Raw genomic sequence first — 55,047 nt, 5'->3', positions numbered from 1 at the left:
CTGTCGACCGTGACGAAGCCGTGCAGGCCGGTGGGGTCCTCGGCGACGATGACGACCGCGGCCGGCGGCGGCTCGGCCAGGCGCCGCCGCCACTCGCGGGCGCGTTCGGCGACGTCCAGGGCATCGAGGTACCGCTGCGGGATGAGACCCCGGTAGGCCGCCTGCCAGGTGGACACGTGGAGGGTCGCCAGCGCCCGGGCGTCCTCGACCGTGGCGAGTCTGAGGTTCACGCCACCCGATGATACGGAGCCGATAGCCTGAATCCATGAGCATGATCGGCAACTACCTGCGCATCACGCCCCTGGAGCTGGATCGGGCCCGCAAGGATCCCGACTGGGCGATGGAGTATGCCGAGGATCTCGAGGACGCGGAGATCGACGAGCCCGAGAGCCCCGACGGGCAGCTGGCCGCGGACCGGCTGCACCGCACCGACCGGACCTGGGACGCGCTGCGCTACCTGCTGGAGCGGGCCGGCTGCCCGGTCAACGTCGTGCACGGCGAGGAGGAGTTCACCGAGGAGGACTGGGGCTACGGGCCGGCCTTCCTGCTGACCCCGGAACAGGTCGCGAGCGGTTCGGCGTTCCTGTCCGGCCTGCCCTTCGAGGGGCTGATCCGGGACGTGACCGCCGCCGACCTGGCCGCGGCCGACCTGTACCCGCAGGGCGGCTGGGACGATCCCGGCTCGCTGGACCACCTGCGCCGCTACTACGAGGACCTGGTCGGCTACTTCGCCGAGGCGAACCGGACCGGCGACGCGATGGTCCTGTGGCTGAGCTAGACGCGGGTCACGAAGGTCCAGTGCTTGCCGATGGGGCAGTACTGGTAGCGGACGTTGCCGAGCCGGACCGCCCGGAACGAGACGCCGGGAATCCAGTCGGTGGTGAACACGTGCCCCTCGCGGCAGCGCACCGCCACCTCGGCCCCGCCGGACTGCGCCCGCCAGGTGGCCATCGCGCGCACGGCCAGCACGACGACGACCGCGAGCAGGCCGACGAGCAGGATCAGGGTCAGGTACTGCGTCCCCACGACCCCATTATCCGCCGAGCCGCTTGATCCAGCGCCGCCACTCCGGCTGCATTTCGTAGCCGGCGGCCACCCAGGCTCCATGCGCGCCGGTGTTGTCCTCGAGCACCATAGCGTCGGCCCGCCGCGCGCCCAGGGCCCGGAACCGCTCCTCGGCCGCGTCGAGCAGCAGCCGCCCGATGCCCTGCCGCCGCCGCCCGGGGTGCACCGCGAACCGGTACAGATGGCAGCGCCACCCGTCGAACCCCGCGATCAGGCACCCGACGATCTCGCCGCCGTCCGTCGCGAGCTGCAACGCCTCCGGGTCCCGGGCGATGAGCGCCGCGACCGCGCCCGCATCGTCCCCGACCCGGTTGGTGTCCTCGGCCGCGACCTTCCAGAACGCCAGCACGGCGGGAATGTCGGCGGCAACGGCGGCCCGCAGTTCCATGCCGTCAACCTAGTGGCTCAGTCCTCGGCCGCGACAACCAGCACCAGCGCCCCCGCGGCGCGGTCGAGCAGCACCAGCTCGTGAAATTCCGTCAGGAGCCACCCCGCATCGTGTACCGCCTGATCGCCCAGCTCCCGCAGCCGGAACACGCGGCCGGCGGCGCGCAGCGGGGCGTACACCTCGCGCTCCAGTCCCTCCGAGATCGCCGCGGCGAGCGGGGCCCACTGCACCGACCAGCCCCGCAGCCACCGCTCGGCCGCGTCCGCCGCGACCGGCTCGAAGCTCTCCACCGTGATGCATTCGCGTTTGTACCGCCCGTGCCGCCCCGGATCGCCGCCCGGCTCACCGCCCGCGTAGCCGGTCCCGTACAACCTGTGCCCGATCAGGAACGCCAGCACCGCGCGGTCGTCCGGCGCCGGATCGGGAAGGGGGAACCGCAGCACGTCCACCCACCGGAACGTGTCGTTGGCGAAGTTGAAGAAGACCCGCACGCGACGATGATGCCCTGCCGCGTCTGTGGCACCATCGCGCCCATGCGGCTGACGGACCGGTCCAGGCGTGCGCCCGAGGCGACCGCACGCCGGGCGAGCGACGCCGCCGCCGCCCCGGCCGAGACCGAGGGCGGCGCCCGGCACGAGCTGGCCGGCCCGGCCGAGATTGAGGGCGGCGCCGGGCACGAGCTTGCCGGGCGGTCGGCGCCGCCGGTGGGGGGCGGCGGCTTCGACCCGGCTGAGTCCGAGGGCGGCGCCCGGCACGGGCTTGCCGGGCGGCCGGCGCCGCCGGTGGCGGTCGGTGGCTTCGCCGGGCCGGTCCTCGCCGAGGTCACCGCGCGGGCCGGGGCCGTGCCGCGCCGCGGGTGGATCGGGGCGCTGGGCGTGCTCGTGCCGTGCTGGCTGCTGCTGTACGCGCTGCTGCTCGCCGTTACCTGGGACACCTCCGGCCCCGAGATCGTCCTTGCCGGCGCGGCCGGAACGATGTTCATCGCGCTCGTGCTGGCGCCGGTGCAGATCCTGCGCCGCCGCCGCGAGGTCACCGTGCGCTCGCCGGCGCTCGTGCCGCTGCCCGCCGACGCCGGGGTGCTGCTCGGGCGGTTGGGGTTGCGGGAACTGGAAGTACACCTGCAGCCTGGAATCGGCTCCGATCGCTGCCTATGGCTGGGGCGCACGGCGGTGATCCTGCTGACCGAGCACACGGCCGCCGACCCGCAGCGCGCGCGGTTCGTGCTGTGGCACGAGATCGCCCACCTGGCCCGCCGCGACAGCCTGGCCTGGACCGTGACCGGCCTGCTGGGCGTGGGCGCGCTGATCGGGGCGATGCTGAGCTTCGACCCCCGGGCCCTGGCCCTCACGCTGGTGGCGGTCCCGACGCTCACGGTCGCCGGCCGCTGGTGGGCCGAGGCCGCCTGCGACCGCCTCGCCGTGCGCCAGGCCGGCGCGGACGCCCTGCACGCGTGGGCGGTGCACCTGCGCACGATCGTGGCCACCGCCCGCCGCACGAACCCGGCGGCCCGCCGCTCCCGGCTGCGCGCGCTGATCACCCACCCACCACTGGCGCTGCGGATGGCGCTGCACCAACGCTGAGCGTGTTCATCGACGTACGTTCGGTGTAGCACCCCGGGCGCCGCGACGGGTGCTTTCCTCCCGCGATACCGCGCAATGGCCGCCTCCCTCGCCCGGCGCAGCGGCGACGGGCGCATCTTGCTCTGCGTTCCGGAACGCGGCGCCAACTGGAACGCGCCGGCCGGGGTCACGTTCGCCGACTGGATCGGCGGGGCGCCCAGGATCTGTCGGCACCGGCTGCGGGGCGCTGGGTCGAGGCGGCCCGCTACGGGCTGACCGATCCCGTGCTCGCCGGGGCCGCGCCGGCGTTGGTGGAGCTCGCGCTGCGGGTGCTGGAGCGCGACGGCCTGCCCGGGCCGCTGCTCGAGGAGGTCGCCGGCGCGGTCGGGAGCCGCTTCCGGCGGGCCTATATGCTATAAAGTCGATAGGAGACGCCGACTGAAGGCGGGGTCGTGATGGCGGTCGCGGCCCTGCTCTTCGCCGGGGCACTGCTGGCTCTGGTACTGCGTGCCGACGCGGTCTTCTGGGTGCTCGCCGGGCTGGCCATCGTGTGGCAGTTGGCCCTGCTGGAGCACGACGTCAGGAAGTCGCGGGACCGCGATAGATGAAGTCGGCCTCGGCCTGGTGCGTGATGCGGTGCAGAGCGCGATCGGGCGAGAGCTCGGCCCACACCTGCGCCTCCGGTGGCGTGTCGACCCCGAACCCGGCCAGCCGCTGGACCAGCAGCACGAACCGGTCCACCGCCCGCGTCATCCGACTCATCTCAAAAGGCTACCAGTCCGGTAGGTAATAGACTAGGACTGGAGGAGGTCTGACATGCGAGGAAAAGCAGGAGCGGCGGCCGTACTGTGTGCGGTGCTGGTGGCCGGCTGCGGTGACGACGGCGACAACTCGGACGCGACCTCTCCGATGCAGAGCGCGGCGGCCCCGGCGGCGCCCCCGGGGTCGAGCAGTGCCAGCGCTGGAGCCGCGGCCAAGGCGCCGGACTTCGGGGCGTCCAGGGAGATCGCGACCGGGCTCAACGTGCCGTGGGGGATCGGGTTCCTGCCCGGTGGTGACGCGCTGGTCGCCGAGCGCAACACGGGGCGGATCGTGCAGGTCCCGGCCCAGGGCGGGGCGGCGCGGCAGGTGTACCAGGTGCCGGGGGTGCAGGCATCCGGCGAGGGCGGGCTGCTCGGGCTCGCGGTGTCGCCGAACTATGCGCAGGACGGGTACGTCTACGCGTACTTCACCGCGGCGAACGACAACCGGATCGTGCGGTTCAAGCTCGGCGACGGTACCCCCGAAGTGATTTTCAGCGGTTTGGCCAAGGCCGGCATCCACAACGGCGGGCGGATCGCGTTCGGCCCGGACGGGATGCTCTACGTCGGTGCGGGAGACGCCGGGCAGCGGCCGAAGGCCCAGGACCCGGGCAGCCCCAACGGCAAGATCCTGCGGCTGGCCGCCGACGGCAAGCCGGCGCCCGGGAACCCCACCGCGGGCTCGCCGGTGTACAGCCTCGGGCACCGCAACGTGCAGGGGTTCGGCTGGGACTCGGCCGGGCGGATGTGGGCCGTGGAGTTCGGGCAGGACACGTTCGACGAGGTCAACCTGATCAAGCCGGGCGCCAACTACGGCTGGCCGACGGTCGAGGGCAAGGGCGACACGCAGGGCGGGAAGTTCACCAACCCGCTGGTGACCTGGGCGACCGACGACGCCTCACCGTCGGGCGCGGCGATCATCGGGGACACGTTGTACGTCGCGGCCCTGCGCGGTGAGCGCCTGTGGACGGTGCCGCTCAACGGGGAGCAGACGGGCCCGCCGAAGGCGGAGCTGACCGGGAAGTACGGCCGGCTGCGCACCGCGGTCGCCGCCCCCGACGGCTCGCTGTGGGTGAGCACCTCGAACCGGGACGGGCGCGGCGACCCCAACGACGGCGACGACCGGATCCTGCGCTTCTGATCGGCGTCAGCCGCCCTTCTGCTCGGTCTGGCCGGGCCGGATGTGGGCCGAGGCGACCGCCTTGCCCTTGGTGCTGTACACCGTGATCCGGGGGTACTGCGCGGCCGGTAGCGGCGAGGTCTTGCCGGGCGCGTTGACGACGTTGGACGGGTTCGGGTTGCCGTGCCGCTGCAGCCAGAAGATGGTGACCGGCTGCTCGGACCCCGTCCACCGGGTGAAGGTGGCGTCCGTGGTCTTGCCGTCCATCTCGTCGATGACGCGGGACACCTCGCCCTTGTAGGCGCCGAACTCGATGAGCGAGCCGTCGTTGGCGACGCACTGGGTCAGGCCGAAGAACGGGTTCTGGTCCTCGGACAGGGTCGTGCCGGTGCAGATGCCGCCGTCGCTCTTCGGGTCGACGGTGCCGGAGGCCGAGTCGCGGCTGGCGGTGGCGAGGACGGGCGCGCCGGTCGCCACCCACAGGTACAAGATGAGCTCCTTGCCCTGCACGACGATCCCGGTCGGCATGGTGTTGCCGGTGACCTTGGCACTGGGCCCGACGTCGAGCGGGACCGGGGTGGGGGTCACCGGCCCGCCGGGGGTGGTCCCGGCGTTCTGCTCGGCGCAGGCGGACGGGGCGAGCAGCAGTGGGATGAGCAGCAGCAGACGGCAGCGCATGTCGATGGAACGCCGCGAGCCCCTCAGATGGTTGGCGGCGCGGTGCTGCCGCGCACGACGAGTTCGGTGGCCAGCTCCACCCGGTCCGGTTCGACCGGCTCGCCGAGCGCGAGCTGGAGGACCATGCGGGCGGCGGTCGCGCCCATCTCGGCGAACGGCTGGCGCACGGTGGTCATCGGCGGGCCGCACCAGCGGGTCACCTCGATGTCGTCGAAGCCGACCACGCTGACGTCCTGCGGGATGCGCAGGCCGAGGCGGCGGGCGGCCTCGTAGACGCCGAGGGCCTGCAGGTCGTCGCCGCACACGACGGCGCTCGGGCGGTCCGCCCGCCGCAGGAGGTCGTGGCCGAGCTCGATGCCGTCCTCGAACATGAACCGGCCGTGGCGGACCAGCGCCGGGTCGAGCGGGAAGCCGGCGGCCTCCAGCGCGCCGCGGGTGGCCTCGAGGCGGGCCCGGGCGCAGAGGTACTCCATCGGCCCGGTGACCACCGCGATCCGCCGGTGCCCGAGGTCGAGCAGGTGCCGGGCGGCGGCCACCCCGCCGCTCCAGTTGGTGGCGCCGACCGACGGGATGGTGTGGCCGGGCTCGCCGGTCGGGTCGAGCACCACCATCGGCACGCCGCCGGCCATGAGCTGCTCGTACTGGCGGACCCGGAACGCCGAGTTGACCGCGATGACGCCGGTGGGGCGGCGGGCGAGGAGATGGTCGGCCGGCCGGCGCCCGCCCGGGACGGGGCCCTGCAGGTCGGTGAAGCCGACGGCGAGCCCGCGCTCGCGGACGGTCTGCTCGACGCCGCGCAGGATCTCCATCGCGAGGTGGCTCTCCAGGCCGAAGAACGCCACCTCGATGTTGGGCGTGGTGATTACCGCGTCGGTGCGGCGGTACCCGTGCTCGCGCAGCAGCGCCTCCACCCGGTCGCGGGTCTCGGCGGCGATCCCGGCCCGGCCGTTGAGCACCTTGGAGACCGTGGGCACGGAGACCCCGGCGAGCTCGGCGATCGCGGCCACGGTGACCTCGCCCCGGCGGCGCGTACTCATGCGAGCTTCGCCGTACTGCTGCGGATGACCAGCGGCGTCGCCAGCTCCAGCCGCGACGCGTCGAGCTTGTCGCCGGCCGCGAGGGTGAGCAGCATCCGGGTGGCGAGCGCGGCCATCTCGGTCAGCGGCTGGCGCACGGTGGTCAGCGGCGGGATCGACCAGCGGGCCTGCTCCAGGTCGTCGAAGCCGACGATCGACATGTCGTCGGGCACCCGCAGGCCGCGCTCGTAGAGGGCCTCGTACGCGCCGCGGGCCATCTCGTCGGAGCAGGCGAACAGGGCGGTCGGCGGGTTGGGCAGGTCGAGCAGGGCCATCGTCTCGCGGTGGCCGGTCGGGCTGGTGAAGTCGCCGGTGCGGATGAAGCCGGGCGGGATCTGCAGGCCGGCGGCGTGCATGGCGGCGCGGTACCCGTCGATGCGCGCCTGCGAGCACAGCACGTCCTCGGGGCCGCCGACGACCGCGATCCGGCGGTGGCCGAGGCCGATGAGGTGCTCCGTGGCGGTCAGGGCGCCGGTCCAGTTGGTGGCGCCGACGGACGGTACCGCCGGATCGGGCTGCCCGACGGGGTCGATGACGACGACCGGGATGCCGAGCGCGGCGAGCTGCTCCAGCTGGGCCGCGGACAGCTCGGACAGCACCAGCAGCACCCCGTCGGAGCGGCGCGCGGCGAGACCCTCCAGCCAGCGGCGGTCCGGCTCGGTGCGGTGCTGGCGGCCGTGCACGGCGGAGACGACGACGCCGGTGCCGGCCCGGTGCGCGGTCTCCTCGACGCCGGCCAGGATCTGCATCGCCCACGAGTTGCCGAGGTCGACGAAGACCACGTCGATGAGCCCGGCGGCGGCCGGCTGGGCCCGGCGCGGCTTGTAGCTGTGCCGGCGCAGCAGGTCCTCGATCCGGTCCCGGGTCGCCGGGGCGACGTCGCGGCGGCCGTTGAGGACCTTGGAGACCGTGGGCACGGAGACACCGGCCTCGGCGGCGATTTCCGCCATGGTGGCCCGTTGGTGCGGCGGCATCGATCTCCCTTCGCGGTGCTGGCCGTGGCAGTCTACTTCGAAAGTTTCGGCAGCCACTCCAGCTGTCGCCGAGTGTGCAGTGCCTCGCCGCCCTCGTGGCCGTTGTACGGGTACACGTGCAGCGTCTTGTCGCTCCCGGCATAGGCGTCGTAGGCGGCCAGCGCGGTGCTCGCGGGGCAGACGGTGTCGAGGCCGCCGACGCCGAAGTGGGCGGGTGCGGCGGCCCGGCGGGCGAAGTGCAGGCCGTCCACATAGGACAGGGTGTGCCGCACCTGCTCGTGGCGCTCGCGGTGGACGGCCAGGAACTGCCGGATCTCGCCGTACGGCGCGAGCTCGGTCAGGCCCAGCGCCCGCTCGATGTCGCACAGGAACGGCGCCGAGGTCAGCAGCGCGAACAGGTCCGGGACGAGGCCGGCGACGGCGAGGGCCAGCCCGCCGCCCTGGCTGTTGCCGGCCGCCGCGACCCGGGTGGCGTCGACGCCGGGCAGAGCGCGCACCGCGTCGACGGCGCGCACGGCGTCGGTGACGAGCCGGCGGAAGTAGTAGTCGCGCGGGTCGAGGATGCCGTCGGTGGTGGGCCGGGAGCCGCCGGGCGCGCCGCGGTGCGGGTCGGGGGTGTCGCCGCCGTTGCCGTACTGGTCGCCCTGGCCGCGCGCGTCCATGAGCAGGTGCGCGTACCCGGCGGCGGGCCAGGTCAGCCGCTCGATCGGCAGCCCGCGGCCGCGGCCGTAGCCGACGAACTCGACGACCGCGGGCAGGTCCTCGCGCACCCCGGCGGGGCGGGTGTACCAGGCCCGGATCGGCGCGCCGCCGAAGCCCGCGAACGTGACGTCCCACGTGTCCAGCAGCCGCAGCGGGGTCGGGTGCGGCCGCCGGTCGAGGAGCGCCGGGCCGGTCCGGGCCGCGCGCAGGGTCTCGTCCCAGAACGCGTCGAAGTCGTCGGGTTCGGCCACGGCCGCGCGCTCCCTTCGAAAGTTTCCGATCGCCGGAAGGCCGGCGCCGGGCGTCATGGTAGCGCCACCAGGGCGCGTACGACAGATCGGTGTTTGCAAGTGTTTGCAGCTCATAGCGCTTCACTTGCAGCCCTTGACACGATCCATCGAGAAATCTACATTCGCGTTGCCTTACGGCGAGGTTTCCGAAAGTTTCGGGAAGGAGGGCGACGCATGGTGGTCCGAGCACGGCGCCGAACCTGGCGCGCGGCCCTTCGCCGGGACTGGCAGCTGTACTCGCTCGCCGTCGTCCCGCTGGCCTTCTTCGTGATCTTCCGGTACCTGCCGATGGCCGGGAACGTGATCGCGTTCCGCCGGTACAAGCCCGGCGGGGACCTGTTCGGCGAGCGCTGGGTCGGCCTGCACTACTTCGAGATGTTCTGGGACGACCCCACGTTCTGGCACGTCTTCACCAACACGCTGATCATCGGCGGGCTCACCCTGGCCTTCACGTTCCCGCTGCCGATCGTGCTGGCCCTGCTGCTCAACGAGGTCCGCACCCGCTGGCTCAAGCGGCTGGTGCAGACCGTGTCCTACCTGCCGCACTTCATGTCCATCGTGGTCGTGGCCGGCCTGGTGTTCCAGCTGCTGGCCCTGGACGGCGCGGTCAACGCGGGCATGAAGGCGCTGGGCGGGGACGCGGTCTCGTTCCTGCAGCAGCCCGGCTGGTTCCGCACGATCTACGTCTCCTCGGAGGTCTGGCAGACCGTGGGGTGGGGCACCATCCTGTACCTCGCGGCGCTCACCACGATCGACCAGCAGCTCTACGAGGCGGCGAAGATCGACGGCGCGGGCCGGTGGCGGCAGACCTGGCACGTCACGCTGCCCGGCATCCGGCCCACGATGATGACGCTGCTCATCCTCAACGTCGGCACGTTCATGGCGGTCGGGTTCGAGAAGATCCTGCTGCTGTACAACCCGTTGACCTACCCCACCGCCGACGTCATCTCCACGTACCTGTACCGGGTCGGCGTCGTCTCCGGCAGCTTCAGCTACGCGGCCGCGATCGGGCTGTTCGAGTCGGTCATCGGCCTCACGCTGGTGCTGACCACCAACTTCATCTCCCGCCGCACGGTCGGGGCGAGCCTGTGGTGAGCCGCGCGTTCAAGGTCGTCAACGCGGTCGTCCTGACCGCGGTCGTGGTGCTCACGTTGTACCCGTTCGTCAACGTCGTCGCCCGCTCGTTCAGCGACGAGCAGCACATCCAGAACGGCGACGTGAACCTGTGGCCGCGCGGGTTCAACCTCACCACGTACAAGCGCGTCATGGGCGACCCGGTGTTCTGGACCAACTACGGCAACACGGTCCTGTACACCGTGGTGGCGACCGCGATCTCGATGGTGCTGACCACCTGCTACGCGTACGTGCTGTCCAAGAAGCACCTCAAGGGCCGCACGGCCCTGGTCGGCATCGCGGTCTTCACGATGTTCTTCAACGGCGGCCTGATCCCCAACTACGTGCTGGTCAGCTCGCTCGGCCTGCGCAACACCCTGTGGGCGATCGTGCTGCCCAACGCGATCAGCGTGTTCAACCTGCTCGTGATGAAGGCGTTCTTCGAGGCCATGCCGGTCGAGCTGGAGGAGGCCGGCGCCGTGGACGGCCTCGGCACCTACGGCACCCTGCTGCGCATCGTGCTGCCGCTGTCCAAGGCGGTGGTCGCCACGATGACGCTGTTCTACGCCGTGTCGTTCTGGAACTCGTGGTTCGCGGCGTTCCTGTACCTCGACGACGCCGACCTGTTCCCCGTCACGATCTACCTGCGCAACCTCATCGCGGGGGCGACCGGCGGCACCGACATCTCCGCGCCGAGCGAGATGACGCTGCAGATCGCCGCGAACATCCAGGCCGTGACCATCGTGCTGACCGCCCTGCCGATCGTCCTGGTCTACCCCTTCATCCAGCGCTACTTCGTCTCCGGCGTGACCCTCGGCGCCGTCAAAGGCTGAACTGTAGGAGGATCGATGCAACTCTCTCGACGCGCCGTGCTCGGCGCCGCCGGTGCCGCCGCCCTCGTCACCATGGCCGGCTGCTCCGGCGACGACGAGCCCGACGACGGCGGCAAGGCCCCTGACTACAGCGCGAACCGCGAGGGGGCGATGGACGACTACGCGGTCGGCAAGCAGTTCACCGCGAAGGCGCCGCTGACGTTCCCCATCATGATGTACAGCAACGCCGCCTACCCGTACAAGGAGAGCTGGCTCTTCTTCGAGGAGCTCAAGAAGCGCACCGGCGTGACCCTGCAGTCGACGGTCGTGCCGGGCAGCGACTACAACCAGAAGCGCAGCGTGGTGGTCGCGTCCGGGGACGCGCCGCTGATCATCCCGAAGACGTACCACCCCGACGAGGAGGCCTACATCGCCTCCGGGGCGATCCTGCCGGTCAGCGACCACCTCGACCTGATGCCGAACTTCAAGGAACAGGTCGCGAAGTGGAAACTGGAGCCGGACCTCGACGGCTTCCGGCAGGAGGACGGCAAGTTCTACCTGCTGCCCGGCCTGCACGAGGACGCCTGGCAGGACTACTCCCTCGCGATCCGCACCGACATCCTGCAGCAGCTCGGGCTCACCATCCCCAAGACGTGGGACGACCTGCACAACGTGCTCAAGGCCATGAAACAGGCCCACCCCGACGTGTACCCCCTGTCGGACCGTTGGAGCACGCCGCCCCAGCCGGGCGGCAACAACCTGCTGAACCTCGTCGGCGCGTCCTACGGGGCCCTGGCCGGCTGGGGCTTCCAGCACACGGCGTGGGACGACGGCGCCAAGAAGTTCGTGTACGCGGGCGCCACCGACCAGTACAAGCAGGTCCTGCAGTTCCTCAACACGCTCGTGGCGGAGAAGCTCGTCGACCCGGAGAGCTTCACGCAGCCCGACGACCAGGCCAAGCAGAAGTTCGCCAACGGCAAGTCGTTCGTGATGAGCTGCAACGCCCAGACGCTGGTCAACGAGATCCGGCCGAGCATCAAGAACATCCCCGGCGCGACGGTGCTGAAGATCCCGGTGCCGACCGGCCCGATGGGCGAGACCATCTACGTGTCCCGGCTCGAGTCCGGGGTGATGCTCTCGGCGAAGGCCCGGCAGAGCAAGAACTTCGTCGCGCTCATGCAGTTCATGGACTGGCTGTTCTACTCGCCCGAGGGCAAGCTGTTCGCCAAGTGGGGCATCGAGGGCACCACCTACACGGGCAGCGTCGAGGACGGCTCGCTGAAGCTCGCGAGCGACGTGAACTTCGGCGGGCTCAACCCGTCCGGGACCAAGAACCTCCAGGTCGAGTACGGCTTCTTCAACGGCGTCTTCGTCTACGGCGGCTCCACGAAGCTGCTCAACTCCCAGTTCCCCAAGGAGGAGCTGGCCTTCCAGGAGGTCATGAACAAGCGCACCAACCGGCCCCAGCCGCCGCCGCGGCCGCTGAGCGCCGAGGAGCGCGAGCAGGCCACGCTCTGGGAGACCGGGCTGAAGGACACCGTCTACCAGCAGACCCTCAAGTTCATTCTGGGCCAGCGGCCGCTGTCGGAGTGGAACGCCTACGTCAGCGAGCTCAAGGGCAAGAACATGGACAAGTACGTCGAGATGGTCAACGGCGCGTACCAGCGGTACAAGAAGGCGCACGGCTGAGTGACCGCCCCGATGCTCGTCCCGGACCGGCCCTCGGGCCGCCTCACCGACGCCTGGCGCCGCTGTGTCGGCGCCGGGCGGTTCGAGCTGGCCCTGCGCCGCGACTACCAGGACTCCCTCGCCCTCGTGCAGCGGGAGATCGGGTTCCGGCACATCCGCCAGCACGGCGTGCTCAGCGACGGCGTCGGCGTCTACCGGCCGTACCAGTTCGGCGGCGAGCGGCGGGTGGCGCACGCGTTCACGTACGTCGACCAGGTCGTCGACGCCTATCTCGCGCTGGGGGTGAAGCCGTTCGTCGAACTCGGCTTCACCCCGGCGGCGCTCGGCTCCGGCTCGCAGACGGTCTTCTGGTGGCAGGGGAACGTGACGCCGCCCGCGTCGCCGGCCGAGTGGACCGCGCTCGTGCGGGCGCTGATCGCGCACCTCGTCGACCGGTACGGGCTCGACGAGGTGCGCACCTGGCCGGTCGAGGTCTGGAACGAGCCGGACCTCACCGTGTTCTGGAAGGACGCGGACCAGGACGCGTACCACCGCCTGTACGAGCTCACCGTGGACGCGGTGAAGTCGGTCGACGCCGCGCTGCAGGTGGGCGGGCCGGCGCTGTCGCCCGGCGCCTCCGACGAGTGGCTGCTGCGCTTCGCCGACTTCGTGGCCGACCGGTCGGTCCCGATCGACTTCGTCAGCCGGCACGCCTACACCTCCGGGCCCGCGCAGCCGGTGCCGTTCCTGTCGTACCAGACGCTGCGGCCGGCCGCGGCGCTGCTGGAGCAGTTCGGGGCGCCGCGGAAGGCCCTCGCCGGGACGGCGCTGGACGGGCTGCCGGTGCACATCACGGAGTTCAGCTCGTCGTACCGGCCGGACAACCCGATCCACGACACGGCCTTTCACGCGGCCTACCTGGCGCCGGTGGTCGCGGCGGCGGGGGAGCTCGTGGACTCGTTCTCGTACTGGACGTTCTGCGACACGTTCGAGGAGGCGGGGGTGCCGGCGGCGCTGTTCCACGGCGGGTTCGGTCTGCTGACCCACCGGCAGATCAAGAAACCGACCTTCCACTTGTACGCCTTCCTCGCGCGCATGGGACCCGACGTGCTCGCGCGCGGGGACGACTTCCTGGTCACCCGGGACGCGTCCGGTCACGTGGCGGTGCTGGCCTGGGCGCCGGTCGACCACACCGGACAGTCCCCTGTGCACGGTCATCGGGTCCGGCTCTCCGTCCCCGTCGGTGGCTCGGGCTCCGCCTTCGTCGCCCGGTCCTCGGTGTCCGAGGAGGCCGGGAACGCGCGGGCGGCCTGGGCCGCGATGGGGCGGCCCGCCTCGCCGCTGCCGCGGCAGCTCGACGCGTTGCGGGAGGCGGCGGAGCCGGTGCGCACGCACCGCAGCGCGCCGGTGGTCGGCGGGCGGGTCGAGCTGGACCTGGTGCTCGGGCTGCACGAGGTGACGCTGGTCGAGGTGAGCGCGGTGTGCGACGAGACGCCGCCGTGGCACGACGATGCCCGCTTGTTCGGCGGTGGTGGCTCGTGACGACGCTGGCCCGGTTCTCCGCACTGGTCTACACGCTGCTGGTCGTCGAGGTGCTGTTCGTGCTGGCGGCGGCGCCCGGTCTGGTGGTGTTGCTGCTGCTGGACCGCGACGCCAGCAACGTGCCGCTGTTCGTGGTGTGCGCGGTGCCGCTCGGTCCGGCCGTGTCCGCCGCCGTCTATGCCGTGCACCGGCGGCGCTCGGACCTCGCCGACCTGCACCCGGCCCGCGCGTTTCTTCGTGGGTACCGGCTGAACGTGCTCGGCGTGCTGCGCGTCTGGCTGCCGGCGCTGGCCGTGCTGGCGGTGGTGTTCGTGTCGCTCGTGAACCGGGCGGCGGCGCGCATCCCGGGCTGGTGGGTCGGGGCGCTGTGGGTGCTCGCGGCGGTCGTCGTGCTGTGGAGCGCGAACGCGTTGGTGATCTCCTCGCTGTACGTGTTCCGCGCCGCCGACGTCGCGCGGCTCGCCGCGTACTTTCTCGCGCATTGTCCCGGGGTCGCGCTGGGCACGGCGGGGCTGCTGCTGACGGCGGGCGCGATCACCTTCCTCGCCTCGGAGGCGTTCGTGCTGCTGCCGGCGTCGTTGTTCATCGCCGCGCTGGTGCTCGTCTGCCGGCCGATGTGCGCGGAGATCGAACGGCGGTTCGTGGCGTGAACGCGCGGATGGACGGTTTGCGGCGGCGGCTCGGCGGGTTCGCGTTCGGCGGGGACTACAACCCGGAGCAGTGGGACCGCGCCGTGTGGAAGGAGGACGTCGAGCTCATGCGGCGGGCCGGCGTCAACCTCGTCACCGTCGGGGTGTTCGCCTGGGCGTCGCTGGAACCGTCACCGGGCCGGTTCGAGTTCGGCTGGCTCGACGAGGTGCTGGACCTGCTGCACGCGGGCGGGATCAGCGTCGACCTCGCCACGCCGACGATGGCGCCACCGATCTGGCTGTCGGACGCTTCGGAGCTGCCCGTCATGGATGACGGGTCGCGGTTCGGGTTCGGCAACCGGCTGCATTTCGACCCGGCGTCGCCGCGGTACCGCACGCACGCCGTGCGGATCGCCGACCGGCTCGCCGAGCGCTACTCGGGGCACCCGGCGCTGGCGATGTGGCACATCAGCAACGAGTACGGGCCGACGTCCTACGGGCCGTCCTCGGCCGTGGCGTTCCGTTCGTGGCTCCAGTCGCGGTACGGGTCGCTCGACGCGCTCAACGACGCCTGGTACACCCGGTTCTGGGGGCAGTGCTACACCGACTGGGAACAGGTCGAGCCGCCGGCGGTGCCGCGCTCGTGGTCGAATCCCTCGCGGCGCCTCGACTTCAAGCGGTTCGTCTCCGACGTGTTGCTGGAGTGCTTCGTCGCGGAACGGGATGCGGTCCGGCGGTACCGGGACGACATCCCGATCGTCACGAACTTCATGCGGTTCTATCGGCACGCGGACTACTGGCGGTGGGCGGGCTGCGAGGACGCGGTCGCGCTGGACATCTACCCCGACCCGGGCGTGGCCGACTCGCACGTCGCGGCGGCGCTGAACTTCGACCTGATGCGGTCGCTGCGGGGGGAGCCGTGGCTGCTCATGGAACAGGCGGCGTCGGCGGTCTCGCAGTGGAAGGTCAACAACGTGAAGCGGCCCGGCCGGATGCGGCTGGGGTCGTTCCAGGCCGTCGCGCACGGCTCCGACAGCGTGCTGTTCTTTCAGTGGCGGGCCTCACGCGGCGGGCACGAACGCTTCCACTCGGCGATGCTGCCGCACTCGGGGACGTCGTCACGCACCTGGGGCGAGGTGGTGGCGCTGGGCGACGAGCTGCGGCGCCTCGCGCCGGTGCTGGGGTCCTGCTCCGCTGCCGCCCAGGTTGGGCTGCTGTTCGACTGGGACGCGTGGTGGGGTCTGGAGGTCACGCACGGCCTGCCGCGCAACGACTTCGACTACGCGGAGATCGCGGAGTCGTTCTACCGGCCGCTGCTGGAGGCGCACTACGCGGTGGACCTGGTGTCGTTCGGCTCGGACCTGTCGCGGTACCGGATTCTTGTCATACCCAGCGCGTACCTTGTCCCTGACGGGTTCGCCGCGGCGCTCGAGGAGTTCACGGAGGCCGGCGGGACCGTCGTGATCTCCTTCTTCTCCGGTGTCGTCGATCGGGACAACCAGGTACGGCAGCCCGCCTACCCGGGAGCGTTCCGCCGGCTCATCGGGGCATACATAGACGAGTACTGGCCGGCGCGAGAGGGGGAGACGTTCGAGGTCGAGTTCGCCGACGGCACGACCGCGACCGCCGACTGGTGGAAGGACAGCCTGCACCCTGAGACGGCCACGGTCCTGGGCGAGTACACGACCGGCGACCTGTCGGGCCGCCCGGCGCTGATCCGCAACGACTTCGGCGCGGGCCGCGTGGTCTACCTGGGCACCCGCCTGGAACCGGCCGCCCTGCGCGACACGCTGCTGAGCGCCGTGCGGGCGGCGGGGGCGGCGCCGGTGCTGGAGGGCGCCCCGCCGTACGTCGAGGCCACCCGCCGCGACCGCTACCTGTTCCTGCTCAACCACTCCGAGGTGCGGACGGCCGCGGTCACGGTGCCCGGCCCCGGCGTCGACCTGCTGACGGGTTCCGCCGTCCGCGACGCGGTGATCCTGGCTCCGCTCGGGGTCGCCGTCGTGGAGCTGTCGTGAGCTGGGTGCATCCGGCATGGCTGGCGCGACTTGGGCGGCTTGAGCGGCCGGGGCGGCCGGGGCGGCTGGGCGGCGATGCGGGGGCGGTGCTGCGGCTCGATCCGGGGTGCGGGCTCGGGGCGGAGGCGTACACCATCTCGCGAGCCGGCGGGGTGACCACGGTGGTTGCCGCGGACGAGGCCGGGCTCATGTACGGGTCGTTCCACGCGCTGCGGCTGGGCGACGGGGACCTCGCGGCTGAGACGCACGCGCCGGCCAAGGCGCGGCGGGTCGTGCAGCACTGGGACAACGTGTTCGTGCACCCGGTGATGGGGCAGGTGGAGCGGGGGTACTCGGGCGGGTCGGTGTTCTGGGAGGACGGGGCGCTCACCGGGAATCTCGACCGGGTCGGCGACTATGCGCGGCTGCTGGCCTCGACCGGGATCAACCTGGTGTCGGTCAACAACGTCAACGTGCACGCGGGGGAGGCGCGGCTGCTGACCGAGCGGATCGGGGAGGTGGCGGTGCTGGCTGAGCGCTTCCGGCCGTACCATATCCGGGTTTTGCTTTCGGTGTCCTTCGCATCGCCCATGGTGCTCGGGGGGCTTGACACGGCCGACCCGGGTGACAAGCGGGTGCGGGCGTGGTGGGCGGCGGCGGCCCGGCGGGTGTATGCCCGGATTCCGGACTTCGGCGGGTTCGTGGTCAAGGCGGACTCCGAGGGGCAGCCGGGGCCGTATGCCTACGGGCGCACGCATGCCGACGGGGCGAACATGCTCGCCGCCGCGCTGGCGCCGTTCGGGGGCGAGGTGTACTGGCGGGCGTTCGTGTACAACCACCGGCAGGACTGGCGGGACCGGTCCACCGATCGGGCGCGGGCCGCCTATGAGCACTTCGCGCCGCTCGACGGGCAGTTCGCCGACAACGTGGTGGTGCAGGTCAAGCACGGGCCGATCGACTTTCAGGTGCGGGAGCCCGTTTCGCCGGTGCTGCTCGGGATGCCGGCGACGCGGCTGGCGGTGGAGTTGCAGGCCACGCAGGAGTACACGGGGCAGCAGCGGCACCTCTGCTACCTGCCTCCTTTGTGGACTTCGGTGCTGTCCACTGTGGCCGATCATGTCGATGCCGTGGTGACGGTGTCCAATGTGGGGGAGGACGCCTATTGGACGGGGCATCCGCTGGCGCAGGCGAACCTGTACGCGGCCGGGCGGCTGGCCTGGGATCCTGCGCTCGATCCGGGTGCGGTGCTCGATGAGTGGATTTCGCTCACCTTTCCGGAGGCGGCGCGCGAGACGTTGCATGCGCTGATGGACCGGTCGTGGTGCGTGTATGAGCAGTACACGGCGCCGCTCGGGGTCGGGTTCATGGTGCACCCGGGCGACCACTACGGGCCGGATGTGGACGGGTACGAGTACAGCAGGTGGGGCACCTACCACTTCGCCGACCGGGACGGGGTCGGGGTCGACCGCACGCGGGCCACGGGGACCGGGTTCACGGGGCAGTATCCGGCGCCGTGGCGGGACGAGTACGAGTCGCTCGCCACGTGCCCGGACGAGTTGCTGCTGTTCTTCCACCACGTGCCGTACCGACACGTGCTCCGGTCCGGCCTCACCGTCATCCAGCACATCTACGACACCCACTTCGCCGGCGCGGCGGCCGTCACCGCGATGCGGCGGCGGTGGGCGGAGCTGGCGCCCGAGCTGGTCGGGGCCGAACTGCACGAGCGGGTGCGGGAGCGGCTGGCCGAACAGGAGCGTTCGGCCGTCGAGTGGCGCGATCAGATCAACACGTACTTCCTGCGTAAGTCCGGCGTGCCCGACGCGCACGGGCGGCGCATCTTCTGAGTCAGCGCTCGACGATGTTGCGCAGGTGCCCACCGGTGCGCAACGCGGTCAGGTTCTCCGCGATCAGCGCGGCGGCGCCGATCGGGCGGCCGCCGGCGGCGTGCGGCGTGATGATGACGTTCGGCTCGTCCCACAGGCCGGACTCCGGCGGGAGCGGCTCGGTCTCGAACACGTCCAGGGCGGCGCCGGCGATGCGGCCGGCGCGGACCGCGGCCAGGAGCGCCGGCTCGTTGACCGTGGCGCCGCGGCCGACGTTGATCACCCAGGCGTGGGACGGCAGGAGGTAGAGCTGGTCGGCGCTCAGGGCGTGCCGGGTCTCGTCGGTGGCCGGGAGGATCATGACGAGCACGTCCGTGGTGGGCAGCACCGTGGGCAGCGCGTCGACGCCCAGGACCGGGAAGCCGGCGCGGTCGCCGGGGTGGCGGGCGACGCCGGTGACGGTCGCGCCGAGCGCGGCCAGGTGCGGGGCCAGGGTCGTCGCGATGCCGCCGAAGCCCCAGATCGTGACGCTGGCGCCACGCAGGGTGCGGAAGGTGCCGACCGGGGCGACGGGCTGCAGGCCGCCGAGCTCGCCGGCCCAGCGGTGCCCGACCTGGGCGCGGATGAGCAGGTTGAGGCGGCGCGCGGCGGCGAGGATGAGCGACAGCGCGTGTTCGGCCACCGTCAGGTCGTGCAGGGAGCGGCCGGAGGTGATCACGATGTCCGGGGCGAAACCCGCCGCCAGGACCGCATCCGGGCCTGCGGCCAGGGTCTGGATCCACCGCAGCCGGGGCAGGCGGGCGGCCGCGTCGCGCAGTTGCGCCTCCGGGTTGCCCCAGACGACCAGGGCCTCGGCGTCGGTGTGCTCGTCGGGGACGGGCGCGTCGACGGCGTAGCGGACGGCGGTGACGTCCGGCGGTACGGTCAGGTCCAGGTCGATGCTGTCCGGCAGCAGCAGCTTCATGCCGTCCATTATTCGCGCTTGCGTCCGGTCGATAGAGTCCGCCCACATGGAGCTGGCTGAGCACACGCTGGTCGCCGCGGTCCGGGAGCCGGAGTTCTGGCGCTGCTACGCGTTCGACGACCACGACGGGTTCGACTTCGAGGAGGCCGGCGAGCGGCTCGCGTGGCGGCTCAACGACCTCGAACCCACCGACGACGAGGACGACCTCGAATCCGTGCGGGTCGTTCTGCCCACCCGCGACGGGTGGTGGCTCGGGCTGGAGATGAACTTCGAGATCACCCTCCACGAGCTGTCCCTGGAGTGCGGCGAGGACGACGACGACGAGGACGAGCCGTACCTCTCGCTGGAGCTGGGACACTGGGACCAGGCCCGCTGGCACCCGTTCTGCCTGCGGTGGAGCGAGGTCGAGGCCGTCGTTGCGCGAATGCGCACGGCGAAGCATCCGCTTCCGGCCGATGTCGGCCTGCTGTTGCTCGCGCGGTGGGTCGGGCACGGATCGGACGAGACCGCGCAGCTCGAGGAGCACCGCGCGGTCGTGGCCGGCGCGTTCGAGCGGCTCGGGCTGTTCCGCGGCGAGGAGGCGGCGCGGATGGCGGCCGAGCTGATGCCGGCCGTGCCGGAGGACGACTACGCGTGGCGGTGGGACGGCGAGCGGGGGTGGGTGCTGGAGGGGGAGTATCCGGGGTACTCGAACCGCAACCCCGGCCACGGGCGCTTCCCGTTCGAGGAGTTCACCGAGTTCCGCGCGCAGCTCGGCGTGGACGACGGGCCTTCGTGAACCAGCGGCGCAGCACCGACGGGGGAAGGACGGCCGCCGTGAACCGGGCCCGGCGGCCCCGGCCGGCGGCCAGGCCGGTGCGCACCGCGCGGATCGCGGTGCGCAGGTCGGGCGGGGGGAGCGGGCGGGCGGCGTACCGTTCGTGCTCCTCGGCCGTGCGCAGCGCCTGAACGCCGGCGAGCGCTGACGGGTCCAGGCCGGCCAGCCGCCTCGCGACCGCGCGCGGGGTCTCGCCGGCGCCAGGCGTGAGGCGGTAGTCGGCCATCGTGTCGAGCAGCTCGGCCCAGGCGTCGTGGGCGGTGGCCCGCTGGAGCCGGCGGCGGCGGGTGCGGGACCGGGTCAGGGCCGGCACGGCGAGCAGCGCGAGGAGTAGGAGGAGGCCGCTGAGTTCCCAGGGAGGTTCTTGGGTCGGGCCGGGAGCGGCCGGGGTGACCGGAGCGGGACTGGCCGCGGTCGTGGCCGTGGGCGCGATCGATGACGGTGCGGGGGTGGGCGCGCCGGTTGTGGCGGGCGGCGTGGCGTCGAAGGGGATCCAGCCGTACCCCGGGAAGAAGGCCTCGGTCCAGGCGTGCAGGTCGTGGCTGGTCAGGGTCGTCGTCCGCCCGTGCCCGCCCGGCCGGTCGACGAACCCGATCGCCACCCGCGCGGGGATGCCGGCCGCGCGCAGGAGCCAGGCGAAGGCGGCCGCGTACTGCGTGCAGAAGCCCCGCCGGTCGCGCAGGAAGTCGGTGATGGCGGAGCCGCTCGTGTCGGGCCCGGTTCTGGTGTCGTAGACGAAGTGGTTCGCCGGCGAGAAGAACGCCTTGATCGCCTGCACCTTGTCGTACTCTGTGGCCTGCCCGGCGATCAGCCCTGGCAGGAGCGACTGCACGACCAGGTTCGGCGGCACGCTTCGCAGTTCGCGCAGCGCCGGGTCGGCATCGTCCACGGCGGGCGCGCGCCGCAGCGCATCGGGTCCGGCTTCCGGCCGCACATACTCCATCGTGTACCGCTGGTTGGCTGTGGTGCGCTGCTCGGAGTACACCATCTGGGTTCTGGGCTCGAAAAGCCAGCTGTCATCGACACCGCGGATGCTCGTCGGCCACCCGTAGACCGGCAGCGTCCCGGCGCTGAACCGCGCGTTGATGCGCACCTCGGCGCGGTGCGTGCTGGTGCGCGTTTCGGGACCCCACGCGGGACGGGGCAGGCCGCTCGTGACGGGCTTGGTGGTGCCGTGCGGGAGCCGCCCGAAGCCGTCGTTGGTGAGCTGTTCGAGCGTGGCGAGGCGGAGGTTGCCGGGCTGCGGGTCGTCGCCTGTCACGTCCAGCAGCGGCACCGCCTCGGGCCGGTTGAGCTCCCCGGACAGCAGGGCGAGCAGGTCGACGTCCCCGGCCGGCTGCCCTTTTCCCGCCCCGGGCGACCATGGTTGGGCCGGGACGAGCGCGGCGGGGAGCAGAAACGGCAGCGCGACGGCGAGGGCGACCCCGGCGAGCCCGAGCACCCTTCCGGCCGCGGCGAGCGAGAGCGCCCCTTGCCCACCGATGCGCCGTCCGAACGTGCGGACGTGGGCGATCCGGTCCGCGGCGAGCAGCCACACGAACCCGAGCGCCCCGAGCGCGAACGGCCACCAGTCCGTCGTTTCGCGCAGTGCCGCGACCGGCACGGTGTACACGGCGAGCATCGGCAATCCCGCCAGGGCGGGACGGCGCAGCTCGACCACAAGCACGTCGACGACCAGCCCGAGCAGGGCGATGCCGGCGATGGTGAGGAAGCGCAGCCCGTCGTGGTCGCCGACGGGGGCGGCGAAGCGGTGCAGTTGTTGGGACGCCTCGCCGATGAGGTCGGCGGGGTGGCGGCCGGGGAAGAGCACGGCGAGCGTGAGCAGGCCCGCGGCGGCCATTGCGAGGCTGGGCGCCCAGGCGGGGGTGCGCCGGCGGCGGAGCAGGGCGCCCGTGAGGGCCATGGCCGCGAGGACCAGCGCCGACTGCCAGGCCCAGGTGTACCTGGTGAACACGTTGACCAACGGCGCGGCCGCCAGGCCGGCCGAGCCCAGAGCGACGGGCGTGAGCCGCACGCGTTGGTTCATGTCGATGGGACGCCCGAGCCCTCGGATCGCGTTGCCCTCGCTCACGCGGATTTGCTCGTCCAGACCTGTTGGTTGGCCGCGGTGTACAGGACGAAGCTGCCGTCGTCCTGGACCAGCAGCTGGGTGGGGGCCTTGCCGGTGGTTTTCGTGCTCCAGATCGCGGTGCCGGCGGCGTCGTAGATGACCAGGTTGCCGTCCAGCTGGAAGCGGAGGGACGCGCCTAGATGGCCGTTGGTACCGCTCTTCCACACCACGGTTTTCGCCGTGTTCTGCAGGACCAGGTTGCCGTCGGGCTGCATGAGCAGGGTGAAGCCGCCCTTGGGGGCGGTGCGGGACTGGCCGGCGACCATGCGCTGGCCGGCGGTCAGCTTGCTGAAGCCGTCCGTGGCGGTTGCCCAGACGGTCTTGCCGGCCGCACTGACGGTCAGGTTGCCGTCGGCGTTGAGGATGGCTGACGCGCCGGTGCTGCCGTACGTGCCCGACGACCACTGCGGCTTCTTGTCCGGGCTGTACACGACCAGGTTGCCGTCCGGCTGCATGATCGTGTACGCGCCCTGGTGGCCGCTTGTCTGGGCGGTCCAGACGACCTTCTTGTCGGGGCCGGTGATGACCAGGTTGCCGTCCGCGTTCTGGGCGAGGGTGAACTTGCCGTCGGCTGAGCGGCGTTGCTGGCCGGAGGCGAGGGTCTGGCCGGAGTACAAGCGGGATCGTTCGGTTTTGCTTGACCAGATCTCCGTCTTGTCCGCGCGGGTGAGGACCGCGTTGCCGTCGTCGCGCAGGTCGAGCAGGGCGCCCTGGCCGTTGGTGGTGTTGCGCCACAGGGCCGCGCCGCTCTTGCCGTAGACGACGAGGTCACCCGTGCGGTCGAAACTGGCGGTGGCGCCCGGGTTGCCGGAGGTCTGCGACGACCATTGCACCCGCTTGGCGTCATCGGCGAGCGTGAGGTTCCCGTCCGGCTGCATCGTCAGGGTGTACTTCCCGTTCCCCGACCGCAGCGCCTGCCCCGCACTCAACGCGAACCCGGGCTTGAGCTGGGCGGGTGCCACGGAAGTGCTCGGCAGCGGGGAGGCGTCGTCGCGCCCGCCGGCCGGGCCCGCCGAGGAGGCCGCGGTCTCGTCGCCGGCCTGGGACGGGCCTGCCTCCTGGGCGGCCGCGGCCGCGGGCCTCGTGTCCTCGTCCGAACCGCCGGTCAGCGTGACGGCGGCGACGACCCCGCCGACGAGGACGGCGAGCGTCACCCCGGCGGCGGCGAGCACCAGCCCGGTGCGCTTGCGCCGCCCAGACTCGTCGGTCGCCGAATGAATCGGAAATATCGGGTTTGTCGGGTTTGTCGGGAAAGGCGCGGGAGGGGGAGCCGCGAAGGGTTGAGGATCAGCCGGGGGAGGCGGGGACGAGCCGAACAGCACGATCGGATGCTCAGCCGTGGGAGCGTCGCCCGGATCAACCGGTGCAGCCGCGGGCGCAGGAGTGTCGGCGGCAAGTGCCGGCGGCGCCGCCCAGGGCGACCGCTCCTCGTCAGGCCACGAGTTCCCCGCCATAGCGACCAAGCCTCACAATCCCCCGTGGCGAGGCCGCACCGGGTGAGCCGCCCCGCAACGTGTCACCGATCGAGAACCGTAACGCTTTACCCGAGCGGAGTACAAAAGCGACTGGACTTGGTGGCGCCGGGCCTAGTAGTTTGCTCGCGGACCGCGACACCGAACGAGGAGGTGAGACCCATGCTGGAAGCAACGCTGTGGGTGCTCCCCCTCCCTTCACGGTCGGGCGACTGACGTAGCCGTCGCCGGGAGCGCCGCCAACCAAGGCACTCCCGAAGGGCAACACCTCATGCAAGATGTGATCATCGCCGGCTGCGGGCCGACCGGTGCCATGCTCGCCGCCGAGTTGCGGCTGCACGACGTCAAGGTGCTCGTGCTGGAGCGGGACACCGAGCCCGCGTCGGAGGTACGGATCGTCGGGCTGCACATCCGCAGCCTCGAACTCATGGCCATGCGCGGGCTGCTGGACCGGCTGCTCGAACACGGGCGGCGGCGGCCGGCCGGCGCCTACTTCGCGGCCATCGACAAGCCGGCGCCGAAGGGCCTCGACTCGCCGTACGCCTACCTGCTCGGCATCCCGCAACCCGTCATCGTCCAGCAGCTCGAGGAACACGCGACCGCGCTCGGCGCGCAGATCCGGCGCGGGAGCGCGGTGGCCGCGTTCGAGCAGGACGACGATGGCGTGACGGTCGAGCTGGACAGCGGCGAACGACTGCGGGCGCGATTTCTCGTCGGCTGCGACGGCGCGCGCAGCACCGTGCGCAAACACCTCGGCGTCGCCTTCCCCGGCGAACCGTCCAAGGCCGACACGCTCATGGGCGCGCTGGAAGCGAGCATGCCGCCGGAGGAGATCGCGGCCCGGGTGGCCGCGATCCGCGAGACCGATCAGCGGTTCGTGTTCGCGCCGTTCGGCCCGGGCGTCTACCGCGTCATCCTGCCCACGGTGCCGGCCGGCGACCGGGCCCAGCAGCCCACGCTGGAGGACTTCAGCCGCGAGTTGCAGGCCGTCGCCGGCACCGACTTCGGCATCCACTCCCCGCGCTGGCTCTCCCGGTTCGGCAACGCGACCCGGCTGGCCGAGCGGTACCGCGTCGGACGGGTCCTGCTCGCCGGCGACGCCGCGCACATCCATCCGCCGACCGGCGGGCAGGGCCTCAACCTGGGCGTGCAGGACGCGGTCAACCTCGGCTGGAAGCTCGCCGCGCAGGTGCGTGGCTGGGCGCCGGACGGGCTGCTGGACACGTACCACGCCGAGCGGCACCCGGTCGCCGCCGACGTGCTGGACAACACCCGGGCCCAGCTGGAGCTCTCGTCCACCGACCCGGGCGCGCAGGCGGCCCGCCGGCTGCTCACCGAGCTGATGGACTTCGAGGTCGTCAACCGCCACCTGACCGAGAAGATCTCGGCGATCGGCATCCGCTACGACCTCGGCCCCGGCCCCGACCTGCTCGGCCGCCGGATGCCCGACCTCGATCTCCAGGGCCGTCGCTTGTACGGCCGGATGCACCAGGCCCGCGGCCTGCTCCTCGACCGCACCGGGCAGCTGACGGCCGGCGCGTGGGCGGACCGCGTCGACGCCATCGTGGAGCCCGGCGCGGACCTCTACGCGCCCGCCGTGCTGCTGCGCCCGGACGGCCACGTGGCCTGGATCGGCGCCGACCAGCGGGACCTGGACGAGCACCTCGCCCGCTGGTTCGGCACCGCGGCCGCCTAACGCAGGAGGTCGGCGACCGCGGCGATGCCGGCCGCGATCGCGCGCTGGGCGGTGTTGCCGAAGCCGAGCACCAGCCGCGGCCGGGCGGTCGCCGGGTCGCGGTGGTGCTCGGCCATGCCGTACAGGCCGACCCCGCGCTCCCGGGCGAGCGCGACCAGCCGGGCCTCGTCGAAGCCTTCCGGCAGGTCGAGCACCGCGTGGAACCCGGCGGCCAGCCCGGTCACCGGCAGGTGCGGGGCGTGCTCGGCGAGGGCGGCGATGAGGACCTCGCGGCGGGCGGCGTACTCGGCCCGGACGCGCCGCAGGTGCCGGTCGTAGCGCCCCGACTCCAGCAGGGCCGCGAGGGCGAGCTGGTCGACGCCCGGGCTCCCGCGGTCGGCCAGCCGCTTGGCGTGCACGAGCGGCGGCAGGAGGCGGTCCGGGGCGACGATCCAGCCGAGGCGCAGGGCGGGGGCGAGGGACTTGCTGACGGTACCCAGGGAGATGACGCGATCGGGGGCGAGACCCTGCAGCGAGCCGATCGGGTCGCGGTCGTAGCGGAACTCGGCGTCGTAGTCGTCCTCGATGATGAGCCCGTCGGCGCCGCGGGCCCAGGCGATCAGCTCCTGGCGGCGGGGACCGGACAGCACCACGCCGGTGGGCCACTGGTGGGCGGGGGTGACCAGCACCGCGCGGGCCCCGGAGGCGGTCAGGGCGGCCACGTCGAGGCCCTCGTGGTCGACCGGCACCGGCACGACCCGCATCCCGGCCGCCTCCGCCTGCTCCACTGTGGACGAGCCCGGGCCCGGGTCCTCGACGGCGAGCAGCCCGCCGTCGAGGGCCGGCAGGATGAGGGCCAGGGCCTGGGCCATGCCGGCGCAGACGACGATGTGGTCGGCGGTGGCGGCGGTCGCGCGGACCCGGGCCAGATAGGCCGCGAGGACCTCGCGCAGGTGGCGCTGGCCGGACGGGTCGCCGTAGTCGAAGGCGGCGTTGGGCATGGTGCGGCAGGCCTCGCGTACCGCCCACGCCCAGTCGTCGCGCGGGATGAGCCCCAGGTCGGGCACGCCGGTGCGGAAGTCGGCGACGGCGGGCGCCGCGACCGGGCTAGGCAGCGGCGCGACGGAAGCACCGACGGCACCCGCACCCGCGGCGACGCGGGTGGCCGAGCCGGGGCGGCTGGTGAGGTACCCCTCGGCCTGCAGCTGCGCGTAGCAGTCCTGGACGAGGCCGCGCGACAACCCGAGCGCCTGGGCCAGCTCCCGCGACGACGGCAGCTTGTCCTGCGCGGCCAGCCGGCCGGTGCGGATCGCGGTGCGCAGCGCCTCCTCGAGCTGCGTGCGCAGGCCGGCACCGGTGGTCCGGTCGATCGTCACCAGCAGCTCCGGCCCCAAACCGGCCCACTCGACAGGCATGGAACTGGACCTTACCAGTGGACCGGTTCGCTCCTAGGTTCGATGGCATGACCGTGGAACTCGCCCGACCCCGCCTCGTCACCCGCCCGCTGCTGCTGCGCCTGGTCTCCATCGCCGGCTCCGCGGTCGGCTTCTACCTGCCCCTGTCCGTGGTGCCGATGCTCGCCGGCTCGTCCGGGGGCGCCGGCCTGGCCACCGTCGCGCTGCTGGTGGCGACGGTCGTGGTGGAACTGCTGACCCCGCGGCTGGTGGCCCGGGCCGGCTACCGCTGGTCGCTCGCGGCGGGACTGTTCCTGCTCGGCGCGCCGACGGTGATCCTGGCCTTCGCCACCGCCCCGGCCGTGATCATCGCCGTCAGCCTCGTCCGGGGCGCCGGATTCGCCATTTGTACCGTCGCCGGCGGCGCCCTCACCGCCAGTCTCGTGCCGGCCGAGCGGCGCGGCGAGGGCCTGGCCCTGCTCGGCGTGGTGAGCGGCGTGACCAGCCTGATCGCGCTGCCGCTGGGGGTGTGGGCGGCGACCCGGTGGGGCTTCGGCCCGGTGTTCGTCACCACCGCCGTGTGCACCCTGGCGGCGCTGCTGTCGGTGCCGGGCCTGCCGGGCCGGGCCGCCGCGACCCCGGAGGGCCACGGCCTGCGGGCGGGGCTGCGCAGCCCGGCCCTGACCCGCCCGGCCCTGATCTTCGCCGCGTCGACCACCGCGGTCGGCGTGATCGTGACCTACCTGCCGCTGGCCGCGGCCGGCCTGCCCGCCTGGGTGGCCCCGGCGGCGCTGCTGGCCCAACCGGCCGCGGCGACGGCGGCGCGCTGGCTCGCGGGCCGGCTCGGCGACCGCCGCGGCCCGGCCCGGCTGTTCACCCCCGGCCTGCTGATGGCCGCCGCCGGCACCGCCGCCCTGGCCCTGGTGGACAGCCCGGCCGCACTGGTGCTCGGCTCGCTGGTGCTCGGCGCGGGCTTCGGGGTGCTGCAGAACGCCACGCTGACCGTCATGTTCAACCGGGTCCCGGCCGGCGGGGAGAACACCGTGAGCGCCATCTGGAACACCGCGTACGACCTGGGCATGGCCGCCGGCGCGATGGCCGCCGGGCTGATCGTGGCCTCGGTCGGCTACCCGGCCACATTCCTGCTCACCGCCGCCCTCATGCTCCCGGCGCTGCCCCTGATTAGGCGGGACCGCCGCGCGGCCCAATGACGGAGTCGAAGGCGAGGCCGCTGGAGGCCTCGCCTTCGGCCGACGGATCGCGGGCCGTGGTCTCCCAAGGCAGGAGTCCTTGATCCGACGTCTACGTGATGAACAGCACCACGGCCACCGCGGTGGCGAAGACCACGATGGTCCAGCGCAGGACCTCGCCGGGCAGCTTCCGGGCGACGCGGGCGCCGAGGTAGCCGCCGGCGATGGTGGCCGGGGCGAGCACGCCGACCGCCGCCCAGTTGACCGGCCCGAACGCGCTGTAGAGCAGGACGGTGGTGGCGCCGACGACGGCCGAGAAGACGTTCTTGAGCGCGCTGAGCCGGCGCATCGGCTCGTCGAGCACCAGGGCGAGGAAGGAGACGAGCAGGATGCCCATGGCGGCGTTGAAGTACCCGCCGTAGAGGCCGCAGCCGAAGACCGCCAGGTGCAGCATGGCCGGCTTCCCGCTGCGCTGCGTGGCCGCGCGGAGCTTGCGCTGCAGCGCCATCATCGCGGCCGCGCCCAGCAGCAGGAACGGCACCACGACGTCGAAGACCTCGTGCGGCGTGAACAGCAGCAGCGCGCTCCCGCACAGGGTGCCGACCACGATCGTGGGCAGGATGGTGCGGATGCGGCGGCCCTGGCCCTCGAGGTCGGGGCGGCTGCCGGCGACGCTCGCGGCGTACCCGGGCGCGACCGACAGCGCGTTGCTGACGTTCGCCGCCACGCCGGGCAGGCCGAGGCCGACGAGCAGCGGGAACGTGATGAGCGACCCGCCGCCGGCGATGGCGTTGACGGTGCCGGCGACCAGCCCGCCGCCGAGCAGGAGCAGGGCCTCGGCGGGGGTCATGGCCCCATCATGCCGGTTCCGCGGACTGCTCCCGCGGCGCGGTAGGGTCGCGGGCGGCGGTTACGGAGCGTGGGAGGTACCGGATGGGCTGGTTGACGCGGCGGCGGGTGACGCAGGACACGTCCCATGAGTCACACGCGTTCGCCGGGCTGCGCGCCATCGAGCTCAAGGTGCGCCCGGACTTCCGCAAGACCATCGTCTTCGGCCTGCTGGCGCTGATTTTCCTGATCACCGGCCACGACATCGGCGGCGTGCACGCGGAGTCGTGGCGGGCCCGGCTGATCGCCTACGGCTGCGCGCTGTTCACGGCCATCTTCGGCCTGGCCGCGAGCCGCACCGCGGCGCGCGAGGTGCAGCGGATCGCCGTCGCCCGGGCCGGCGCCGCGGCGGGCACTCCGCTGCGGCTGTTCGTGCTGCTGGGCGGGTATCTAATCGCCGTGCTGGCGACGTGCGACCTGCTGGGAGTACAACTGCGGCAGGTTCTCGTGGGTGGGGCGATCACCGGCATCGTCGTCGGCCTCGCGGCCCAGCCGGTGCTCGGGAACCTCTTCGCGGGGCTGGTACTGCTCTTCGCCCGGCCGTATGTGCCCGGGCAGGAGGTGCGGGTCATGTCGGGTGCGCTCAACGGGCCGCACCGGGGCGTGATCGTGTCGGCCGGGTTGCTGTACACCGTGCTGGAGACCAAGGACGGCCCGCTCAACATCCCGAACTCGGCGCTGCTGGCCTCGGCCGTCGGCCCGGCCCCGGCGGAAGAGGACGAATCGGCGGCCGAGGGAACGCCTCCGGCCGACGACGGCGCCGCCCTGGCCACGGTGATCGCGGGCGCTTCGGACGAGCGGAAGCATCCGGCCTAGCGCGCCTCGGCGACCGCCTCGCGCGGGCGCAGGCGGGGGATCGTGATGTGGGTCAGCGGGCCGATGGAGATGGCGTAGAGCACGGTGCCGATGCCGACCGAGCCGCCGAGCAGCCACCCGACGGCCAGGACGGTCACCTCGATGACGGTGCGGACCAGGCGGATCGAGTGGCCGCGGGCGGCGATCGCGGTGGTCAGGCCGTCGCGGGGGCCGGGGCCGAAGCCGGCGCCGATGTACAGGCCGGTGGCGAACGCGTTGAGCAGGATCGCCACGACGAGCATGAGGGCCTTGAGGGCCAGGTTGTGCGGGGCGGGCACGAGCCACATGGTGGCGTTGATGCCGAGGCCGATCAGGACGGCGTTGGCGAGGGTGCCGACGCCGTAGCGGGCGCGCAGCGGCAGCCACAGCAGCAGGACCGCGACGCTGGCCAGGATGGCCCAGGTGCCGACCTGGCCGCCGAGGGTGCGGGCGAGGCCCTGGTGCAACACGTCCCACGGGTCGACGCCGAGGCCGGCCTGGATGATCAGGCCGCTGCTGAGCCCGTAGAGGGCCAGGCCGCCCAGGAGCATGCTCCAGCGCCGGGCCGGGCGGTCTTTGGGCAGGGGCAGCAGCAGGCGCATGGTTCGAGCCTCGCCGACCGGGCCGGTGTTGTCGCAGGCCAATTCGGGTTCGGTGGCGGCCCGTTCCGCGTAATCAGGTAACAGTCTTTACAAATGAAGAAGTTTTGTTTACATATTGGTATGGACAGTCGTCCATGCATCGATCGCCCGTTCTCCCGGGAAGGTCAACTCTCCATGCCCAGAAAACGACTCCTCGCGTTCGTGGCGACGGCGGGCCTCGCGATCGCCGCCGCCGCGGCCGCGATCCTCCCCGCGACCGAGGCCAGCGCGGCCGCCTGCGCGCCGGCCTTCGTCAGCAGCACGGTGTACACCGGCGGCATGCAGGCCTCGTACAACGGCCACAACTGGACCGCGAAGTGGTGGACGCAGTACGAGACCCCGAGCACCGGCGGGTCCGGCGTGTGGGCCGACAACGGCTCCTGCGGCGGCAGCACGGGCGGGGGCGGCGGCGGCACCTGCAGCGCCCCGAACTGGGTGGCCGGGCAGTGGTACGGGGTGGGCGCGGTCGTGCGGTACACCAACGGGCTCTACTACGTGGCGACGCACGAGAACCCCGGCTACGACCCGACCATCAGCACCTGGTTCTGGTCGCCGACCACGTGCGGCGGCGGTGGCGACACCGGCGGCGGCGGCGGTACGACCGGCTTCGTGGTGAGCGAGGCCCAGTTCAACCAGATGTTCCCGGGCCGCAACGGCTTCTACACCTACGCCGGGCTGACCGACGCGATGAAGAAGTACCCGGCCTTCGCGACCAGCGGCAGCGACACGGTCAAGAAGCAGGAGGCCGCCGCGTTCCTGGCCAACGTCTCCCACGAGACCGGCGGCCTGGTCTACATCGACGAGATCAACACCGCCAACTGGCCGCACTACTGCGACTACAGCCAGCCCTACGGCTGCCCGGCCGGCCAATCCGCCTACCACGGCCGCGGCCCGATCCAGCTGTCGTGGAACTTCAACTACAAGGCGGCCGGTGACGCGCTCGGCGTCGACCTGCTCAACAACCCGGGTTTGGTCGGCACGAACTCGTCGATCTCGTGGCAGACCGGCCTCTGGTACTGGATGACCGGCACCGGCAACGCCGGCACCACGTCCCACAACGCGATGATCAACGGCCAGGGCTTCGGCACCACCATCCGCGCGATCAACAGCATCGAGTGCAACGGCGGCAACCCCGCGCAGGTGCAGAGCCGCATCAACCTCTACAACCAGTTCGTCGGCATCCTCGGCGTCCCCGCCGGCGGCAACCTGAGCTGCTGAACGCCTGCTGTTCCGGCGGGCCGGACACCGCTCCGGCCCGCCGTCCTGATCGAAAACCCATGGCGCCACGGTGGTCAGCGGCGTTAGCCTGCGCTCCGTTCGCGTCGAAGGGCCTGCGCTTGTACTTCACTGCCTCAACCTCGTCCGATGGTGTTCAGGAACGTGACTTCGTCCTCGGGGACGTGCCCGGGGTGCTGTGGTCCTCGACGCCCGGCGCGCCGCTGGTGCTGATGGGCCACGGCGGCGGGCTGCACAAGCGGGCGCCCGCACAGGTGGCGCGGGCCCGCGCGCTGGTGACCGGGTTCGGCTTCTCCGTGGTCGCCATCGACGCGCCCGGGCACGGCGACCGGCCCCGTTCGGCGCGCGACGAGCAGGTCCGGGCCGAGTTGGGTGCGGCCATGGCCGCGGGCTCCACCGAGCGGGTGGCCGCGGTGAGCGCCGCCTACGGGGCCGACCTGGCCGAGCGGGCCGTGCCCGAGTGGCGGGCCGTGCTCGACGCGCTGCAGCGACTGCCGGAGATCGGCGAGTCCGCCCCGATCGGCTACGGCGGGGGCATCACCCTCGGCACGGCGATCGGGATTCCGCTGGTCGCCGCGGAACCACGGATCAAGGCCGCGATCTTCGGCGCCGGGTTCGTGGTGTCCGCGCCGCTGCTGGCGGCGGCGCGGCTGGTCACGGTGCCGGTGCAGTTCCTGCTGCCGTGGGACGACGAGCACGTGGACCGCGCGTCCGCGCTGGCGTTGTTCGACGCGTTCGGCTCGCCCGAGAAGACGTTGCACGCCAACCCGGGCGACCACCGCACCATCCGGTGGCACGGCATCGACGACCAGTTCCTGGCCCGGCACCTGGGCCGGTTGCCCCGGTAGCGGGGTGGTGCCAAGATAGCTGGATGACGATCTACCGAAAGGGCCGTGCCGCGTAACCGGCGTGGGGTCCGCGCGTGGGCGTTGGCCGGCATGCCGGTCGACCGGTTGTCTCCCGCCACGGCCGCCCTGATCCACATGGTCGAGGTCAGCGGTCGCACCGGCCGCGAAGGGCCCGATGCGGCAGCCTATGACCCCGACCCCTACAACGAGCACGTCCGGCCCGGGCATACCGCCTATTTGCTTCGGCGGTACCGCCGGTTCCTGCGCCGGCCCGGCCGGGTCCTGTGGCTCGAGGCGGCGGAGTGCTCGTGCGGGGACTGCCAGTACGACGACATGGCGGTGGTGCGCGACGGGCTCGAGGAGATGGCCCGGCGCCTACCACCGGCGGCATCCACGGAGCTGCGCCGGCTGCTGGACCGCCTCGACGACGAGTTCGAGCGGCGCACGGTGCCCGACCCCGTCCCGCGAACCGGCCGGCGGGGCGAGGAGCTGCCGTGGTGGCACCTGCGGGTCTACCAGAGCTGAACTCCGGGGCAGAATGGGCCTTCATGGTCTCGTTGCGGGTGCCGCCGTTGTTCGACGCGCTCAGTGCGGCGCGCAGCATCCTCATCGCGGGGGCGGGTGGCGGCTTCGACGTGTACGCGGGGCTGCCGCTCGCGCTCGCGCTGTGGGAGCGGGGTGCGACCGTGCACCTCGCGAGCCTGTCGTTCTCCGAGCTCGAACTGATCGACCGGGACGCGTGGGTGGCCGAGCACGTCGTCGAGGTGCGGCCCGAAACGGTGTCCACCGACTGGTACTTCCCGGAAGGCGTCCTCGCCCGCTGGCTGGACGAGCACGGGCTGCCGTCGACGGTGTTCGCGTTGCCGCCGCTCGGGGTGCAGACGTTGCGTGCGGCGTACCGGTATCTGGTCGCGCGGTTGGGCGTCGACGCGATCGTGCTCGTCGACGGCGGGACCGACATCCTGCTGCGCGGGGACGAGAGCGACCTGGGCACGCCGGTGGAGGACATCACCAGCCTCGCCGCGGTGGCCGCGCTCGACGTGCCGGTGAAGCTCGTGAGCGCGCTCGGGTTCGGCATCGACGCCCACGACGGGGTCAACCACTCGCAGGTGCTGGAGAACCTGGCCGCGCTGACCCGGGACGGCGGGTACCTCGGCGCACTGTCCATCCCGGCCGGCAGCCGCGAGGCCCTGCTGTATCGCGACCTCGTCTCCTACGCGCACGATGCCACGGCGCGGCGGCCGAGCATCGTGCAGGGCCAGATCGCCGCCGCGATCGGTGGGGCGTTCGGGGATGTGCGCTTCACCGGGCGTACCAGTGGCAGCTCGTTGTTCGTGAATCCCCTCATGGCCATGTATTTCACCGTCGAGCTGGACAAGCTCGCCGCCCGTTGCCTGTATCTGGACCGGATCGAGCACACGATCGGGCGCCGCCAGGTGATCAGCCGGATCGAGGCCTTCCGCGACGCCCGGGACAAGGTGCGCATCCCCCGCGCGTTTCCGCACTGAGATACTGCCGGCATGACCACGCTTGCGCGCCGGGTGTCTGACGCCTGCCATCTGACCGGGACGTTTCGGCTGCGGTCGGGGCAGGTGAGCGACGAGTACTTCGACAAGTATCTGTTCGAGGGGCAGCCGGCGCTGCTGCGGGAGGTGGCCGCGGCGATGGTGGAGCTGCTGCCGCCGTGTGACGTGCTGGCCGGGATGGACATGGGCGGCATCCCCATCGCGACGGTGATGTCGCAGCTCACCGGGGTGCCGACGGTGTTCGTGCGCAAGGAGGCCAAGGCCTACGGCACGGCCCGCGCGGCCGAGGGCGGGCCGGTCGACGGGCGGCGGGTCGTCGTGGTCGAGGACGTCGTCACCACCGGCGGGGCGCTGCTCGCGTCGTGCGCGATGCTGCGCGGGTCCGGCGCGCTGATCGAGACGGTCGTCTGCGCGATCGACCGGGAGCAGGGCGGGCGGGCGAACCTGGCCGCGGAGGGGCTGGAGCTGCGCGCGGCGCTCACGCGAACGGCCCTGACCGCGGACGGCGCGCAGGTGCGCGCCGCCCGCGCGTGACGGTCAGCCGCCGAGCTGGCGAACCATGTTCATGATGGTTTCGAGCTGGGCGCCGCCCTTGATCGGGTAGTTCGTGGCGCCGAGGTAGCCCCACCAGTCCCAGCACCCGTTGGGGTTCACGGCGGACGCGGCGGCCTGCGGGTACAGGACGATGGTGTTGTTCGTGTCGGCGTACTGGTTCAGGTTGGCCTTGTCGACGAACGCGGTGCCGACCGCGCCGTAGCCCTGCACGCAACCGTGCAGCGCGACGAGCAGGCGGCAGGACTGGCCGGCGGCGCAGGTGCTCGGGACGTACACGAAACCGGAACCGTCCATGCTCAAACCGGGCGCGTATCCGTTGACCGCGTAGGTGCTCTGGTTGAACTGCACCCTCGTGCCGCGCGGGGTGCCGGTGTTCGGGGCGCTCACCGCACCGTACAGCTTGGTGAGCAGGTCGCGCTGGGGGTCGGTGCCGCAGGTGTTCAGGTACGGCGAGGCGGTCGACGCGCACGCCACCGGCCCGTACGGGGTGACCCAGGCGTGCCCGGCCGGCGAGGCGGTGTCGTAGCGGACCGAGGCGCCGAAGTCGCGGAAGTACGTGGCCAGGTCGTCGTTCACCGACTTCTTGACCGACGTGTCGCCGTTGCCGTGGAACAGGTAGACCGGCTTGCCGGCGAGGTTGCGCACGGGGTCGATCCAGCCGTACGTGGCCCACAGGCGGGTGTCCGCCTCGAGCGTGCTCAGGTACGTCGGGCTGATGTTGTTGCCGCAGCCGTTGAGCGCCTGGGCGACGTTGTTCTGCGCGCAGTAGTAGGGACCGGCGGCGAAGACCGCGGTGCCGGCGATGCGGCTGGAGTACGCGACCTGGAGCTGGGTCGCCATGTACCCGCCGGACGAGACGCCGGCGACGTAGACCGACGAGATGCGGTACCGGCTGAGGCCGGCGGCCGCGGCCGCGGCTGCGGCCTCGGGGGAGGCGGAGGCGGAGGCGGGCACGGTGGCGGGCAGGGTCGCGAGGACCAGCGCGGTGGTGGCGGCCACGGCCGCTCGGAGGGCGGTGCGCATGCGGCGACGCTAGTGCGCGTATGCACGCATCGTTATCCGTCGACTCCACATGGTTTTCGGGTGGGACATGTTGCGAACCTGGGTTATCGTCGGCGACCGTTGATTTGGATGGTTCGATCCACGGGGGGACGCCCACATGCCACGTCACACGCCGTTCGCCGCTGCCCTGGTGCTGGCCGGGGTGGCCGCCGCCACCTCGGGTTGCCTCGGCTTTCCCGATGCGGAGGCCGACCCGGTCCGCCCCGCCGTCACGCCCAGCGTCAGCCGCTCGCCCGCCGCGCCGCCGGCCAAGGACGACGTGGTCGCGGCGCTCACCAAGCTCATGAGCGCGCAGTACACCTTCCACGTGGTGAGCAACCTGCCGTCCGAGGACGACGGCAAGGTCGACGCGAGCGGCGGCTTCGACCACGCCGGCAAGATCTACGAGGAGAACGTGACCATCACCGGCGGCAAGTACCCGGGGCACATCCACCGCATCGTGTTCGACAAGGACCTGTACAGCCGCGCCGACGAGAAGGACAAGTGGGTCCACCTCGACCTGGCCCGGGCCAAGCACCCGGACTACGACGGCGTCGACATGGAGAACCCGACCGGCCTGCCGCAGTTCACCAGCGGCATCGTCTCGGCCACGAAGACCGGCCCGACGTCCTACAAGGGACTGTTCGACCCGATGTCCGGCGAGGGCGAGTTCCTGCCCGTCGGCCACCCGTCGATCGTCGCCTTCTACACCAAGGACGTGCCGTTCACCATGGAGGTCGACGCGCAGGGCAATGTGACCGCCGTGCACGTCGAGATGGAGCAGACGGACAAGCCGGCGGTCGTCATGGACACCACGTTCGCCAACCACGGCAAGCCGTTGGCCACCCAGCGCCCGGCCAAGAACAAGACCGGCGAGGCCGACGACATGTATTACAGGTAACTGACACCTCGTGCCCGGGACCTTCGGCCCTGCCCCACCTGCTCCGCTCCGGAGCAGGATGGGGGCATGATCAGTCTCAACGATCTCATGGCGGCGCACCCGTTCCTGACCGGTCTGCCGCCGCGCGACGTCGAGCGGCTCACGCTGTGGGCGCATCGCGCACCGTTCCGCGCGGGGACGCGCATCTTCGACGAGCACGGCCGCGCCGAACGGTTCTGGCTCATCCGGGAGGGGTTCGTCGACCTGGACACTCGCCTGCCGGGCGGTGAGCGAGTGGTCATCGAGACCCTCGGCCCGGGTGCGGTGCTCGGCTGGTCGTGGCTGTTTCCGCCGTACCGCTGGCATTTCGGCGCCGTCACCGCCGGCCCGGTGCTGGCCATCGCGCTGGACGGCGCCGGGGTGCGCGGCCTGTGCGACGCGGACCCGGCGTTCGGCCTCGACCTGACCCGCCGCTTCATGGCCGTCGTCATCGACCGCATGCAGGCGACCCGCACGCGCCTCCCGGCGGCGCACTACCGCCAGGAGATCTGCGTGGACGGGTAGAAGTCGATGCCCTGCGCGCGCCAGCGGGGCGCCTGCGCGGCCAGGCGCACCTTGAACGCGTCCCAGTCGTGCGTCGAAGCCGGCGACCAGCCCAGCTCGGCGATCGCCGCCAGCCGCGGGAACGCCATGTACTCGAGCTCGTCCGGCGTGCGCAGGTTTTCGGTCCACAGTGGAGCCTCGACGCCGCGGACGGCCGAGGACGGGACGTCGGGCAGGTAGGTGCCGGGGTCCCAGTCGTACGCGTCGCGCACCTCGATCAGGGCCGCCCAGTCCTGCCCGAGCGGCGTGCGGTCGTTGTACTTCATGTCCAGGTACGCAAGGTTCGCCGGCGACAGCACCACACCCGTGGCGGCCGCGACTTCGGCGTTCGTGGTGCCCCAGTACTGCGCGACCGTGCCCGGAAGCGGCGTGGCGGCCGCGATCTGGTGCCAGGCCTGGACGCGCTTGCCGTGCGCGGCGACGATGCCCTGGACGCGGTTCATGAACGTGACGTAGTCGGCCCGGCTCGTGGCGTGCGCCTCGTCGCCGCCGATGTGCAGATACGGGCCGGGAGTCAGCGCGGCCAGCTCGCCGATCACGTCGTCGAGGAACTGGTACGTGATCTCCTTCGGCACGCACAGCGAGCTGAACCCGACGCCCGTGCCGGTGTACAGCGGCGGCGCGACCCCGTCGCAGGTGAGCTCCGGGTACGCGGCGAGCGCGGCGTTCACGTGCCCGGGCATGTCGATCTCGGGGATGACGGTCATGAACCGGCTCGCGGCGTACTCGACGATCGCGCGGTACTGCGCCTGCGTGTAGTAGCCGCCGGGGTCGCCGCCGACCGCGGTGCTGCCGCCGACGGCCGCCAGCCGGGGCCAGCTGTCGATCATCAGGCGCCAGCCCTGATCGTCGGTCAAGTGCAAGTGCAAGACGCTGATTTTGTACTGCACCAGCTCATCGATGTACCGCTCGACCTGCGCCACGGTGAAGTAATGCCGGGCGACGTCGAGCATCGCGCCGCGGTACGCGAACCGCGGCGCATCGGTGACGTTGCCGGCGGGGACGGTGTGGCCGTGCACGAGCTGGCGGAGGGTTTGCACGCCCGCGAACAGCCCGTCGGCGCGGCCGGCGGTGATCGTCACCCCGCGCCCGTTGACGTCGAGGCGGTAGCGTTCGCGCGGCCCGTCCGACCCGTCCATGGTGAGCGCGATGGTGTTGCCGCGGCGGCCCGCGGGCACGATCGGCAGCGGCCGGCCGGTGCTGGGGCGCAGGATGCCGGCCAGGTGATCGGCGACGCCCCGCGCGCCCGGGCCGGCCGAGATCGTGGTGTGCCGGTCGATCGTGAACCCGCCGCGATCGGCCCGGGCGGAGACCGGCGCGGGCAGGATCTCGGCGTACGCGGTGCTCGGCGGGTCGGCCACCACGGGCTCGGCGACCGCGGCGGCGCACACGCCGGCGGTGACGAGGGCCGCGAGGACCTCCCGGCCGAGCTTGACCGGCATGGCACCCCCGAACCGTATTGACGCGCGCGAACAGACGCCCGTCGGTACCGTCTGGGCCCATGCACGAGTATGAGCGACTGGTGACGGAGGCGTCGGAAGTACCGTTGCGGGGGTGGGATTTTTCTTGGCTGGAGGGGCGCGCGACCGGCTCGGACCCGTCGTGGTCGTATCCGGACCTGGCCCGTGCGCACCTGCGCGCGGCTCTGCTCGACATCGACACCGGCGGCGGTGAACTGCTCGCGTCGCTGCACCCGCCGCGCGGCACGATCGCCACCGAGGGCTATGCGCCGAACGTCGCCGTGGCGCGCGAACGGCTCGCCCCGCTCGGTGTCGAGGTGCGCCATGCCCCCGATGTGACGCTGCCGCTGGAGGATGCGTGCGTCGACCTGGTGCTCGATCGCCACGGGCGGCTCGACGCGGCCGAGGTCGCGCGCGTCCTGCGCCCCGGCGGCGAGCTGCTCACGCAACAGGTCGGCAGCGCCGACTGCGCGGAACTGAACGCTGCGCTCGGCGCGCCACCGGCCTACGCGCGGCCGTGGACCGCCGAGATCGCCGCGCGGGCCTTGACGGCGGCCGGGCTGCGGGTGACGGACGTGCGCGAGGAGTTCCCGCCGCTGGCGTTTGCGGATGTGGGTGCCGTGGTGTACCAGCTGCGGGCGGTACCGTGGCAGGTGCGCGACTTCACCGTGGCGCGCTACGCCGACGCGCTCGAACGCCTGCACGCCCGCGGCGGCATCACCGTCCGCGCGCACCGGTTCCTCATCCACGCCCGCCGCGCGTAGTCATCGGTGGCCTCGGCCACGAAACGCCCGCGTCGCCGTGCCGGGCGTGGGGCGGCAGGGCACGATGGGGATCATGAGTCTTCGCGCCCGCCTGCTGCGCGCCGCCGGCCTGCTCGCGCTGGTGGCGCTGGTGGTGGCGGCCGCGCTGCTCGTCGGGGTGCCCGACCAGCAGCACCTGCGCGCCCAGGTCGAGGCGCTCGGCTGGTGGGCGCCGCCGGCCTTCAGCGCCCTGTACGCGGCGGTGTCGCTCTCCCCGCTGCCGAAGACCGTCTTCACCCTCGCCGCCGGCGCGCTGTTCGGCCTCGCGCCGGGCCTGCTGATCGTCGTGGCCGGCGCCATGCTCGGCGCCGTCGCCGCCTTCTACCTGGGCCGGCTCCTCGGCCGCGACACCGTCCGCTGGCTCACCGGCGGCCGCCTCGACCGCCTCGACCCGCTGCTCACCGGCCGCCGCGGCTTCCGCACGGTGCTCGTCGCCCGGCTGATCCCGATCGTCCCGTTCACCGCGGTCAACTACGTCGCCGGCCTCACCACGGTCCGGCTGCGCGACTTCATCGCGGGGACCGCCCTGGGCATCCTGCCGGCGACCACGGCGTACGTCACGGTGGGCGCCTACGGCTGGCAGCCGGGCGCCTGGCCGATGTGGGCCGCCCTGGCCACGCTGGTCCTGCTCACCGCCGGCGGCCTGCTCGCCGAGCGCCACCGCCGCCGCCGGGCCGCCGTCCGACCCGATGGCGATCCCGCCGCCGGGTGACCGACGGGACGGAGCGGCGATCGCGCGTGTCCGTTGCGCCGGCAGAGCGATTTCGCGGTCTGCTCGCCGAGCGCCACCGCCGCCGCCGGGCCGCCGTCCGACCCGATGGCGATTCCGCCGCCGGGTGACCGACCGGACGGGGCGGCGGTCGCATGCGGCCGTTGCGCCGGCAGAGCGATTTCGCGGCCGGTTGGGTGCGCCGGACCCGATGGTCGTTGCCACGGGCGAGCAGGACTGGTGCAGGCCGGGTGCAGGGTGACGGGTGCCGGATGACATCGCGTCGGGTGGTTGGGCGGAACGGGCGGCCGGGTGGGCGGAACCGGGTCACGGGGCGTGATTTCGCGGGCGCGGGCGGTCATTGTTGATCTCGCGCCGGTGAGGTTCGTCGGCGGGAACGGAGTACCCCATGCCTAGATCTGCTTTGCGGCGGCGGGCGGCGGCAGGACGCCGAATCGCTGCGGCCCTCACGGCCGCGGCCGCCGTGGTCGCCGGAGTCGGCGCGGCCGCAGCACCAGTGCAGCACGCCGTCGGCAACGGTGGCTGGGCGACGAGCGCCTGGCTCGGCAGCAGCAGCACCAGCACCGGCACCACCCTGGCCACGGTTCGTCAGGTGATCAACGCGTCCAGCGGCGCGGCGGCCGGGCTGACCGGCGCCGGCGTCGGCGTGGCGCTGATCGACACCGGCGTCGCGCCCGTGGCCGGGTTGCCGGCCTCCCAGATCGTCAACGGGCCCGACCTGTCCTTCGAGTCGCAGGATCCGGACCTGCGCTACCTGGACACGTACGGGCACGGCACGCACATGGCCGGCATCATCGTCGGCAACGACACCGCGACCGGTACCGTCGGCATCGCGCCCAAGGCCAAGCTGACCTCGATCAAGGTCGGCACGGCCAACGGGGCCGTCGACGTGTCGCAGATGATCGCGGCGATCGACTGGGTCGTCGAGCACAAGAACGACGACCCGGCCAACCCGATCCGGATCATCAACCTGTCGTACGGCACCGGGGGCACCCCGAACTCGTGGAGTGACCCGGTCCAGTTCGCGGTCGAGCAGGCCTGGCTCAACGGCATCGTCGTCGTGGCCGCGGCCGGCAACGACGGCAACGGCGACCTGACGGTGAGCGACCCGGCCAGCGACCCGGCCGTCATCGCGGTGGCCGCGGGCACGACGAAGGGCACCGTCACCACGGCCGACGACGACTACGCGTCGTTCGCCACCATCGGCGGCACCAACCGCAGTGTCGACCTGCTCGTCCCGGGCGAGTCGATTCTCTCGCTGGCCGACCCCGGCTCGAACGTCGACCTGTCCTACCCGTCGGCGAAGGTCGGCACGACCCTGCTGAAGGGCTCCGGCAGCTCGCAAGCGGCCGCGGTCACGTCGGCCGCGATCGCGCTGCTCCTGCAGGCCCGCCCGACCTTGACGCCGGACCAGGTCAAGACGGTGCTGACGCAGACCTCCAGCTTCGTGTCCGGCCTGGCCATGCAGCGCAACACCAAGGAGATCAACCTCAACGGCGCGCTCGCCTCGCAGAGCCTGTGGGCCAGCGGCTGGAACCGGTCCACCGGCAACGGCAAGCTCGACGACGCCCGCGGCACCAGCCGCGTGGTGCGCGACAACGTGGCACTCAGCGGCGACAACACCGTCTGGGGCCCGTTCAGTCCCACCGCCTGGGCCCCGAAGAGCGCGGCGCAGACGAGCTGGACGGGCGGCACCTGGATGGGCTACCGCGTGGCCGGCGACGGCTGGACCGGCTCGTCCTGGGCCTCGAAGACCTGGGCCGCCGCGACCTGGACGGGCAAGCCCTGGACCGGGGCCACCACCTGGACGGATCCCGACTGGGACGGTCACTACTGGTCGGGCCACTACTGGTCCGGGCACTACTGGTCGGGTCACTACTGGTCGAGCGACGACTGGTCGACCGCGTACTGGAACTGAGAACAGCACACTGCGCCGGGCCGGCAACGGCCCGGCGCCCGTTTTTGCTCACACGAGCGGTCCGCGACCCGAAGAGACGTACGACACGGCGCGAAGTCCTGCACACACTGTGCGACGTTTTCGGGTGCGAGGGAGTTGCGGCGGCATGGCGGGAGCGACGATCGGGCGGAAGCTCGCGGTCATCTTCGTCGGCATCGCGGTGGTGTTCGGGGCGGTGTGCACGGTGGCATACCTGTCCGTGGACTCGCTGGTGACGAACACGAGCATGGTGCAGCACACCTATCAGGTGCTCGGCCGCGTCGAGGCGCTCAATTCGAGCCTCAAGGACGCCGAGACCGGGCAGCGCGGGTTCGTGATCACGGGCGAGGACGACTACCTCGCGCCGTACACCCAGGCGCTGACCGACCTGGCGAGTGAGCAGCAGGCCCTGCGCACGCTCACGGCGGACAACGCCGGGCAGCAGCAGCGCCTCGACCAGCTCGCCCCGCTGATCACCCAGAAGCTCGGCGAGCTCAAGCAGACCATCGACCTGCGCCGGACCCAGGGCTTCGACGCCGCGCAGAAGGTGGTGCTCACCAACGCCGGCAAGGCGGTGATGGACCAGATCCGCACCCTCACGAGCGCGATGTACACCGAGGAGTCCGGCCTGCTCGCGGCGCGCGCGAAGGCCGCCCACTCGGCCGAGACCCGTACCAAGACGTCCATCGTGGCCGGCGTGATCGTGCTGCTGGCCGGCATGATCGCGGCCGGCCTGACGATGACGCGGCAGACCACCCGGCGGGTGCACCGGCTGCGCGACACCATCACGGCACTGGCCCGCGGCGACCTGACCGCCACCACGGGCCTGACCACGAACGACGAGTTCGGCGGGATGGGACGCGACCTGGACACCGCGATGGCGTCGGTCCGCGCGACCGTGCAGGATCTCGCCGGTACCGCGGCCATGCTCACGACCTCCGCCGGCGAACTGTCGACGGTGAGCGGCGATCTCAACCACGGCGCCGGCGAGGCCTCGGGCAAGGCGTCCCAGGCCGCCCACGCCGCCGACGAGGTGAACACGAACGTGCAGTCGGTGGCGGCCGGGGCCGAGCAGATGACCGTGTCGATCCAGGAGATCGCGAGCACGTCCTCGCGCGCGGCGGCGGTCGCCAACCAGTCGCTGGAGATCACCCGCGCCACCGCCGGGCAGCTGGAGACGCTCGGGCAGGCCAGCGCGCAGATCGGCGAGGTGGTCCGGCTGATCACCTCGATCGCCGAGCAGACGAACCTGCTCGCGCTCAACGCCACGATCGAGGCGGCCCGGGCGGGCGACGCCGGCAAGGGCTTCGCGGTCGTGGCGAGCGAGGTGAAGGACCTGGCACAGGAGACCGCCCGCGCGACCGACGACATCACCAGCCGCATCGGTGCCATCCAGACCGGCAGTGACGGCGCGAGCGCGGCGATGCACCGCATCGAGGAGGTGATCGGGCAGCTGACCGAGTTCAGCCACACCATCGCGGCCGCGGTCGAGCAGCAGTCGGCGACCACGAACGAGATGACCCGCTCGATCAACGACGCGGCCCGCGGCGCCGGGGATGTCCATTCGAGCTTCTCGGCCGTCGCCGCGGTGACCACGGCGACCTCGGAGTCGGCCCGCTCCAGCCAGCGTGCGGCCGACGACCTGGCCGGGCTCGCGGGCCGGCTCAACGGCATGGTCGCCCGGTTCACCTACTGATGGCGCTCGTACAGCTTCCCTTCAGGTTCGGTCGCTACCTTGGGTAGTGGCCTACAAGTTGTAGGAGTGCGTCCGAGGCGATTGGCGAAGCATGCACTGGCTCGATCCGGAGTACCTCATCTCGACGTTCGGCCTGATCGGCATCCTCGCGATCGTGTTCGCCGAGTCCGGCCTGCTGATCGGGTTCTTCCTGCCCGGTGACTCGCTGTTGTTCACGACCGGACTCCTGGTCGCCTCCGGCAAGTACCTGACGCAACCGCTGTGGCTGGTGTGCCTGCTGGTCACGGTCGCCGCGATCGCCGGGGACCAGTTCGGCTACCTGTTCGGCCGCCGCGTCGGCCCGGCGCTGTTCCGCCGGCCGGACGCGCGCCTGTTCAAACAGTCGAACCTGACCAAGGCGCAGGAGTTCTTCGACAAGTACGGTGCGCGCTCGATCGTGCTCGCCCGTTTCGTGCCGATCGTGCGCACGTTCACGCCGATCGTGGCCGGGGCGAGCGGCATGCACTATCGGACGTTCGTGCTGTACAACGTGATCGGTGGGGTCCTGTGGTCGTGCGGGGTGACGACGCTCGGCTATTTCCTGGGGCAGATCGCGTTCGTGCGCGACCACATCGAGCTGATCCTGATCGGCATCGTCGTGCTCTCGGTCGTGCCGATCGCGATCGAGCTGCTGCGCGCCCGCGCCAAGACCCGCTCGACCCGGTGACCCGCGCGTGAGCGTGACGGCGGTGGCGGTGTCGGAATGCGCCGCGCTGTGCCAGGCTTGGCTGCCATGACGTCGTTCCTGGCCGCGATCCCGAGCCCGGCCCGCGGCGTGTGGCACCTCGGCCAGCTGCCGATCCGCGCCTACGCGCTGTGCATCATCGCCGGCATCGTCGTCGCCGTCGCCCTGACCACCCGCCGCTGGGTGGCGGCCGGCAACCGCCGCGACGACGTCGTCGACGTGGCCATGTGGGCCGTCCCCTTCGGCATCGTCGGCGGCCGGATCTACCACGTTCTGACCGACCCCGAGTTGTACTTCGCCGCGGGCCGCAACCCCGTCCGCGCGCTGTACGTGTGGGAGGGCGGCCTCGGCATCTGGGGCGCGATCGCGCTCGGCGCGGTGGGTGCCTGGATCGGCTGCCGGCGCCGCGGCATCTCCCTGGCCGCCTTCGCCGACGCCGCCGCCCCGGGCCTCGTCGTCGCGGAGGCGATCGGCCGGCTCGGCAACTACTTCAACCAGGAGCTCTACGGCCGCCCGACCAACCTGCCGTGGGCCCTGCGCATCGATCCGGAGCACCGGCCGGCCGCGACGCCGGACATCGCGCTGTACCACCCGACGTTCCTGTACGAGGCCCTGTGGTGCCTCGGCGTCGCCGCCCTGGTCCTGTGGGCCGAGCGCCGCTTCGCGCTGCGCAACGGGCAGGCGCTGGCGTTGTGCATCGCGGCGTACACCGTCGGGCGTTTCTGGGTCGAGCTGCTCCGGGTCGACACGGTCAACCACGTCCTGGGTGTTCGCCTGAACACCTTCACGAGCGCGATCGTGTTCGCCGCCGCCGTGGCCGCCCTGTGGTGGAGCCGGACGCGCACGAAGGAACGGACGGGCGCCTCGTGAACGGCATCCTGGCGCGGTACCCCGGCGCGCGGATCGATACGCGTCCGCTCGAGAACGGCAGCACGTTCACGACCGTTTCGTACCGCGACGACGACCCGGACCTCATCGTCATCGCCTCGCCCGAGCATCCCGATGTGCAGATCGTGTGCGCGGAGTACACCTTCGACGGCATCGCGCAGTCGGACGTCGCACAGTTCGTCGCGTCGATGTTCGACCGGACCGCGCGGCTGACGATCTCGCGCCGGCCGTGGCGGTTTGCGGTACTGCAGGTGCCGGTGGCCGCGCGAACGTACACGGCGAGCCGGCGGTACAAGGACGACCTGGAGCCCTGGGAGTCCGAGCTGGACCGCGGATGAGGCGCGAGCTTGAGCGTGCGCGGCGCCGGGTGGGTCAGTGCCAGGCCGAGCGGACGGCGTCGTCGAGGGTGTGGGCGGCCTTCCAGGCGAGTTCCGCTTCGATCCGGGTCACGTCGGCGACCACGGTGGACGGGTCGCCGGGGCGGGGTGGGCCGGCTCGCCACGGTACCGCAGTGCCGGTGGCGCGTTCGACGGCGTGGATGACGTCGAGCACGGAGTGGCCGGTGCCCGTGCCGGCGTTGTAGACGCGGGAGCGGCGGCCGGAGGTGACGGCGGCCGCGGCCGTCAGGTGGGCGGCGGCGATGTCGGCGACGTGGACGTAGTCGCGGATCGCGGTGCCGTCCGGGGTCGGCAGGTCGGTGCCGGTCACCGTGAGCGGTTCGCCGGAGCGGGCGGCCCGGAAGACCAGGGGGAGCAGGTTCGTGGTGCCGTGGTCGCCGAGGTGGGCCGCGCCCGCGCCGATGGCGTTGAAGTAGCGCAGGGCGATCCACGAGACGCCCGGAGAGCTGGCGACCGCGCGCTCGGCGTCGAGTTTGCTCTGGCCGTACGGGTTGAGGGGGCGGGCCGGGGCGTCCTCGGCGACGGTGGGCGTGGACGGGGTGCCGTAGACGGCGGCCGACGAGGAGAACACGAGCCTGGTGACGCCGGCCTCGGCCATCGCGTCGAGGACGTTCTCGACGACCGTGACGTTCTGCCGGCGGTACCATTGCGGCCGCTGCCACGACTCCGGCACGGACTTGCTGCCGGCCAGGTGCATGACGCCCGTGACCCGGTGGCGGTGCAGCGTCTCGCGGATCGTGGCGGGGTCACCGGCGTCGCCGAGCAGGAACGGGACGCCGTCCGGGACGCGGGCCGGGTCGCCGGTCGAGAGGTCATCCAGAACCACCACGCGCTCGCCGGCGCTGTGCAGGGCGGTGGCGACGTGGGCGCCGATGTAGCCGGCGCCGCCCGTGACGAGCCAGGTCATCGCGGCACCTCGAGGTGCTCGGCGAGCGGGCCGACCGTGTAGCCGCGCAGCTGGGCCCATTCGAGCAGGGTGGGGAGGGCGCCGGCGGTGCGCAGCCAGGAGCCGGGGGCGGACGTGACGTCGGTGTCGTGCAGCAGTACCGTGCCGCCGCCCGTCAGCCGCCGCGTGACCGTCCGCACGATCGAGTGCGGGGTGGCGCCCGCCTCCCAGTCGCGGCCCCATGCGGTCCACAGCACCGGGGTCAGGCCCAGGCGGCGGCAGGCGCGCAGGGCGGCGAGGGTGAACACGCCGTACGGCGGGCGGTACCACCGCGGCGCCCGTCCGGTGACGGTGTCCACGAGCATCGCCGCCCGGGCGATGTCGAGGTCGGTCGCGAGCGGGCCCCGGCGCAGCAGGCAGCGGTGGTGCCAGCCGTGCACCGCGACCTCGTGCCCGGCGTCCACGAGCTCGCGGCCCAGTCCGGGTCCTCGGCGAGCATGCTGCCGAGCACGAAGAAGGTGGCGCGGACGTCGTACTCGTCGAGGATGCGCAGGATGTGCGGGGTCGAGCGGCGGTCGGGGCCGTCGTCGAAGGTGAGCGCGATGTGGCCGGGGCGGCCGATGCCTGCGAGCCGCGGCATGTAGGCGCGGCGCAGCGGGGTGATGGCGGTCAGCGGCGGGACGAGGGTGGCGGCGAACGCCACGGTGTCGTTCATGCGGTCAGCTCCAGCAGGACGTCCTCGGGCTGCGCCGGGGCGGGCGCGAAGCGCGGGGGATCGGTCAGGGCGTGGCGCAGGCCGGCGGCGAGGCCGGCGCGGTCGCGGATCCAGGGCACCCAGCCGATCCGGTCCAGAACCTCGGCATTGGTACGGCCATGACCCGGGATGCAGCGATACGTGAGCACGGGCCGGCCGGCGGTGAGCGCCTCGAGGGACGACAGGCCGCCGGCGTTCTGGACCACGACGTGGCAGGTGCGCATGAGAGCGGGCATGTCGTCGACCCAGCCGAGCGCGACCGCGTGGCCCTGCAACCGGACGCGGGCGCGCAGCTTCTCGTTGCGGCCGCAGACCACGACCGGCACCGCCGCGCCGGTGGCGGCGATGTCGGCGGCCGCGCGCTCGATCTGGCCGACGCCCCAGGCCCCGGCGACGATGAGCGCGCGCGGGCGGCCGTCCGGCTGGGGCATCGGGGAGAAGCCGGGTCCGACGGCCGGTGCGGTGACCCGGACGTCGGCCGCGCCGAGCTCCTTGGCCTGGCGGGCGGCGTCGTCGTGCAGTCCGATGTGGACGTCGACACCGCGGTGGATCCACAGTGGATGGACCGACAGGTCGGTGAGGTACGTGCACACCGGCGCGGCGAGGCGGCCCTGCGCGCGGAGCCGGCCGAGGGCCTGGCTCGCGAGCGGGTACGTGGACACGACGGCCCCCGCCCCGGTGCCGATGGCGTCGAGGAGGGCCTGGTCGGCGAGGGCGGTCAGCCGGGCCGCGGCGCCCGAGCCGGCGCCGGCCGCGGCGAGCAGCCAGCCCCAGGTGCGCGGGGCGGCGGTGAGCTGGCGGTGGTACCCCTCGCGCAGCACCCGGCCGAGGCGGCCCGGCACCAGGTCGACGAAGTCGTGGCGTTCGACGTCGCGGCCGTGCGACGTCAGGCGCCGGGTCAGCTCGGCGGCCACGCCGTCGTGCCCGGATCCGAAGCTCGCGGAGATCACCACGATGCGTGCATTCATGGCGGGAATGGTAGGGAGAAGACCCCTGAAAGAAGCCTGAACACGAATTCGGCGTGTCCGATTCATCCGTTTTACGGATACTCCTACAAGATGTAGGCATGCGAATCCTGACAATGCTGCTCGTGCTCGCCCCGGCGGCCGTGGCCTTTTCCGCGCCTGCGACGGCGCCCGCGCCCGCGCCTGCGGCCGCGCTTGCGACGGCGCCCGCACCGCGGCCGGATCACGTCGTCGTCGTGGTCATGGAGAACAAGCGGTACGACGCGGTCATCGGGCATCCGAAGACGCCCTACATCTCGTCGCTGGCCCGGCGGGGCGCCAACTTCGTCAACGCGTACGGCGAGACGCACCCGAGCCAGCCCAACTACCTGGCGCTGTTCTCCGGCTCGACCCAGGGTGTCACCGACAACTCGTGCCTGCGCGGCACCTTCGACGCGCCGAACCTCGGCCGCCAGCTGCTCGACGCCGGCCTGACCTTCACGGGGTTCGCCGAGGCGCTGCCGCACGCGGGGTACACCGGCTGCTCCAGCGGCACCTACGTGCGCCGGCACAACCCCTGGGTCGACTTCGCCAGCGTCCCGCCGAGCCTGAACCGGCCGCTGTCCGACCTGCCGGCGAGCTGGGACCGGCTGCCCACGGTCGCGTTCGTCGTGCCGGACCTGTGCCACGACATGCACGACTGCCCGAAGGGCGACGCCGACGTGTGGCTGTGGCGCACGCTCGGGTCCTACGCCGACTGGGCCGAGCGGCACAACAGCCTGCTCATCCTCACCTTCGACGAGGACAACCGCACCGACGGCAACCACATCCCGACCCTGGTGGCCGGGGCCGGCGTGACGCCGGGGGACCGCGGCGAGCGGATCGACCACTACACGATCCTGCGCACCATCGAGGACCTGTACGGGCTGCCGCCGCTCGGTGCGGCGGCCCGGGCGACACCATTCAAGGTTCTTTCAGGAATAGCTGGGTAATGTCCCATCGAACCTGACCTACAACGTGTCGGAGGTTGGTTGCCGCCGTGTACTTCGCGGGCCCGCTCGTCGTGGTGATCCTCCTGGCGTTCCTGAGCAAGACGGGGCGCCGCGATCGGCTCCTGCCGGTCGGGTACGGCGTGCTCGCCGCGATCCCGGCGACGACGGCGGCCTGGATCGACGCGGGCGGGCGGCAGCCACGGCTGTTCGAGACGATCGCCACGCTCGCCGCCGTGGCCGGCACCGTCCTGCTGATCCTCTGGATGGGCGGCACCGTGCGCACGCCGCGCGTGAGCGGCTGGGCGGTGGCCGTGGTCGCCTTCCTCGCGACGCTGAGCGCGGGGGCGAGTGTCGCCTCGGTCACCGCCGCGGCCGCCGCGGCCGTCGCCGGCTGGGTCGCCGTCACCGCGACCGCCGGCACCGACCCCCGCCGCTTCCTCACCTGGACTGGCGCGCTGCTGATCCCGCTGGCGGCGCTGCTGCTGCACCACGGCGTGCACGGCCTGGTGCGCGCGGACCCGCGGGCGGGCGCGCTCGAACTCGGCTCCGCGCTCGCGTTCACGATGATCATGGTGTCGGTCTACTTCCGCCCCGCGCACCCCACGTCCCGGCCTCGCGCGCAGGCGATCGCGCTGCTGGCGGTCGTCGCGGCGCTCGCCTCGTCCTGCGGCACGGCCCGCGCCACGGCGGCGCCGGCGGCCGGCCCCGGCCAGCGCACCGTCACGGCCACCGACACCATCAAGCGCCTGGCGGCCGTCGTCGGCGCGCTGGCCGAACCGGTCGGCGCGGTCCCGGCCGCCGTCGCACCTCGCTGAACCCCTCTCACGATTGGTGTTGCATGCACTGGCTCGCCCCGGAGTACCTCATCTCGACGTTCGGCCTGATCGGCATCCTCGCGATCGTGTTCGCCGAGTCCGGACTGCTCATCGGGTTCTTCCTGCCCGGTGACTCGCTGTTGTTCACCACCGGGCTGCTCGTGGCCGCCGGGACCTATCTGCACCAGCCGCTGTGGCTCGTGTGCCTGCTGGTGTCGCTCGCCGCCGTCGCCGGGGATCAGGTCGGGTACCTCCTCGGGCGGCGGGTCGGGCCGGCGCTGTTCCGGCGGCCGGATGCGCGGCTGTTCAAGCGCGCCCATCTGGACAGGGCGCGGGAGTTCTTCGAGCGCTACGGTGCGCGTTCGATCGTGCTCGCGCGCTTCGTGCCGATCGTGCGCACGTTCACGCCGGTGGTCGCCGGGGCGAGCGGCATGCACTATCGCACCTTCGTGACGTACAACGTGATCGGTGGTGTCCTGTGGTCCTGCGGGGTGACGATCCTCGGCTATTTCCTGGGCCAGATCGCGTTCGTGCGCGACAACATCGAGCTCATCCTGATCGGGATCGTGGTGGTGTCGGTCGTGCCGATCGCCGTCGAACTGCTGCGCGCCCGTGCGCGGCGGCGTTAGGCTCCGAAGCCGTCGTCGAGGATCTCGTCGCGGCGGGACAGCGTCAGGTACGCCACCAGGACGACCACCGCCAGGAGGCAGACGATGCTCGGGCCGACGGTGCCGAGGTTCAGGCCGCCGGAGTCGGAGGGCTGCGCGACCCAGTCGCCGAGCGAGGCGCCGAGCGGCCGGGTGAGCACGTAGGCGGCCCAGAACGCGAACACCCCGCCGAACACGCGCAACCCGTAGAACAGGCCGATGAACGCGATGACCGTCGCGAACAGCGCGGCCGACAGCAGGTAGCCGAGGCCGAGGCGCTCGGCGAGCAGGTCACCGGCGGCGGTGCCGAGGGCGAAGGTGGTCAGGATCGCGGCCCAGTAGAACGTCTCGCGGCGCCGGGTCGAGATGGAGTGGATGGACAGGGTGCGCTCGCTGCGGTACCACCAGGCGAACACGACGGCCAGTGCCACCGCGAACACGGCCGTGGTCACCTCGAGCGGGACGCCGAACGAATCCGTCAGGTTGTCGGTGATCAGGGTGCCGGCGATGCTGACGAGGACGACGACGAGCCAGTAGCGCCACGGGATGTAGTACGGCGCGCGGTACTGCAGCACGAGCGCGCCGGCCAGCACGGCGAACATGGCCAGCGTGGTGCCGCCCAGACCCAGCCCCAGGTTGAAGTTCAGCAGGTCGGCGGCGGTCTCGCCGACGGTGGTGGCGAGCACCTTGATGATCCAGAAGTAGACCGTCACTTCCGGAACCTTGCTCGCGACGCGGACCATGGTGGATGCTCTCGGCTGCATGATGGCATCGTCACCGCCGGTGCCTGAAGCCTTGCTGAAGACGGGTTTCAGCGCGCCCTCAGACTGCCGCGCCTAGCGTGCGGCGATGCTCGAACGCCTGCACCGCCTGCGTCCACCGTCGCCGCGCACGGCCGCCTACCTCGTGGTCGGCTGGGCGGCCGTGTGGTTCGGCATCATGGTCATCCGCGGCGGCTCGTCGTGGCACTACTTCCTGCAGGGCGCCTCGGCCCTCGCCGACGCCGACGATCCCGTGCGCGGCGGCCTGCACGTCTACGCCGCCGCGCCGATCCTGCAGATCGGGCCGCTGAGCTTCCTGGCCGTCCTGCCGCTGCTGCCGGCCGGCGGGCTCGTGGCGATGCTCGGCTGGCAGATCCTCAGCGCCGCCGCCGGACTGTTGCTGCTGTGGCTGGTGCGCGGGCTGGTGCCGCGGTGGGAGCGCGACGACGCGTGGCTGGCGCTGGCCGCGGCGTACTTCATGCCGGTCTGGATGTTCCTCGCCGTCGGCGTCGCGCACCTCGACGACGTCCTCGCGCTGCTGCTGTCCGTCGCCGCCCTGCGCGCCGCCCGGGCGGGGCACGGGTGGCTCACCGGGCTGTTGCTGGGGCTGGCCACCGACGCCAAGCCGTGGGCCGTCGGCTTCGCCGCGCTGCTGCTCCTGGTCCCCGGGTGGCGGCGGCGGCTCGCGGCTCTCGTCGTGTCGGGGGTGGTCGTGGCCGCCGCGTGGGTGCCGTTCTTCGTCGGCGATCCGGGTACGAGCAACGCGCTGCGCTTCGCCATCCAGAACCATCCGGCGTCGGCGCTGCACGCGCTCGGGATCAACGACCCGTACACGCCGCCGTGGGACCGGCCGGCGCAGCTGGTGCTCGCGCTCGCGCTCGGTGCCCTGGCCGTGTGGCGCGGCCGGTGGCAGGCGATCCCGCTGCTGACGGTCGCGTCGCGGCTGGTGCTGGAGCCGGGCGGCAACAAGTACTACATCGCCGGCGTCGTGGTCGGCACGATCATCTGGGACTTCGCGGGGGCCCGGCACGCGCTGCCGTGGTGGACGATGTCGGCGTGCGTGGGCCTGTTCATCGCCCGCTGGATTCCGATGCCCGACCTGCTGCACGGGTGGGCCCTGGTCGCGTTGTTCGTGGCCGCCTGTACCGTCCTGCTGGGCCCCTCGGACCGCGCCCGGGCATCGGTCACGCTGCCTGGGTGGCGCGCACGGTCCCTGGAACACTCGTAGCCGCGGGCGCGTGGCGGCGCTTCGACGAGCGCCAGCAGGCCAGGCCGATCGGCAGGTCCATCCAGCAGGACAGGATCCGGTACAGCAGGATCGCCGCCGCGGCCGGGGCCGCCGGTGCGCCGGCCGCGGTGAGGGCGACCAGCAGGCTCGCCTCGATGACTCCGATGCCGCCCGGGGTGATCGGGATCTGGCGGATGAGCTGGGCCACGAGGTACCCGGTCGCGATCGTCGTGGCCGGCACCTCCAGCCCGGCCGCGCGCACCGCGCAGATGAGACACACGACGTCGGCGAGCCAGTTGAGCACGGCCATCGCGATGACGAGCAGCCAGCGGCCGGTCGGCACGGTTCCGGCGAGCACGAGCGTATGGCGCACGGTTGCGCGCATCCGCGCGATCCGGCCCGCCTCCTCGCTCACCTCGGGCACGACGGCGGCGCGCCGGCCCGTCCGCCGGACGGTGCGGGCGTGCAGCCCGATGAGCACGGCGAGCACGATCGCGCACAGGACGACGCCGAGCGTGGTGACGGAGGGGCGGGCGAGGATGAGCACGTTGCCCGCGTACAGCAGGGCCAGCCCCACGAGCGAGGCCGCCCCGGACAGCAGCATCACGGCGGCGGCGACCGCGCGCGGGGCCCCGTGGGCGCGGAAGCGGCCGAACGCGTACCCGGCCGAGACAGCCGACCCGGCCGGCAGCGCCGCCGCCATCGCCGAGCGGGTGTAGGTGAGCCCGAGCGAGGCCCCGGCGCCCATCCGCACCGCGAACGCGGCGAGCAGGTGGCGCTGCTGCTCCGAGAACGCGACCATCGCCACCACGGACAGCCCGGCGGCGGCCGCGAGCCAGCCCGGCCCGGCGGTGCGCAGCGCCAGCCACGTCTCGGAGAGGGACGGGAGGTGGCCGCGCAGCTCCAGCGCGGCCACCACGACACCTGCGACGAGCAACGCGGTTCGCCAGTAGCCTCTCACGCAGTACACCTTCGGCTCGGGTGTTAAGAAGTCTGACGAACGCCGATTAAGAACTGCGTAAGAGAACGTCTCAGGCGGCCGGGTCGCGCCGGTGCAGGACGAGCACGGCGGCCCCGGCGCACACGGCGACGGCGGCGGCCTGGACCGCGATCCCCGGACCCAGGTGGGCCGCGGCGGACGGGGTGAACAGCGCGGGCCACTGCTGCCAGTAGTGCACGGGCAGCGCGACCGCGACGGCGTGCAGCAGGCCGCCGCGCTGCGCCGCCTGGCCGTTGAGGATGCTGGCCACGACGACGAAGCCGATCGCGACCGCGACCGCCTCCGCCCCGCGCGGCAGCAGCAGCCCGAGGGCGAAGGCGAGCGCGCCGATGCTGAGCATGCACAGCGTCAGGTAGCCGCAGGCGGCCGCCACGCGCCCGAGCGTGGCGGCGGCGGACAGGTTCGCGCCGCCGAGGACGTGGAACGGATGCCAGCCGAAGAGGGCCAGCCCGGTCAGCACGCCGGCGAGCGCGACGGAGGCGACCGCGGCGGCGGTGGCCACCACGACGGCGGCGAGCTTGCCGGCCAGCAGGCGGCCGCGGGTGACCGGCGCCACGTAGAGGTACCGCAGGATGCCCCAGTCCCGGTCGGCCGAGCCGATGGCCGCGCCGAGCAGCGCCACCACGATCGGCAGCAGCAGCGGGCCGGCGAACTCGAGGCCGGCCATGGCGTGGTTCAGCGCCGAGTACGGTGCGGCCCCGAACAGCCCGTCCTGCCCCTCCAGCCGCTTCCCGGCCGACGAGGCGGTCGCCAGCCCGGCGACGACGGGCAGGGCGGCCAGGCAGCCGAGCGCGACGAGGGTGCGTAGCCGGAGGATCTGGGTGGCGAGCTCAACCCGCAGCATCGGCGGTCCCTTCGGTGATGGCCAGGAAGGCGTCCTCGAGCGACCGCCCGCCGAGCAGCTCGGCGAGCGGGCCGGCGGCGGCGAGCCGGCCGCGGTCGATGACCACGGCGTGCGTGGCGACCTGCTGCACCTCGGCCAACTGATGGCTCGACACCAGCACCGTCCCGCCGCGGCGGGCCCGGGCGGCGAGGTGCTCGCGCAGCGCCCGGACCTCGGCCGGGTCCAGTCCGTTCGCGGGCTCGTCGAGGACGAGCACCTCCGGGTCGCGCATCAGGGCTTGGGCGAGCGCGAGCCGTTGCCGCATGCCCATCGAGTACCGCCGCACCGCGCGCTGCAGGTGCTCGCCCAGCCCGGCGAGCGCCAGCGCCTCGTCGAGGGCGGGCGGCGGCCACGCGCGCCGGGTCGCCGACCACAGCAGGCGCAGGTTGGCCAGGCCGCTGCGGTGCGGCACGAACGCCGGGCCGTCGATGAGGACGCCGACGCGGGACAGCACGGCGGCGCCGAGCCCGACCGGTTCGCCGAGGATGCCGACCCGGCCCGCGCTCGGCGTGGACAGGCCGACCAGCACCCGCATGGTGGAGGTCTTGCCGGCCCCGTTCGGCCCGAGCAGCGCGCAGACCTGCCCGGGCTC

The 55,047-nt window shown here is 72.5% G+C and carries 57 protein-coding genes and 1 pseudogene (2 of these 58 only partly in view); 34 read left to right on the top strand and 24 right to left on the bottom strand.

Annotated features, from left to right (window positions below):
• Positions 1-230, bottom strand: partial view of an N-acetyltransferase family protein gene (locus ACQP00_RS32705; RefSeq protein WP_433202639.1) — the 5' end (the start) only. Its footprint begins 253 nt before the window's first position; the window shows 230 of its 483 coding nt (coding positions 1-230); the start codon lies at positions 228-230; its stop codon lies beyond the left edge, outside the window.
• A 35-nt stretch (positions 231-265) separates the two neighbouring features.
• Between ACQP00_RS32705 and ACQP00_RS32700 the strand changes: the two genes are divergently transcribed.
• Complete coding sequence (locus ACQP00_RS32700) at positions 266-778, top strand: YfbM family protein (RefSeq protein WP_433202636.1); 513 nt, start codon at positions 266-268, stop codon at positions 776-778.
• Here the strand turns inward: ACQP00_RS32700 and ACQP00_RS32695 are convergent.
• The 3 genes from ACQP00_RS32695 to ACQP00_RS32685 are packed head-to-tail and all read right to left on the bottom strand — an operon-like array spanning position 775 to position 1,944.
• Positions 775-1,026 (bottom strand): hypothetical protein, encoded by a 252-nt coding sequence (locus ACQP00_RS32695; RefSeq protein ID WP_433202633.1) that lies wholly within the window; start codon positions 1,024-1,026, stop codon positions 775-777. The two genes, ACQP00_RS32700 and ACQP00_RS32695, sit on opposite strands and share 4 nt — an antisense overlap.
• Positions 1,027-1,033: 7 nt before the next feature.
• Positions 1,034-1,453, bottom strand: coding sequence for a GNAT family N-acetyltransferase (locus tag ACQP00_RS32690; RefSeq protein WP_433202630.1), 420 nt, complete (start codon positions 1,451-1,453; stop codon positions 1,034-1,036).
• Positions 1,454-1,470: 17 nt separating this feature from the next.
• Entirely contained in the window at positions 1,471-1,944 is a 474-nt protein-coding gene (locus ACQP00_RS32685; protein ID WP_433202627.1) for a hypothetical protein, read from the bottom strand.
• 42 nt (positions 1,945-1,986) lie between these two features.
• Here ACQP00_RS32685 and ACQP00_RS32680 point away from each other — a divergent pair, with 42 nt between their 5' ends.
• From ACQP00_RS32680 to ACQP00_RS32670, 3 genes are all read left to right on the top strand, one after another.
• On the top strand, positions 1,987-3,033 hold the full coding sequence (locus ACQP00_RS32680) for a hypothetical protein (protein WP_433202624.1): 1,047 nt from the start codon (positions 1,987-1,989) through the stop codon (positions 3,031-3,033).
• A gap of 263 nt (positions 3,034-3,296) precedes the next feature.
• Positions 3,297-3,431 (top strand): hypothetical protein, encoded by a 135-nt coding sequence (locus tag ACQP00_RS32675; RefSeq protein ID WP_433202621.1) that lies wholly within the window; start codon positions 3,297-3,299, stop codon positions 3,429-3,431.
• Positions 3,432-3,464: 33 nt separating this feature from the next.
• On the top strand, positions 3,465-3,620 hold the full coding sequence (locus ACQP00_RS32670; RefSeq protein WP_433202619.1) for a hypothetical protein: 156 nt from the start codon (positions 3,465-3,467) through the stop codon (positions 3,618-3,620).
• Here the strand turns inward: ACQP00_RS32670 and ACQP00_RS32665 are convergent.
• Positions 3,592-3,774 (bottom strand): hypothetical protein, encoded by a 183-nt coding sequence (locus ACQP00_RS32665; RefSeq protein ID WP_433202616.1) that lies wholly within the window; start codon positions 3,772-3,774, stop codon positions 3,592-3,594. The two genes, ACQP00_RS32670 and ACQP00_RS32665, sit on opposite strands and share 29 nt — an antisense overlap.
• A 54-nt stretch (positions 3,775-3,828) precedes the next feature.
• Here ACQP00_RS32665 and ACQP00_RS32660 point away from each other — a divergent pair, with 54 nt between their 5' ends.
• On the top strand, positions 3,829-4,953 hold the full coding sequence (locus ACQP00_RS32660; protein ID WP_433202613.1) for a PQQ-dependent sugar dehydrogenase: 1,125 nt from the start codon (positions 3,829-3,831) through the stop codon (positions 4,951-4,953).
• Positions 4,954-4,959: 6 nt separating this feature from the next.
• Here the strand turns inward: ACQP00_RS32660 and ACQP00_RS32655 are convergent, their stop codons facing one another.
• From ACQP00_RS32655 to ACQP00_RS32640, 4 genes are read right to left on the bottom strand one after another with little or no spacing between them, the layout of a single operon-like run.
• Positions 4,960-5,610: a hypothetical protein gene (locus ACQP00_RS32655; protein WP_433202610.1), complete on the bottom strand. Its 651-nt coding sequence runs from the start codon at positions 5,608-5,610 to the stop codon at positions 4,960-4,962.
• A 23-nt stretch (positions 5,611-5,633) separates the two neighbouring features.
• A complete protein-coding gene (locus ACQP00_RS32650) occupies positions 5,634-6,647 on the bottom strand; it encodes a LacI family DNA-binding transcriptional regulator (protein ID WP_433202607.1) in 1,014 nt (337 codons plus the stop codon).
• Entirely contained in the window at positions 6,644-7,636 is a 993-nt protein-coding gene (locus ACQP00_RS32645) for a LacI family DNA-binding transcriptional regulator (RefSeq protein ID WP_433202604.1), read from the bottom strand. The genes ACQP00_RS32650 and ACQP00_RS32645 overlap by 4 nt, the downstream gene beginning before the upstream one ends.
• 56 nt (positions 7,637-7,692) lie before the next feature.
• Positions 7,693-8,670 carry an acetylxylan esterase gene (locus tag ACQP00_RS32640; RefSeq protein ID WP_433202601.1) on the bottom strand — a complete coding sequence of 326 codons (978 nt, stop codon included), beginning with the start codon at positions 8,668-8,670 and terminating at the stop codon, positions 7,693-7,695.
• Positions 8,671-8,826: 156 nt separating this feature from the next.
• On the opposite strand from ACQP00_RS32640, the gene ACQP00_RS32635 reads away from it, so the two are divergent.
• From ACQP00_RS32635 to ACQP00_RS32605, 7 genes are read left to right on the top strand one after another with little or no spacing between them, the layout of a single operon-like run.
• Positions 8,827-9,747, top strand: a complete 921-nt coding sequence (locus tag ACQP00_RS32635; protein WP_433202598.1) for an ABC transporter permease — start codon at positions 8,827-8,829, stop codon at positions 9,745-9,747.
• On the top strand, positions 9,744-10,598 hold the full coding sequence (locus ACQP00_RS32630; protein ID WP_433202595.1) for a carbohydrate ABC transporter permease: 855 nt from the start codon (positions 9,744-9,746) through the stop codon (positions 10,596-10,598). Before ACQP00_RS32635 ends, ACQP00_RS32630 begins: the two co-directional genes overlap by 4 nt.
• A 15-nt stretch (positions 10,599-10,613) precedes the next feature.
• Complete coding sequence (locus ACQP00_RS32625) at positions 10,614-12,266, top strand: ABC transporter substrate-binding protein (protein ID WP_433202592.1); 1,653 nt, start codon at positions 10,614-10,616, stop codon at positions 12,264-12,266.
• Positions 12,267-13,787: a GH39 family glycosyl hydrolase gene (locus tag ACQP00_RS32620; RefSeq protein ID WP_433202589.1), complete on the top strand. Its 1,521-nt coding sequence runs from the start codon at positions 12,267-12,269 to the stop codon at positions 13,785-13,787.
• On the top strand, positions 13,784-14,437 hold the full coding sequence (locus ACQP00_RS32615; protein WP_433202586.1) for a hypothetical protein: 654 nt from the start codon (positions 13,784-13,786) through the stop codon (positions 14,435-14,437). The genes ACQP00_RS32620 and ACQP00_RS32615 overlap by 4 nt, the downstream gene beginning before the upstream one ends.
• Positions 14,434-16,434, top strand: a complete 2,001-nt coding sequence (locus ACQP00_RS32610) for a beta-galactosidase (protein ID WP_433202583.1) — start codon at positions 14,434-14,436, stop codon at positions 16,432-16,434. The genes ACQP00_RS32615 and ACQP00_RS32610 overlap by 4 nt, the downstream gene beginning before the upstream one ends.
• Positions 16,431-18,257: an alpha-glucuronidase gene (locus tag ACQP00_RS32605; protein WP_433202580.1), complete on the top strand. Its 1,827-nt coding sequence runs from the start codon at positions 16,431-16,433 to the stop codon at positions 18,255-18,257. The genes ACQP00_RS32610 and ACQP00_RS32605 overlap by 4 nt, the downstream gene beginning before the upstream one ends.
• A gap of 1 nt (position 18,258) precedes the next feature.
• Here the strand turns inward: ACQP00_RS32605 and ACQP00_RS32600 are convergent, their stop codons facing one another.
• Entirely contained in the window at positions 18,259-19,200 is a 942-nt protein-coding gene (locus ACQP00_RS32600) for a phosphoglycerate dehydrogenase (protein WP_433202577.1), read from the bottom strand.
• 46 nt (positions 19,201-19,246) lie between these two features.
• Here ACQP00_RS32600 and ACQP00_RS32595 point away from each other — a divergent pair, with 46 nt between their 5' ends.
• The gene (locus ACQP00_RS32595) at positions 19,247-19,978 is read left to right on the top strand and encodes a hypothetical protein (protein ID WP_433202574.1); all 732 of its coding nucleotides are present in this window, start codon (positions 19,247-19,249) and stop codon (positions 19,976-19,978) included.
• On the opposite strand, the gene ACQP00_RS32590 is transcribed toward ACQP00_RS32595, so the two are convergent.
• Positions 19,932-22,031, bottom strand: coding sequence for a transglutaminaseTgpA domain-containing protein (locus ACQP00_RS32590; protein WP_433202571.1), 2,100 nt, complete (start codon positions 22,029-22,031; stop codon positions 19,932-19,934). The two genes, ACQP00_RS32595 and ACQP00_RS32590, sit on opposite strands and share 47 nt — an antisense overlap.
• 53 nt (positions 22,032-22,084) lie before the next feature.
• A complete protein-coding gene (locus ACQP00_RS32585; RefSeq protein WP_433202568.1) occupies positions 22,085-23,299 on the bottom strand; it encodes a hypothetical protein in 1,215 nt (404 codons plus the stop codon).
• 571 nt (positions 23,300-23,870) lie between these two features.
• Between ACQP00_RS32585 and ACQP00_RS32580 the strand changes: the two genes are divergently transcribed.
• Positions 23,871-25,295 carry an FAD-dependent monooxygenase gene (locus ACQP00_RS32580; RefSeq protein WP_433202565.1) on the top strand — a complete coding sequence of 475 codons (1,425 nt, stop codon included), beginning with the start codon at positions 23,871-23,873 and terminating at the stop codon, positions 25,293-25,295.
• Here the strand turns inward: ACQP00_RS32580 and ACQP00_RS32575 are convergent.
• The gene (locus ACQP00_RS32575; protein WP_433202563.1) at positions 25,292-26,689 is read right to left on the bottom strand and encodes a PLP-dependent aminotransferase family protein; all 1,398 of its coding nucleotides are present in this window, start codon (positions 26,687-26,689) and stop codon (positions 25,292-25,294) included. The two genes, ACQP00_RS32580 and ACQP00_RS32575, sit on opposite strands and share 4 nt — an antisense overlap.
• 47 nt (positions 26,690-26,736) lie before the next feature.
• On the opposite strand from ACQP00_RS32575, the gene ACQP00_RS32570 reads away from it, so the two are divergent.
• A complete protein-coding gene (locus ACQP00_RS32570; protein ID WP_433202560.1) occupies positions 26,737-27,879 on the top strand; it encodes an MFS transporter in 1,143 nt (380 codons plus the stop codon).
• A gap of 91 nt (positions 27,880-27,970) precedes the next feature.
• Here the strand turns inward: ACQP00_RS32570 and ACQP00_RS32565 are convergent, their stop codons facing one another.
• Positions 27,971-28,708, bottom strand: coding sequence for a sulfite exporter TauE/SafE family protein (locus ACQP00_RS32565; RefSeq protein ID WP_433202557.1), 738 nt, complete (start codon positions 28,706-28,708; stop codon positions 27,971-27,973).
• A gap of 83 nt (positions 28,709-28,791) precedes the next feature.
• On the opposite strand from ACQP00_RS32565, the gene ACQP00_RS32560 reads away from it, so the two are divergent.
• Positions 28,792-29,562, top strand: a complete 771-nt coding sequence (locus ACQP00_RS32560; protein ID WP_433202554.1) for a mechanosensitive ion channel family protein — start codon at positions 28,792-28,794, stop codon at positions 29,560-29,562.
• Here ACQP00_RS32560 and ACQP00_RS32555 read toward each other — a convergent pair.
• Positions 29,559-30,182, bottom strand: coding sequence for a YczE/YyaS/YitT family protein (locus ACQP00_RS32555; protein WP_433202551.1), 624 nt, complete (start codon positions 30,180-30,182; stop codon positions 29,559-29,561). The two genes, ACQP00_RS32560 and ACQP00_RS32555, sit on opposite strands and share 4 nt — an antisense overlap.
• A gap of 174 nt (positions 30,183-30,356) precedes the next feature.
• Between ACQP00_RS32555 and ACQP00_RS32550 the strand changes: the two genes are divergently transcribed.
• From ACQP00_RS32550 to pyrE, 5 genes are all read left to right on the top strand, one after another.
• Positions 30,357-31,439: a glycoside hydrolase family 19 protein gene (locus ACQP00_RS32550; RefSeq protein WP_433202548.1), complete on the top strand. Its 1,083-nt coding sequence runs from the start codon at positions 30,357-30,359 to the stop codon at positions 31,437-31,439.
• A gap of 182 nt (positions 31,440-31,621) precedes the next feature.
• The gene (locus ACQP00_RS32545) at positions 31,622-32,305 is read left to right on the top strand and encodes an alpha/beta hydrolase (RefSeq protein ID WP_433202545.1); all 684 of its coding nucleotides are present in this window, start codon (positions 31,622-31,624) and stop codon (positions 32,303-32,305) included.
• Between the two features lie 45 nt (positions 32,306-32,350).
• Complete coding sequence (locus tag ACQP00_RS32540; protein WP_433202542.1) at positions 32,351-32,830, top strand: hypothetical protein; 480 nt, start codon at positions 32,351-32,353, stop codon at positions 32,828-32,830.
• A gap of 23 nt (positions 32,831-32,853) precedes the next feature.
• The gene (locus tag ACQP00_RS32535; RefSeq protein WP_433202539.1) at positions 32,854-33,813 is read left to right on the top strand and encodes a DUF1152 domain-containing protein; all 960 of its coding nucleotides are present in this window, start codon (positions 32,854-32,856) and stop codon (positions 33,811-33,813) included.
• Positions 33,814-33,825: 12 nt separating this feature from the next.
• A complete protein-coding gene (gene pyrE / locus ACQP00_RS32530; protein ID WP_433202536.1) occupies positions 33,826-34,365 on the top strand; it encodes an orotate phosphoribosyltransferase in 540 nt (179 codons plus the stop codon).
• A 3-nt stretch (positions 34,366-34,368) separates the two neighbouring features.
• On the opposite strand, the gene ACQP00_RS32525 is transcribed toward pyrE, so the two are convergent.
• Positions 34,369-35,409 carry an extracellular catalytic domain type 2 short-chain-length polyhydroxyalkanoate depolymerase gene (locus ACQP00_RS32525; protein ID WP_433202533.1) on the bottom strand — a complete coding sequence of 347 codons (1,041 nt, stop codon included), beginning with the start codon at positions 35,407-35,409 and terminating at the stop codon, positions 34,369-34,371.
• Between the two features lie 136 nt (positions 35,410-35,545).
• Here ACQP00_RS32525 and ACQP00_RS32520 point away from each other — a divergent pair, with 136 nt between their 5' ends.
• Together ACQP00_RS32520 and ACQP00_RS32515 are read left to right on the top strand one after the other, a co-directional pair.
• Positions 35,546-36,328 (top strand): hypothetical protein, encoded by a 783-nt coding sequence (locus tag ACQP00_RS32520; protein ID WP_433202531.1) that lies wholly within the window; start codon positions 35,546-35,548, stop codon positions 36,326-36,328.
• Positions 36,329-36,394: 66 nt separating this feature from the next.
• Positions 36,395-36,871, top strand: coding sequence for a Crp/Fnr family transcriptional regulator (locus ACQP00_RS32515; protein ID WP_433202528.1), 477 nt, complete (start codon positions 36,395-36,397; stop codon positions 36,869-36,871).
• On the opposite strand, the gene ACQP00_RS32510 is transcribed toward ACQP00_RS32515, so the two are convergent.
• Positions 36,841-38,352 (bottom strand): beta-N-acetylhexosaminidase, encoded by a 1,512-nt coding sequence (locus ACQP00_RS32510; protein ID WP_433202525.1) that lies wholly within the window; start codon positions 38,350-38,352, stop codon positions 36,841-36,843. The two genes, ACQP00_RS32515 and ACQP00_RS32510, sit on opposite strands and share 31 nt — an antisense overlap.
• A gap of 59 nt (positions 38,353-38,411) precedes the next feature.
• Between ACQP00_RS32510 and ACQP00_RS32505 the strand changes: the two genes are divergently transcribed.
• The 7 genes from ACQP00_RS32505 to ACQP00_RS32475 all read left to right on the top strand — a co-directional run bounded on the left by ACQP00_RS32505 (position 38,412) and on the right by ACQP00_RS32475 (position 45,485).
• Positions 38,412-39,134, top strand: coding sequence for a methyltransferase domain-containing protein (locus ACQP00_RS32505; RefSeq protein WP_433202522.1), 723 nt, complete (start codon positions 38,412-38,414; stop codon positions 39,132-39,134).
• Positions 39,135-39,207: 73 nt separating this feature from the next.
• Entirely contained in the window at positions 39,208-39,885 is a 678-nt protein-coding gene (locus tag ACQP00_RS32500; protein ID WP_433202519.1) for a TVP38/TMEM64 family protein, read from the top strand.
• Positions 39,886-40,291: 406 nt separating this feature from the next.
• Complete coding sequence (locus tag ACQP00_RS32495) at positions 40,292-41,821, top strand: S8 family serine peptidase (protein ID WP_433202516.1); 1,530 nt, start codon at positions 40,292-40,294, stop codon at positions 41,819-41,821.
• 145 nt (positions 41,822-41,966) lie between these two features.
• On the top strand, positions 41,967-43,535 hold the full coding sequence (locus ACQP00_RS32490) for a methyl-accepting chemotaxis protein (protein ID WP_433202513.1): 1,569 nt from the start codon (positions 41,967-41,969) through the stop codon (positions 43,533-43,535).
• A 91-nt stretch (positions 43,536-43,626) separates the two neighbouring features.
• Entirely contained in the window at positions 43,627-44,241 is a 615-nt protein-coding gene (locus tag ACQP00_RS32485; RefSeq protein WP_433202510.1) for a DedA family protein, read from the top strand.
• Between the two features lie 66 nt (positions 44,242-44,307).
• A complete protein-coding gene (gene lgt / locus ACQP00_RS32480; protein WP_433202507.1) occupies positions 44,308-45,129 on the top strand; it encodes a prolipoprotein diacylglyceryl transferase in 822 nt (273 codons plus the stop codon).
• On the top strand, positions 45,126-45,485 hold the full coding sequence (locus ACQP00_RS32475; RefSeq protein WP_433202504.1) for a hypothetical protein: 360 nt from the start codon (positions 45,126-45,128) through the stop codon (positions 45,483-45,485). Before lgt ends, ACQP00_RS32475 begins: the two co-directional genes overlap by 4 nt.
• Positions 45,486-45,519: 34 nt before the next feature.
• Here ACQP00_RS32475 and galE read toward each other — a convergent pair whose 3' ends face one another.
• From galE to ACQP00_RS32460, 3 genes and pseudogenes are all read right to left on the bottom strand, one after another.
• Positions 45,520-46,452 (bottom strand): UDP-glucose 4-epimerase GalE, encoded by a 933-nt coding sequence (gene galE / locus ACQP00_RS32470; protein WP_433202501.1) that lies wholly within the window; start codon positions 46,450-46,452, stop codon positions 45,520-45,522.
• Positions 46,449-47,146 (bottom strand): annotated as a pseudogene (locus tag ACQP00_RS32465) (polysaccharide deacetylase family protein). The gene galE and the pseudogene ACQP00_RS32465 overlap by 4 nt, the downstream one beginning before the upstream one ends.
• The gene (locus ACQP00_RS32460) at positions 47,143-48,153 is read right to left on the bottom strand and encodes an MGDG synthase family glycosyltransferase (RefSeq protein ID WP_433202498.1); all 1,011 of its coding nucleotides are present in this window, start codon (positions 48,151-48,153) and stop codon (positions 47,143-47,145) included. Before ACQP00_RS32460 ends, ACQP00_RS32465 begins: the two are co-directional and overlap by 4 nt.
• Before the next feature lie 98 nt (positions 48,154-48,251).
• On the opposite strand from ACQP00_RS32460, the gene ACQP00_RS32455 reads away from it, so the two are divergent.
• Genes ACQP00_RS32455 through ACQP00_RS32445 form a run of 3 tightly spaced genes read left to right on the top strand, consistent with a single transcriptional unit; the run spans position 48,252 to position 50,565 of the window.
• Positions 48,252-49,121: an alkaline phosphatase family protein gene (locus ACQP00_RS32455; RefSeq protein ID WP_433202496.1), complete on the top strand. Its 870-nt coding sequence runs from the start codon at positions 48,252-48,254 to the stop codon at positions 49,119-49,121.
• A gap of 35 nt (positions 49,122-49,156) precedes the next feature.
• Positions 49,157-49,936 (top strand): hypothetical protein, encoded by a 780-nt coding sequence (locus tag ACQP00_RS32450; protein WP_433202494.1) that lies wholly within the window; start codon positions 49,157-49,159, stop codon positions 49,934-49,936.
• Positions 49,937-49,959: 23 nt separating this feature from the next.
• Positions 49,960-50,565 (top strand): DedA family protein, encoded by a 606-nt coding sequence (locus ACQP00_RS32445; protein ID WP_433202491.1) that lies wholly within the window; start codon positions 49,960-49,962, stop codon positions 50,563-50,565.
• Here the strand turns inward: ACQP00_RS32445 and ACQP00_RS32440 are convergent.
• Positions 50,562-51,347, bottom strand: coding sequence for a COG4705 family protein (locus tag ACQP00_RS32440; protein ID WP_433202488.1), 786 nt, complete (start codon positions 51,345-51,347; stop codon positions 50,562-50,564). The genes ACQP00_RS32445 and ACQP00_RS32440 overlap by 4 nt on opposite strands.
• 85 nt (positions 51,348-51,432) lie before the next feature.
• Here ACQP00_RS32440 and ACQP00_RS32435 point away from each other — a divergent pair, with 85 nt between their 5' ends.
• Complete coding sequence (locus ACQP00_RS32435; protein ID WP_433202485.1) at positions 51,433-52,572, top strand: glycosyltransferase 87 family protein; 1,140 nt, start codon at positions 51,433-51,435, stop codon at positions 52,570-52,572.
• Here ACQP00_RS32435 and ACQP00_RS32430 read toward each other — a convergent pair.
• The 3 genes from ACQP00_RS32430 to ACQP00_RS32420 form a co-directional block, all read right to left on the bottom strand.
• Positions 52,529-53,533, bottom strand: a complete 1,005-nt coding sequence (locus tag ACQP00_RS32430) for a lysylphosphatidylglycerol synthase transmembrane domain-containing protein (RefSeq protein WP_433202482.1) — start codon at positions 53,531-53,533, stop codon at positions 52,529-52,531. The two genes, ACQP00_RS32435 and ACQP00_RS32430, sit on opposite strands and share 44 nt — an antisense overlap.
• Before the next feature lie 70 nt (positions 53,534-53,603).
• A complete protein-coding gene (locus ACQP00_RS32425) occupies positions 53,604-54,416 on the bottom strand; it encodes an ABC transporter permease subunit (RefSeq protein WP_433202479.1) in 813 nt (270 codons plus the stop codon).
• On the bottom strand, positions 54,403-55,047 hold the 3' portion of the coding sequence (locus ACQP00_RS32420; RefSeq protein WP_433202476.1) for an ABC transporter ATP-binding protein. It continues 72 nt past the right edge of the window; the window shows 645 of its 717 coding nt (coding positions 73-717); its start codon lies beyond the right edge, outside the window; its stop codon occupies positions 54,403-54,405. The genes ACQP00_RS32425 and ACQP00_RS32420 overlap by 14 nt, the downstream gene beginning before the upstream one ends.

Origin of the sequence: Dactylosporangium sp. CS-047395 (assembly GCF_050942185.1) — a bacterium.
Lineage (GTDB): Bacteria > Actinomycetota > Actinomycetes > Mycobacteriales > Micromonosporaceae > Dactylosporangium.
The sequence above is the reverse complement of the archived record's forward strand: the minus strand, read 5'-3'. Positions and strand labels throughout refer to the sequence as shown.

Coding starts and splice junctions, on each gene's coding strand:
- ACQP00_RS32505 (WP_433202522.1), top strand. CDS start 38,412: ATGCACGAGTATGAGCGACTGGTGACGGAGGCGTCGGAAGTACCGTTG.
- ACQP00_RS32555 (WP_433202551.1), bottom strand. CDS start 30,182: ATGCGCCTGCTGCTGCCCCTGCCCAAAGACCGCCCGGCCCGGCGCTGG.
- ACQP00_RS32635 (WP_433202598.1), top strand. CDS start 8,827: ATGGTGGTCCGAGCACGGCGCCGAACCTGGCGCGCGGCCCTTCGCCGG.
- ACQP00_RS32435 (WP_433202485.1), top strand. CDS start 51,433: ATGCTCGAACGCCTGCACCGCCTGCGTCCACCGTCGCCGCGCACGGCC.
- ACQP00_RS32575 (WP_433202563.1), bottom strand. CDS start 26,689: ATGCCTGTCGAGTGGGCCGGTTTGGGGCCGGAGCTGCTGGTGACGATC.
- ACQP00_RS32500 (WP_433202519.1), top strand. CDS start 39,208: ATGAGTCTTCGCGCCCGCCTGCTGCGCGCCGCCGGCCTGCTCGCGCTG.
- ACQP00_RS32460 (WP_433202498.1), bottom strand. CDS start 48,153: ATGAATGCACGCATCGTGGTGATCTCCGCGAGCTTCGGATCCGGGCAC.
- ACQP00_RS32660 (WP_433202613.1), top strand. CDS start 3,829: ATGCGAGGAAAAGCAGGAGCGGCGGCCGTACTGTGTGCGGTGCTGGTG.
- ACQP00_RS32690 (WP_433202630.1), bottom strand. CDS start 1,453: ATGGAACTGCGGGCCGCCGTTGCCGCCGACATTCCCGCCGTGCTGGCG.
- ACQP00_RS32680 (WP_433202624.1), top strand. CDS start 1,987: ATGCGGCTGACGGACCGGTCCAGGCGTGCGCCCGAGGCGACCGCACGC.
- ACQP00_RS32665 (WP_433202616.1), bottom strand. CDS start 3,774: ATGAGTCGGATGACGCGGGCGGTGGACCGGTTCGTGCTGCTGGTCCAG.
- lgt (WP_433202507.1), top strand. CDS start 44,308: ATGACGTCGTTCCTGGCCGCGATCCCGAGCCCGGCCCGCGGCGTGTGG.
- pyrE (WP_433202536.1), top strand. CDS start 33,826: ATGACCACGCTTGCGCGCCGGGTGTCTGACGCCTGCCATCTGACCGGG.
- ACQP00_RS32525 (WP_433202533.1), bottom strand. CDS start 35,409: ATGCGCACCGCCCTCCGAGCGGCCGTGGCCGCCACCACCGCGCTGGTC.
- ACQP00_RS32565 (WP_433202557.1), bottom strand. CDS start 28,708: ATGACCCCCGCCGAGGCCCTGCTCCTGCTCGGCGGCGGGCTGGTCGCC.
- ACQP00_RS32455 (WP_433202496.1), top strand. CDS start 48,252: ATGCGAATCCTGACAATGCTGCTCGTGCTCGCCCCGGCGGCCGTGGCC.
- ACQP00_RS32655 (WP_433202610.1), bottom strand. CDS start 5,610: ATGCGCTGCCGTCTGCTGCTGCTCATCCCACTGCTGCTCGCCCCGTCC.
- ACQP00_RS32425 (WP_433202479.1), bottom strand. CDS start 54,416: ATGCTGCGGGTTGAGCTCGCCACCCAGATCCTCCGGCTACGCACCCTC.
- ACQP00_RS32600 (WP_433202577.1), bottom strand. CDS start 19,200: ATGAAGCTGCTGCTGCCGGACAGCATCGACCTGGACCTGACCGTACCG.
- ACQP00_RS32510 (WP_433202525.1), bottom strand. CDS start 38,352: ATGCCGGTCAAGCTCGGCCGGGAGGTCCTCGCGGCCCTCGTCACCGCC.
- ACQP00_RS32560 (WP_433202554.1), top strand. CDS start 28,792: ATGGGCTGGTTGACGCGGCGGCGGGTGACGCAGGACACGTCCCATGAG.
- ACQP00_RS32625 (WP_433202592.1), top strand. CDS start 10,614: ATGCAACTCTCTCGACGCGCCGTGCTCGGCGCCGCCGGTGCCGCCGCC.
- ACQP00_RS32515 (WP_433202528.1), top strand. CDS start 36,395: ATGATCAGTCTCAACGATCTCATGGCGGCGCACCCGTTCCTGACCGGT.
- ACQP00_RS32640 (WP_433202601.1), bottom strand. CDS start 8,670: ATGACGCCCGGCGCCGGCCTTCCGGCGATCGGAAACTTTCGAAGGGAG.
- ACQP00_RS32595 (WP_433202574.1), top strand. CDS start 19,247: ATGGAGCTGGCTGAGCACACGCTGGTCGCCGCGGTCCGGGAGCCGGAG.
- ACQP00_RS32570 (WP_433202560.1), top strand. CDS start 26,737: ATGACCGTGGAACTCGCCCGACCCCGCCTCGTCACCCGCCCGCTGCTG.
- ACQP00_RS32490 (WP_433202513.1), top strand. CDS start 41,967: ATGGCGGGAGCGACGATCGGGCGGAAGCTCGCGGTCATCTTCGTCGGC.
- ACQP00_RS32445 (WP_433202491.1), top strand. CDS start 49,960: ATGCACTGGCTCGCCCCGGAGTACCTCATCTCGACGTTCGGCCTGATC.
- ACQP00_RS32535 (WP_433202539.1), top strand. CDS start 32,854: ATGGTCTCGTTGCGGGTGCCGCCGTTGTTCGACGCGCTCAGTGCGGCG.
- ACQP00_RS32495 (WP_433202516.1), top strand. CDS start 40,292: ATGCCTAGATCTGCTTTGCGGCGGCGGGCGGCGGCAGGACGCCGAATC.
- ACQP00_RS32485 (WP_433202510.1), top strand. CDS start 43,627: ATGCACTGGCTCGATCCGGAGTACCTCATCTCGACGTTCGGCCTGATC.
- ACQP00_RS32520 (WP_433202531.1), top strand. CDS start 35,546: ATGCCACGTCACACGCCGTTCGCCGCTGCCCTGGTGCTGGCCGGGGTG.
- ACQP00_RS32580 (WP_433202565.1), top strand. CDS start 23,871: ATGCAAGATGTGATCATCGCCGGCTGCGGGCCGACCGGTGCCATGCTC.
- ACQP00_RS32550 (WP_433202548.1), top strand. CDS start 30,357: ATGCCCAGAAAACGACTCCTCGCGTTCGTGGCGACGGCGGGCCTCGCG.
- ACQP00_RS32700 (WP_433202636.1), top strand. CDS start 266: ATGAGCATGATCGGCAACTACCTGCGCATCACGCCCCTGGAGCTGGAT.
- ACQP00_RS32440 (WP_433202488.1), bottom strand. CDS start 51,347: ATGCAGCCGAGAGCATCCACCATGGTCCGCGTCGCGAGCAAGGTTCCG.
- ACQP00_RS32645 (WP_433202604.1), bottom strand. CDS start 7,636: ATGGCGGAAATCGCCGCCGAGGCCGGTGTCTCCGTGCCCACGGTCTCC.
- galE (WP_433202501.1), bottom strand. CDS start 46,452: ATGACCTGGCTCGTCACGGGCGGCGCCGGCTACATCGGCGCCCACGTC.
- ACQP00_RS32650 (WP_433202607.1), bottom strand. CDS start 6,647: ATGAGTACGCGCCGCCGGGGCGAGGTCACCGTGGCCGCGATCGCCGAG.